Origin of the sequence: Thauera terpenica 58Eu (assembly GCF_000443165.1) — a bacterium.
Taxonomy (GTDB): domain Bacteria; phylum Pseudomonadota; class Gammaproteobacteria; order Burkholderiales; family Rhodocyclaceae; genus Thauera; species Thauera terpenica.
In genome coordinates, this window is record NZ_ATJV01000070.1 from 172,417 (window position 1) to 213,770 (window position 41,354).

The following is a 41,354-nucleotide window of genomic DNA, read 5'->3' on the forward strand; positions in this document are numbered from 1 at the left end:
GGCAAAGTGAAGTTCGGATTTGCCGTTGCCGCCGGCCATGCGCTGACCGAACTGCCGCAGCCGCTGCCGGCGAGTGCGATTCAGGACTACCCTACGGTGATCGTGGCCGACAGCTCACAGCGCCTACCCGTACGCTCCGCCGGGCTGCTCGATGGCCGCAGCCGCATCATCGTGCCTGGCATCGAGCACAAGATGGAGGTTCAGCGCAAGGGGCTGGGTGTCGGCTACCTACCGCTGCACCGCATCACTCAGCAGCTGGCTGAAGGACAATTGGTGCTTCTGGAATTGGATGCGCCGCGACCGCCGACAGAAATATCGGCTGCCTGGCGTCGGGGCAATACGGGAAAAGCGCTGAAGTGGTTTGTCGATCGCCTCAAGAAGATGCATTTCGATACCGAGCGCGGCATCCTGACCCAGAATCCATAAGCTCAGCCCCTTCGATACCGAAGCGATCGACCTCTTCGCTTCTAGCGCTAGTTCTCGAGGCCATCATGAGGCGCAAACGCACAACGCCCCTGAAGGATGATCAGATCAACCTCGGCTCCTGCTCAACCGAGCTGCGCGCCCGGATCCTGAGCAACGCACCGTATTTCCGTGGCTTGCCGCAGCCGGCAATCGATGCCGTGAATGGTCTGTTCCGCAGCGTCAGCCATCCGGCCGGCACGGCGCTCTACCATGAAGGCGAGCCGGTGCAGGCGCTCTTTCTGGTGGCCCATGGCACAGTCAAGCTGCTCCAGCACAGCGTCGCCGGAGACAAGGTCGTACTCGATCTGCTGAGCCAGGGTGATTCCTTTGGCGGCCTGAGCGCACTCCGTCAGGGCCGCTATCCGCACAGCGCCATCGCCCAGACCGGCTGCTGCGTGCTGACGATCACGACGGCGGACTTCCGCCATCTGCTGAGCACCTATCCAGAGGTGGCGCTGAGCGCGCTCGACGGCGTGGTGAGTGATCTCGAAGCCGCGCATGATGTCATCCGCGCGCTCAGCACGCTGCCGGTGGAGGCGCGCATCGCACAAGTGCTGCTCGACCTCGCCGATCGGCTGGGCGAGGTCCACGAAGACGGCATCCTGATCCAGTCTCCACTTTCGCAGCGCGACCTGGCCGCCATGGTGGCGAGCACTGCGGCGACCGTAAGCCGGGTCATTTCCAGCCTGCGGCGGCGGGGCTATGTCGATACCGGGCGGCAATGGATACGAGTGCGCGATCGCAGCGCGCTGGCAAGTCTGGCTGACGAGGCTGAGCACGCGCGCTGAGGGCGCGTCCGGCACTTTCGCTGCCGATCTCATCGCCTCCGCCGCCAGCGCGGGTCGCGCGGCGCTCCGATCCATCAATTCTTTGGTGGGTCTGTGGACCAATATGTTCCAGCGCATATAAAGAATGGCCTACATCGTGCATCCTGGGTCTATCGAATTCAGATAGACAGGAGAATCACGATGAAAACCATCCTACGTAGCGACGATTTGAGCTGCCCTTCCTGTGTTCCCAAGATCGAGAAGGCCTTGGGCCAGATCGACGGCGTCACCGACGCGAAGGTCCACTTCGCCACCGGGCGCATCGAGGTCGAATACGACGCGGATCAGGTGAAAACCGACCATCTGGTTTCAGCGGTACGTGACGTCGGTTACGAGGTTCGCGTCAGCGCGTTCTGAGTTTCCGGGCCGGGGGTGGGCTGTGTGCCTGTCCCCGGCCCCACGATGAGGTAAGCAAACATGAGATTTTCAGAAAAGTTGTCCCAATGGCGCCGGGCGTGGAATTCACCCGCAATTCGGCGCGGCATTGTCGTGCTGGTGGCCGGTGCGGCAGGCCTTGGCGGTGTCGCCAGCAACTTCCTCGGTGGCCCGACTGGCCTGACCGATGGACTGTGGCTGTTTGCCGCGCTGGTCGCGGGCACCGAGATCGCGCTGCGGGCGTTTGCAGCCCTGCGCGTACGCTCGTTCAGCATCGAGCTGCTGGTCACCATTGCCGCCGTCGGCGCACTGTTCATCGGCGAGTACTGGGAGTCGGCCGCCGTCACTTTCCTGTTCGTGCTGGGAGGCTATCTGGAAGCGCGAACCCTGGCACGGACGCGCTCGGCCCTCAAGGAGCTGCTGGCGCTGGCACCGACCGAAGTCACCGTTCTGCGCGACGGCACAGAGCTCACCCTGGCACCGCACGAGGTCATCAAGGGCGATACGGTGGTGGTTCGCCCGGGCGGACGCCTCGGCGTCGATGGTGTCATCCTCAGCGGACAGGCCGCGATTGACGAGAGCGCGATCACCGGCGAGCCGATTCCTGCGCAGAAGCAGGTGGGCGACAGCGTGTTCGCGGGCACGGTCAGCCATGACGGCTATCTCGAGGTACGTGCCGAAAGCGTCGGTATTGACACCACTCTGGCGCGCATCATTCAACGTGTCGAACAGGCACAAGAGGCCAAGGCGCCGACTCAGCGCATGATCGAGCGCTTTGCGAGTTGGTACACGCCGGCAATCATCATCATGGCCGTCGGTGCCTATGCCGTGACCAGGGATGTCGCCCTGGCGCTGACCTTGCTGGTGATCGCCTGTCCGGGTGCGCTGGTCATCTCCACGCCGATCTCGGTCATCGCCGGCATCGGCCGCGCCGCGCGTGGCGGCATCCTGATCAAGGGGGGTGAGCACCTGGAGGCCGCGGGCCGTATCCGCGCCATTGCTTTTGACAAGACCGGCACGCTCACCGAGGGCCGCCCCGAAGTGCTGACGGTCACGCCGCTGGCCGGAATTCCGGCACTGCCGGCGATGCCCGATGAAGTCATGCCCCGCACCCGCCTGCTGCACTGGGCGGCGCTGGCGGAGAGCGGGTCCGAGCACCCTCTCGGCCGCGCGGTCGAGCGCGCACTGCCAGCGGATTATGTCGGTCCTCGTGCCGATCAGTTTGAAACTGCGCCGGGTGGCGGCATCAGCGCCCAATGGCAGAGTGAGCGGGTCGAGATCGGCAGTCCGGACTGGCTCGAAACCCGCGTCAGTGAATGGTCGGACGCGGCAAGAGCGGCGCTGGACGAGATCCGCAAGCGCGGTGAGACGGTAGCAGCGGTCGCGGTAAACGGCAGCCTGGTTGGCCTCCTCGGCTTCGCAGACCGCCTGCGCCCTGAAGCGGCCGCCGCATTGCAGCATCTGCGTGAGATCGGCGTGAAGCGCCTGGTGATGCTCACCGGCGACCACGAGGCCAGCGCACAGCGCATCGCACGTGAAATCGGGATCGATGAAGTACACGCCAGCTTGCTGCCCGAGCAAAAGCTGCAGGCCATCCAGGCCATACAGCGCGAGACCGGCCCTACCGCCATGGTCGGCGACGGCATCAACGACGCACCCGCGCTGGCGACGGCAGATATCGGCATCGCCATGGGCGTGGCTGGCACCGACGTCGCCATCGAGAGCGCTGACATCGCGCTCATGGCGGATGATCTGGGCAAGATCGCAGAAGCGATCGGGCTGGCACGCGCCACCCTGAACAACATTCGTCAGAACGTGGCGATCGCCCTGCTGACGGTGTTCGGCTTGTTGGCCGGTGTTCTGGCCAACGAGGTGCACATGGCCGGTGGCATGTTCATCCACCAGGTGTCGGTGCTGGTGGTGGTACTCAACGGCATGCGACTGATGCGCGCCCGTCCCGCCCGCAAGCGGCACGCCGCGCCCGCTACCCAGCGCCTGGCTCGGGCCACGTAAGGGCTTGATCGCCAGAGAGGGCGGGGTGTTCTTCCTGTGCTGAACACCTCAGCCACAACGCTCATCCGGATTGCGCTGATCGACCGAACCCCGCATGGGGTAAAGAAATCGACCATCGACATCAGCAATCCGGGTGACGCCCATTAGCACCATGTTTCGTTCGAGCTCGTCCTTCAGTATCTGCAGAGCGCGCTCCACGCCGGCTTGTCCGCCGGCTGCCAGGCCATAAACATAGGGCCGGCCAATCATGCAAGCAGTGGCACCCAGGGCGATGGCCTTCAGCACATCGACCCCCCGGCGAATTCCGCCATCCACAATGATCTCCGCGCGCTCACCCACTGCGTCGACAACAGCGGGCAATAGGTCTATGGGCGCCGGTGCCGCGTCAAACTGTCTGCCACCGTGATTCGACAGGATGATCGCGGTGGCACCGTGCTCCACCGCCAATCTTGCATCCTGCGTTGACAGCACGCCCTTGATCGCCAGCGGCCCATCCCAACGCTCGCGCAGGCGGGTGATATCGTCGAAGCTCAGATCCTTCGCCGGCCCCGCCTCCATCATTTCCTGCGGGCTGGGCGGGTGATCAAACAAGCTGACGCCCGCGATCGGCCGATTCTTGATGAAATTGAACAGCCATTGCGGGTGGCCAAGAATGCTCAAGTACGAGCTGAGGGGCATCCTGGCCGGTGGCGGCATCCCCATGCGCCAGGCTTGCTCGCGACTGCCCTGCACGGGCGTGTCCACCGTCACGCACAGCGCGGTAAAGCCCGCTGCCTTGGCCCGATCGACCAGGGCATAGGCTCTCTCGCGGTCCGCGGGTATGTATAGCTGCATCATCTTGGGTGCTGCGGACGCGACACCAATCTCCTCCGGCGTCGAGGAACCCCAGGTGGCGAGCGAGTAAAAAGTCTTGTGCTTGTCTGCCGCCGCTGCCGCGCCGATCTCGCGCTCATGATGAAACATGCCGGCATAGCCGACCGGCCCGAGCAGCAAGGGCATGGCAATATCACTGCCCAGCACATGGGTCGAGGTATCGACCCGGCTGACGTCGCGCATGGTGTTCGGTATCAGCTGAACTCGCGAGAAAGCTTCGCAGTTGTTCCGCAGCGCGCGCTCATCTTCGGCACCGCCTCTCAGATACTCGAACATGGGCGCAGGCAAGCGGCGCTTCGCCAGTCGATGCAAATCCTCGATGCTTACGCAGCGCTCGAGGGCGCGGGACAATCTATTGGTCATTGTTTTCTCTGGCGCAACGCTGATCCATTCAGCGTCGTAAAAATATCAAGGGCATCACTCAGTCGGCGAACAAATCACCGCTCGGTGCCGGACTGAGGCGATCGGCCAAAGTGACGCCCAATGGCGTCCTTTAGGCTGGCGATCGTGAGTTCACCCACATGCGAGGCCACAAGCTGGCCCTGGGTGTCGAAGAACAAGGTCGTGGGCAGGCCGCGCGTTCCCATTTCCTGCATCGTCCGCGACGACGGATCAAGCAAGACGTCGGTCAGCGTCAAACTTTCGCGCTCGAGGAAAGCCTGGGCCTGTTGCGCGTTTTGGCCTTGGTTGACCATCACGAAGGCGACATTCGGGAATGCCGCCTGCGCCTGTTCAAACGCCGGCATCTCGCGCCGACACGGCGGACACCAGGTCGCCCACAGATTGAGCACGACCGGTCGCCCTCGATACGAGCCCAGGTCGACGGGACGCGCATCAAGCGTTTCCAACCGCAGTTCGGGCAAGGGCGGCCCGGAATGGTGCAGCATGGCAAACATTCCCCCCGCAGCAAGCCAGGCCAGCACGCCGCCCGCGATGCCGGCCAGCACTGCAGGCCGCAGCGCCCGCCGCGCGCGGGTTCGCCACCACACAAAAGCCAGCGCCACCAAGGCCCCCACCCACCATGTAAACCCCCCGTCACCGATGGCGATCATGGATCTGGGCGCCGCCGCGTACTCCTCCCACCATTGCGCGATGAAGCTCAGCCGCGCCGCCAGCAGCCCCCACAACAGCGCGTCGAAAACCATCCCACCGGCTGCCTTGGGCGACGCATCCGGCAGCCGCTGTGCAACAAAGCGCGCAAGCGCCCACGCCAGCACAAGCGCGATGAAGACGGTGACAACTTGAATTGAAAACGGGCCAATACCGATCATCGCGCAGCTGCCTTGGCCAGCCGCCGCCGGACCTCCCGGTCACAAGGAATGTGCAGCCGCGCGTCCTTGCTCAGGGAGTTCATGGCGCGCTCCTCGAATGGCGGCTTGAGCCTCGGCCGTCCGCCAGTCCATGTATCGAGAAAGACACAGAACTATGCTTCATAGGAAATCAAGACCACGTCCGCCGCTTGCTCTCGGAGCGGGATGAGTGATTGATAGCCAGGCGACGAGAACCAGGCATTGACTGCTGCGACATTGGGGAAGCGGACGACCACGATATCCGCATACGGATTTTCGCCGGACAGGGCAGCCACTTGTTTTCCACGAAAGACAAGTTCGCCGCCCCATGGGGTCAATGTTTCGGGAACCTTGCTTCGATATTCATCCCACATTGTCGAGTTCTTGACGGTGATGTGGCCGACGACATACGCGTGAATCATGAACGACGCCCAACATCGCACCCGCTGCGGTGGAGCACGCCCCCCATGAGCTCCACTCCACCGCACTCCAAATGCAATGACCGCACCACTTCCGCGCCTTGCTCAGCCGCTTCCCCGTCAGTGGGCCTTGACCGCCACACTCCCACCCCCCGCCGCACTCCCCTTCCCCAATCTGAACCACAACGCATACAGCGCCGGCACAAACAGCAGCGTGATTGCCGTTCCCACCGCCACCCCGCCAATCAGCACGTAGGCGAGCGGCCCCCAGAAGGTGTCGTGGGTGAGTGGGATGAAGGCGAAGGCTGCGGCCAGCGCGGTGAGGATGACCGGGCGCGCACGGCGTACTGCCGCTTCCACCACGCCATCGAAGGCATTCATGCCCTCCGCGAAGTTGTCGTGGACCTGCTGCGTCAGGATCAAGGTGTTGCGCATCAGGATGCCGGCCAGGCCGGTGAGGCCCAGCAGCGCGACGAAGCCGAAGGGCTGACTGAACAGCAGCAGCGCCAGCACCGCGCCGATGAGGCCCAGAGGCGCGGTGGCGATGACGATGAAGGTGCCCGAGAACGAGCGCATCTGCAGCATGATGAAGATCAGCATGAAGGCCACCATGGCCGGCTGCAGCTTCTGGATGGACGCGTTGGCCTTGCCCGACTGTTCGACCGCGCCCGAAATCTGCAGGTGGTAGTCCGGCGCTAGCTCGCTACGCAGGCCTTCCAGCGCCTTCCACACCGCATCGGTGACGTCGTTGGGCTGGGCGCCGTGGACGTCGGCCTGCACGGTGAGCGCGTTCTCGCGGTTATAGCGCTTGATCACCGGCTCTTCGAAGCGCACCTCGATCTGACCCAGCTGGCTGGCGGGCAGCTTGCGCCCGTCCGGGGTCAGGATCTCGAGCAGGGCCAGACTCTGTGCATTGAGCTGCTGCCCGCCCAGGGTGCCGCGGGCAATCACATCAACGCTGCGGATGTCCTGCCGCACCTGGGCGATGCGTACGCCGCTGAGCTGGAACTGCAGTTGCTGCGACACATCCTGCGGGGTCAGGCCGAGCAGGCGCAGGCGGTCGACATCCATCGTCAGGTGCAGCACAGGCGCACGCTCGTCCCACTCGAGGTGAGGGTCGACGACGTTCGGATTGGTGGCCATGATCTCGCGTATCTGATGGGCGATGCGGCGCAGCTCCAGCAGGTCGGGGCCGACCACGCGATACGCCACCGGCCACACTACCGGCGGGCCGAACAACAGGCGCGACACCCGCACCCTGGCCTCGGGAAACTCGCCCGCCTCGATGTGGCGCTCGAGCTCGGCCATGACCTTGGTGCGTGCCGCCACGCCCTGGGTCACCGCGATGATCTTGGCAAAGGCGGGGTCGGGCGGCTCCGGGTTGGCCGACATGAAGAAGCGCGGCGCGCCGGCCCCCACATAGCTCGACAAGGTACGCAGCTCCTCCATCGGCGCCAGGATGGCCTCGAGCTTGCGCACCGTGGCATCCGTGCTGCCGATGCTGCTGCCCTGCGGTAGATACACGCTGACGAGCACTTCGGGGCGGTCGGAGCCGGGGAAGAACTGCTTCTCCACCAGCACCACCATGCCCGCCACCGACAGCGCCAGCACGCCGAGCGTGCCAAACACCACCGACTTGCGCCAGGTGACGCACCAGGTGATCAGCGCGCGCAGGCGCAGGTACATCGGTGTGTGATACACGCTCTCATGGCTGTGCACGTCCTTGCGCGCCACCGCGGGCAGCATCTTCACCCCCAGATAGGGGACGAACATCACCGCCACCAGCCACGACACCACCAGGGACAGCGCCAGCACCCAGAAGATGTTGCCGGCGTACTCGCCCACCGAAGAGCGCGCGAAACCGATGGGCAGAAAACCCGCCACCGTGACCAGGGTGCCGCACAGCATCGGCGCTGCGGTCACGGTCCACGCATGGCCGGCCGCACGCACGCGATCCCAGCCTTCCTCCATCTTCACCAGCATCATCTCGACCGCGATGATGGCGTCGTCCACCAACAGGCCGAGGGCGATGATGAGCGCACCGAGCGTGACCCGATCGAGATTGATGCCCATCAGCATCATGAGCAAAAAGGTGATGCCCAGCGTCAGCGGCACCGCGATACCCACCACCAGGCCGGCGCGCCAGCCGATGGCGAGCATGCTCACCACGATCACCACCGCCACCGCCACCAGAAACTTGACCTGGAACAGACTGACCGCGCCGGAGATGGCATCGGCCTGATTGGTCAGCACTTCCAGCCTCATGCCCAGCGGCAGGCGGGCGCTTTCGGTCTCGATGAATTCGGCCAGGTGTTCGCCGAGCACGAGGCCGTTCTCGCCCTTGACCATGACCATGCCGAGCAACACCGCGTCCTCGCCGCGCGAGCGCACCAGAAAACCGGGCGGATCCTCATAGCCGCGGCGCACGGTGGCGATGTCACCGAGGCGGAACACGCGCTCGCCAACGCGCAAGGGCACCGCCGCCAACGCTGCCGGGTCGGACAGATCGGAGTCGATGCGCAGGTAGAGCCGGGGGCCATCGGTTTCCATGCTGCCGGCCGGCAACAGGCGGTTGCTTGCCCCCACCGCATCGAACACCACCTGCGGCGACAGCCCCAGGTTGGCGAGCGTGGCATTGTCGAACTCGACATACATGCGCTCGGGGCGCTCGCCCACCACTTCGGCCTTGTGCACGCCGGGCACATGCTGCAGGCGGTCGCGGATGACCTCGGCTTCGCGCGTGAGCTCGCGCATCGGCATGCCGGGCGCGGTGAGCGCGATGAGGCTGAAGTAGGTGTCGGCAAAGTCCTCGTTGACGATGGGGCCGATCACCCCCGCCGGCAAACGCGTGGCCTCGTCCTGCATGCGCTTGCGTACGTCGTATTTCAGCCCCGGCACCTGGGCGGCCGGCGTGTAGTCGTGGAACTCGATCTGCAGGTTGGCCGAGCCGGGGCGCACCGTGGTGATGATGCGGTAGATGTTCTCGACTTCCTGGACGCGCTTTTCCAGGCGGTCCACCACTTGTTCCTGCATCTCCTGCGGCGTCGCGCCCGGCCACATCGCATTGACCACCAGCACCCGCATGGTGAAGGCTGGGTCTTCGGCACGGCCCAGCCCGATAAAGGCGTAGGCGCCGGCCAGCACCGCCAGGATCAGGAAGAACAACGTCAGCGCGCGCTCGCGCACGGCGAACGCGGACAGGTTGGGAAAGCTCATCGCGCCAGCTCCCGCACCTTCATGCCCGGCGTCAACAGGTGGGTGCCCAGCGCCACCACGGTGTCACCCTCGCTCAGCGCGCCGCGCACGTGCACCAGCTCACCGTCGGTGTACATCACGCTCACCGGCACCGGCTCGACCGCGCCGTCACGCACGCGCCACACGCGCGGCCCGTCGCCACGCTCGTTGAGGGCCGCCAGCGGCACGGCGAATTCGTCCTTGTCCGCCGTCCGGCCGTGAAAACGCGCGCGCAGCACGCTGCCCAGCACCAGCTCGTTGTGCGCGCCCTGCACGGTGTAGCGCGTACGCAGGGTGCGGCCCTGACGCTCTACCGCGCCCGCGGTCTCGCGCAGCACCAGCTTCAGCACCGTGCCATCAGCGCCGAGGGCTTCGCCTTGCGGCGGCGGTGTCATGCCGGCGGCAAAGTACACTTCCAGCTCACGCTCGCCAGCCTGCGCCAGCAAGGCCACCTGCTGGCCCGCCGCCACTACCTGCCCGGGCTCGCCGACGACATCGATCAGCACGCCTTCAGCCGGTGCTTGCAGACGGGCATAAGCCAGCGCATTGCGTGCCTGCGCCAGGCGCGCGGCCGCAGCTTCGCGCCGCGTCTTCATCTCGCGCTGCACCAGCTCGAAACGTTCGAGCGCCTGCGCGCTGGTGTAATTGCGCTGCTCCAGCTGGCGCGCGCGCCCCAGCTCCGCCGCCGCCGAGGCCAGCGCGGCATCGGCCGCAGCCAGATCGGCTTCGGCCGCTCGCACGCCCTGGTCGAGGTCGCGCGTATCGAGCTCGAACAGAGTCTGCCCCGCCGCCACATGCTCACCGGCGTCCACCGCCCGTCGTTCGATGCGGCCTCCGACCCGGAACGCCAGCGGCGACTCCACCCGCGCTCGCACCGTGCCCGACAGCCCCAGCTCGGCGCGACCGCCATCGAGCACCGCAACCGTCTTGACGAAGGGCGGCGCCTTCTCCACCTGTGGCGGCGGGGCCTTGCTGCAGGCCGCCAGAATCAGAACCCCAAGGCACAGCGAGAGCGTCGAAACGCGCATGGCAAATCTCTTCAATATGAAAAAATGATTTCGTTGAACGCCCCGCCAATGCCGGACGGCAACACACAGCACTTGCAACAGCCCGCCATTATCCGCGTTCAACGTCGGATTCCATACCCTCAAACCGGGCAAGACGCTGTCTTCGCCCGCGTGCTACAGGCATTGAAGCCATGCTCGAAACCCGGCAGTCGGACAGCGGGTCGCGAAATACGAGCGCGAAACGGGTGCCAGAACACTCGTCGGAGAATCTGAGATACATGTATTGCACGCCTCGAATGCTGTGCGATACTTGTATTGCACAGCTTGAAGATAGGAGTGCTTGCCATGAGTGCTGTCTCCCTGCGTCTCCCTGATGACGTTTCGCAAAGGTTGCAACGGCTGGCTCAGTTGACTGGCCGCAGCAAAACTTTCTACATGATCGAGGCCATCCGCGATCATCTGGACGATCTCGAAGATCTGTATCTTGCCGAGCAGCGCCTGGCCGATATTCAATCGGGTCAGACGCAGACCATCGCGCTCGAAGAACTGATGAAGCTCCATGACATGGAAGATTGAGTTCGACCCCGCAGCAGCGCGCGAACTGGCACAGCTCGACCGCCCCCATGCCAGACGTATTCTGTCTTTCCTGTCAGAGCGCGTCGCACAACTCGACAATCCTCGCAGCATGGGTGAGCCCCTGAAGGGCAGTAAGCTAGGGGAATTCTGGAAGTACCGTGTTGGCGACTACCGCGTGATCAGCCACATTGAGGACAAGGTAATGCGCGTCCTGCTTGTGCGAATCGGCAACCGGCGCGAGGTTTACCGCTAGCCTGCGAGAGCACTTAGCCTGATCGCGGCTTCATCCGCAGCGCCGCGACCAGTGCCAGGCCAAATGCCAGTGCCAGCAGCAGGAAAGCCTGCGAATAGGCCCAGAACAGTCCGGGCGCGGTCGTGCCATGCACGCTGGCGCGCCATTCCACGAACACGGCGACAATCGCCACCCCGATCACGCCGCCGAACTGGCGCGAGTAGTTGCTCACCATCGACGCCTGGCCGAGCAGATCCGGCGCCACGCGCGCCATGGTGGCGACCATCAGCGCCGGGATCGTCAGCCCCAAGCCGAGCCGGCCGACCAGGCTGAAGCCGATCACCTCCGCATAGCTGATCGCGCCACCACGCACTGCAAACAGCACGAAGGACAGGCCGAACAAGGCCAGACCCCAGACCATGATCCAGCGCGGCGAGTAGCGGTCGGTGAGGACGCCGGCGAGCGGAATCACCACTGCCAGCAGCAGCCCCGATGGCAACAGGGCGAGGCCGGCGAGCGTGGCGTCGTAGCCGAGCGCGCTCTGCAGGAAGACCGGGATGAGATAGGTGGACGCGTACAGGCCGAAGCCATAGGCGAGCGTGACCAGGGTGGCCATGCTGAAGCTGCGCTCGGAGAACAGCGCCAGTGACACGATGGGCGCGGCAGCGCGGCGCGAATACAGCACGAAGCCGTAGGCACACAGCCCCACCAGCACGATCAGCAGCAGGGTGCGCGGCGCCAGCAGCCCGAACTGGCGGATGCTGGCGATGAAGTCGATGGCCAGCAGCGAGCCCGCACACAGGATGCCGACACCCAGCCAATCGAAGGCTTGGCGCACCGTGGCTTCGGCGCGCGGCAGCAGATACAGCCCGAGCACCCCCGCCACCAGGCAGAACGGTAGATTCATCAGAAAGATGGACTGCCAGCCAAAGCGGTCGAGCAGCACACCGGCCAGCGCGGGCGCCACCGCGGGCGCGAGCACGATGCCAAAACCCATCATGCCGTGCGCCCGCCCCTGGCTGCCCGCTGGAAACAGCCGCATCACCGCCAGCATGGGCAGGGGCTGCAGGAGCCCGGCCGCCACCCCCTGCAGCACACGCATGGCGACGACGAAGCCAAAGTCTCCCCCGAACATGCCCCCCAGCGCACCACCCAGGCTGGTGATGCCCAGCATCAGGTTGGCGCCGAGAAACAGGCGGCGAAAGCCCACCTGATCCAGCAGCCAGGGGGTGGGCAGCATCGCCACCGTCAGTGCGGCGAGAAAGCCGGTGATCGCCCACTGCACCTGATCCTGGCCAAGGCCAAAGTGCTTGCTCAGCGCAGGCACGGCGACGTTGAACGAAGTGGTCGCCAGCACCGCCGCGATCGTGCCCAGACCCACCACCAGCAGGGCGAGCCATTTGAAACGCTCGCCATGGCGCCGGTTCAGCGCGGCACGGGTCGGGACTTCAGGCAACAAACGCATGGGAGTTAAGGTCGCCAGGGTGAGGAGCCGGCAGTAGCCGGCGATGAATCAGCAGCGACGGGGCCTCACTGGGCGAGCGTGCGCGCGAGAAAGTGCAGCATGTGCTGGTCGGACTGTTCCTTTACCGCATCGTCGCGCCCGACAATGTAGCCCACCTTCAGGCAGCCCTTGAAGAAGTCCCCACTTCCCCAGCGCAGCGCATGGCGTGCCGCGCGCTGCGGGTCGGTGGCGGGCGCGATCATCTGCCGTCCATTTACCGAAGGCAGGCCTTGCGCATCGAACACCATCGTGCACCCGGCGACGTAGGGGAACTGGTTCGGGCCCCGCGGCCGGTCGACCTCCCACGCGTGGCCGGCGGTGGCATACACCACCGTGCCCACCGCCGAACCGGCAGCACGCAGATCGGACTCCACCTTGGCGCAGGCGACCAGATCATTGCTGGCATCCTCACCGCCACGAAGACTCAGCAAGGGCGCGCCGGTGCTGCGCTGGGTGCCGAAATCCTGAAAGCACGGGCCGTAAAAATCGATGTGCGCGGCGAAGGGTGGCAGGTCGGGGGCCAGTTGCTCGCGTACGCGCGCGTCCATCGCCAGCCGCACCGCCATGCCGCCGTAGGAGTAGCCGATCACGCCAATGCGTTGTGCATCGATCGCCGGGTGGCCGGCGAGCGCGCGCAAGGCGCCATAGGCATCGGCGACGATGTCGAACTCGGTGACACCTGAGGTCTTGTCGCGATAGGGCGCCTCGGGTGTGTAACCGCGGGCGCTGTAGTAATCGATCACGATTGCAGCGTAGCCCTGGTCGGCAAATTTTCGACCGTACTCCATCTCACGCCCCGGACTGATGCCGCCGCTGCCCGGCAACAACACCAGCGCCGCGACCGGGTTTGCGGCGCTGGCCGTGGTCGGCAAAAACAACGTGCCCTTGCCGGAGTTGAGCGGCGCCTTCTCGAGCTGAGTCAGCAGCACGTCAAAGTCGAAGGGTGTGCGCGTGTCAAAGCGGATTTCGCCCTGCGTGCTTGCGCTCAGCACTGTGGGCGGCTGGCGCTCGGGCAGGGTGGGTAATGTCGGCGGCTCACTGGGCGCAGTCTGCTGAGCGCTCGCGGGCAGGATGGCACAGCCGAGCACGGCGGCGCACATGAGGGCGAACATGTTGCGGGGACGATTCATGTGCGACTCCGGCAGATTGGCGACGAGGCGACTTGCACGGGTGGCAAGCGCGGGTTCAGCGTGTCGAAGGCAGCCAGGACACGCCGTTGATGTGCGAGCCACCGTCGAGGAAGACGGTGTTGCCGGTCATGTAGGCGCCGCCTGCGCTGCACATGAAGCTGACCATGGCGCCGATGTCCTGCTCGGGATCGCCCATGCGCCCGCTCGGGTTCTGGCGCAGCAGCAGCGCGGCGTTGTCTGGCGAGGCCGTCGCGAAGCGGTCGTAGGCGGGTGTGCGGGCGGCGGGGCAGATGGCGTTGACGGTGATACCGTGCGCCGCCCATTCGCGCGCGGCGCTGCGCGTCAGGCAGCGCAGGGCTTCCTTGCTGACGTTGTAGTCAGCGGAATACATATGCGCATTGACGCCGTTGAGCGAGCACATGTTGATGATGCGGCCAAAACCCTGCGCCTTCATGTGCGGAAAGGCGCGCTGCATCGCCGCCAGCGGGGCATAGAAGCTGCCCTGCAGTGCACGCGCGAAGTGTTCGGCAGGCTTGGTCTCCAGCGCCCCTGGCGGGTTGCCGAGATAGGCGTTGTTGATCAGGATGTGCAGGGCGCCAAAGCGCGCCACGACCTCATCGACCAGGGCCTCGACACTGGCGCTGTCGGCGATGTCGCACTCGATCGCAACTGCGTCACCGCCACGCTGCTGCACCATGGCCGCGGTCTCGGCGGCGGTCTCGGCGTTGATGTCGGCCACCACCACGCGCGCGCCCTGCTGCGCCAGTTGCAGCGCCACGCCGCGGCCTATGCCCTGGCCGGCGCCAGTGACCACCGCGACCTTGCCCTCGAGCAGCGCTGTCGTTGCGGCAGTCATCGACTCAGGCCTCGGCACTGCACTGCTCGCCATAGCGCTGGCAATGGAAATCGCCGTCGCCCAGGCTGGCCTGCAGCACCCGGATACGCTTCAGATAGAGGCCGACGTCGAGCTCGTCGGTCACGCCCATGCCCCCGTGCAGCTGCACCGCTTCGCGGCTGATGCGGTGGGCGGCATCGCCGGCCTTCCACTTCGCCAGGCTGACCAGACGCGCACGCGCGCCGGCGTCGAGCTCGGCATCGTCCATCGCCGCCAGACCCGCCATCACCGCGCTGCGCGCCAGGTGCAGGTGGGTAAAGCACCACGCCGCACGATGCTGCAGCGCCTGGAAGGAGCCGATAGGCACGTCGAACTGCACGCGCGTCTTCAGATAATCCACGGTGGTGTCGAACAAGGCCTGCGTGGCGCCCAGCAGTTCGGCCGCGATGCACGCCCGGCCGCGATCGAGCACCGTATCGAGCACCGCGAAGCCGTCGCCCTCTGCGCCCAGCAAGGCATCGGCGGCAAGCCGCACGTCTTTCAGCACGAGGCAGGCGTGGTTGCGCGAATCGATCGTCTTCATAGTCGTCAGCTGCACGCCAGGCGCGTCGGCGGCGACCAGGAAGAGGCTGATGCCGGCGCGCTCGCCGGCCTTGCCGGCAGTGCGCGCGACGACCACAAAGGCATCGGCGCCGATCCCATCGCTGATGAACAGCTTGCTGCCATTGAGCACGTAGCCCGCACCCTCACGCACTGCGGCGAGCGTGCTGGCCGCAGGATCGTGGCGCGGCTGCTCGTCGACGGCGAGCGCCAGACGCTTGTCACCGCCGATCAGGGCCGGCATCCAGGCCGCCTGCTGCGCGGCACTAGCGGCGAGTTCGATCAGTGAGCCGCCGAGCACGATGCTCGACAACAAGGGCGAGGCCGACAGCTTGCTGCCGATGTGCTCGAACACCGCACCCAGTCCCTTGCAGCCGAATTCCAGCCCACCCAGGGCCTCGGGATAGGGAATGGCGCTCCAGCCCATGTCCACCATTTCGCGCCACAGTGCGCGATCGAAGCCTTCGGCACTACCTTCGTCACGCAGCTTGCGCAGCGCGGCAACCGGGCTCTTCGCCATCAGGAATTCGCTGGCGGTATCGGCCAGCAGGCGCTGCTCTTCGGAATAAACCAGACTCATGGTCGCTGTGTCCTCACTTTGCCTGCTTGCCTTCGGGCAGTTCCAGCACCCGCTTGGCGATCACGTTGAGCTGCACTTCGCTGGACCCGCCGGCGATGGTCTGCGCGAAGCTGCCCAGCCAGGCACGCGCCACGGCCAGTTCCTCGGCTTCGAAGGCGTCGCCTTCCCAGCCCAGGGCACGGTGACCCATGAGGTCGAGCAAGACCTCGAACTTGTCCTTTTCCTGCTCGGAGTGCACCAGCTTCATGATCGACATCACGCCGCTCACGTTCTGGCGCGCACGCATCTCTTCACCCATGCGCTGCGTGGTGAGCTTGTAGGCGTGCTCGTCCATCGCGGTGGCGATGGCGCGCGCGCGCAATCCGGCTTCCGCAAGCGAGCTCGACGCTGCCGGCGGCAGATAGCGCTCAGCCAGCTCAAGCAGATCGAAATGGTTGGGCAGGCTGAATTCGCCGAACTTCGACATCGCCCGACGCTCGTGCTGCAGCAGCGCCTTGGCCAGCGTCCAGCCGCCGTGGAGCGGGCCGATGAGATGGTCCTTGGGCACCTTGACGTTGTCGAAGAACACCTGGCAGAAGGACGACTTGCCACTGATGAGATCGATCGGGCGCGCCTCGATGCCGGGCGAGGCCATGTCCACCACCAGCAGGCTGATGCCTTTTTGCTTGGAGGCGCTGGGGTCGGTGCGCACCAGCATGTACATCCAGTCGGACTTGTCGCCGTAGGAGGTCCAGATCTTGGTGCCGTTGACGAGGAAGTGGTCCCCCGCGTCCACCGCCGAAGCCTTCAGGCTGGCCAGGTCGGAGCCGGCGTTGGGCTCGGAGAAGCCCTGACACCAGCGTATCTCGCCACGCGCCATGGGCGGCAGCAGCGCGCGCTTCTGTTCTTCGGAACCAAACTCGAGCAACACCGGGCCCAGCATCCAGACGCCGAGGTTGATCTGCGGCGGCCGGCAGCGCAGGCGCCGCATCTCGCTCTCCAGCACCGCGTTCTGTTCGGCGCTGAGACCGCCACCGCCGTACTCCACCGGCCAGTCGGGGCAGAACCAGCCCTTGTCGCGCATGCGCTCGAACCACAGGCGCTGGTCCTCGGTCTTGAACTCGACCGTACGCCCGCCCCAGACCAGATCGCCGTCGGGCATGGGGGAACGCATCGACTGCGGACAATTGGCTTCGAGCCAGGCGCGGGTTTCGCGACGAAAGTCTTCGATGGTGCTCATGGTGTGTTCCTGTCGATGAATCAGCGCGAGCGCGGCATGCCGAGACCGAACTGCGCGATCAACTCACGCTGAATCTCGTTGGTGCCGCCGCCGAAGGTGAGCGTGACCGAGGCGCGAACCTCGTATTCGAGCTCGCCCAGCAGCGCCGCAGCGGCCGAACCCTCGCACACCAGACCGCTGGCACCCACCACCTCGAACAGCCTCTTCAGGATCTCCACCGCCGACTCCGAGCCATAGACCTTGGTGGTCGAGGCCAGCGCGACGTCCATCTGACCGCGCTCCAGATCGGCAGCGATGCGGAAGTTGATCAGGCGCATCGCCTCCAGCCGGGCATAGCACTCGGCCAGCAGGCTGCGCACCCAGGGCGCGTCGATCGCGCGCCGACCGTTCTCGTCCTGCGCCTTGGCCCACAGCAGCACGCGACGATAGAGGGCGACGGTCTTGTCCGACCATGAGCCCAGGCCCAGGCGTTCGTGGTTGAGCTGGGCGGTGATGAGCTTCCAGCCGCCGTTGAGCTCGCCCACCAGCATGTCCTTGGGCACCTTGACGTTGTCGTAATAGGTGGCCGCGGTGGGGTTGCTGCAGGTCGGGATGACGGTGTGGGAGAAGCCCTCGGCCTGGGTGTCCAGGATGAGGATGGAGACGCCCTTGTGGCGCGGCAGATTGGGGTCGGTGCGCGCCGCCAGCCAGACGAAGTCGGCGGCCTCGGCACCCGAGGTCCACAGCTTGTTGCCATTGACGACGAAGTGATCACCGTCCAGGCGCGCGCTGGTCTTCAGGGTCGCCAGGTCACTGCCCGCCTCGGGCTCGGAATAACCGATGGCGAACATGATCTCGCCGGCAGCGATGCCGGGCAGGAACTTCTTCTTCTGCAGCTCGGTGCCCGCCTCCATCAGCGCCGGGCCCACCGTGCTGATGGTGACGAAGGGCAGCGGCGCGCCGGCGATGTTGGCCTCCTCGAAGAAGATCAGCTGTTCGGTGGCGGCATAGCCCTGGCCGCCATGTGCCTTGGGCCAGCCCACCGCCAGCCAGCCGTCCGCACCCATCTTGCGGATGGTGTTGCGATACAGATCGCCGCCTTCCTTGCCGCGCAGCGCGCTGCGCAACTCGGGCGTCATCAGGCTCTGGAAATAGTCGCGCACCTTGAGGCGCAGCGCGTGTTGCTCCGGGGTCAGATCAACGAACATCGTCCGCTCTCCTTTGCTCAGGCGACGCCGAGGATGATGCCGCTGGTGGGCACGCCGGTACCGGCGGTCACCAGCACGTTTTCAACATCGGCCACCTGGTTGACTGCGGTACCACGCACCTGCCGCACCGCCTCGGCGACGCCGTTCATGCCGTGGATGTAGGCCTCGCCAAGCTGGCCGCCGTGGGTATTGATCGGCAGCTTGCCGCCACGGGCGTGCTCACCGGAACGGATGAAGTCCTTGGCCTCGCCGCGCTTGCAGAAGCCGAACTCCTCCAGCTGCGGCAGCACGAAGGGGGTGAAGTGGTCGTAGAGCACCGCGGTCTGGAAGGCGTCGGGGCCAAGGCCGGACTGGGCGTAGAGCTCATTGGCCACCACCCCCATCTCGGGCAGGTCGCTGATGCCTTCGCGGTAGAAGGAGGTCATGCTCTGCTGACCTTCGGCGATGCCCTGCGAGCCGGCCTTGATGATCACCGGCTTCTGCTTGAGGTCACGCGCACGCTCGACCGAGGTGATGACCATGGCCACCGCACCGTCGGACTCCTGGCAGCAATCGAGCAGACGCAGCGGCTCGGCGACCCACTTCGAGGCCTGGTGATCCGCCAGCGTGATCGGCTTGCCATAGAAGAAGGCGGCCGGGTTGGTGGCGGCAAAGTCGCGCACGGCAACCGAAACGCGACCGAAGTCCTCGCTGGTGGCGCCGTATTCGTGCATGTAGCGTTGGGCAAACATGCCCACCCAGGCCGCCGGGGTGTGAAAGCCATACGGCATGTACCAGCCGTAGTTCACGTTCTCGAAGATCGGCGTCGAGCCAAAGCCGTAAGTGCCCGAACCGAAGCGGTACCAGGAGCGCTCGTTCATCGCACGGAACACGACCACGGTCTTGGCCACTCCGGTGGCGACCGCCATCGCCGCATGCAGCAGGGGCGCGCACGCGCCACCGCCACCGTGCGGGATCTGCGAGAAGAACTTGACGTTCTTGCAGCCCAGCAGGCGGGCGATCTCGTACTCCGGCACCTTGTCCATGGTATAGGAGGAAAAACCTTCTACTTCGCTCGGGTCGATGCCGGCATCGGCCAGCGCCGACAGGGTGGCTTCCATTGCCAGGCGCAGCTCGGTACGCCCGGAGTTCTTGGAGAACTCGGTCACGCCCAGGCCAGCGATGGCAGCGCGGCCAGAAAGGGACTTATCCGTCATGTTTGTGATCTCCGCGTGTCAGGGCATGACCAGCGTGGCCGAACCGGTCACGTGGCTTCCCATCGAGTTCTTGCCCTTGAGCGCAACTTCAACCGTGCGGCTGGCGGCGTCGGTGCGCACGACCTCACCGCTGAAGGTCATCGTGTCGCCCGGATAATTGGGCGCGCCCAGCTTGATCTTCAGGTCCTTGAAACGCACCGCAGGTCCCGCCCAGTCTTCAACGAAGCGCTGCGCCAGGCCGCTGGTGGTGAGGATGTTCATGAACACGTGCGGCGATCCGAGCTGCTGTGCGGCGTCCTTGTCGTGATGCCCGGGGAAGTAGTCGCGGGTGGCGATCGCTCCCGAGTTGATCAGCAACACGGTGATCGGAATCGCGAGTTCGGGCAGCGCCTCGCCGGGGCGCACGTCGTCAAAGCGCTTGCTGTTCTTCGAGGTCATATTTCCATCCCAGCTTGTCGTTGTTGGCGAGCCAGTCGCCGAGTCGTTCGAGCGTGGCGGCGCTGCCACCGAGGGTGATGCCGAGCGCACGGCTCCAGTACAGGAAGCGGTGGATCGGATAGGTCAGATCGACGCCGATGCCGCCATGCACGTGCTGCGCCTTGTGGCCGACCAGATGGCCACATTCGGCGGCGAGGTACTTGACCGCGAGCGCCTCGGACGGCGAGGGCAGGCCGGCGTCGAGCCGATACACCAGCTGCCACAGGGTCGAGCGCAGCGCCTCGATGGCGATGTGGGCATCGGCCATGCTCATCTGCACCGCCTGGAAGGTGGCGATGGCACGCTCGAACTGGCGACGCTCATTGACGTAGGCCACGGTGCGGCGCACGTGTTCGGTGCTGACGCCGAGCTGCAAGGCCGCCAGCGCGGCAATGGCGCGCTGCTCGAGCCAGGGCAGGGCGGCTTCCGGCAGCACATCGGCCGCAGTCAGCTTGAATGCCTTGAAGCGCACATCGGCCACCCCACCACGGTGGGTGAACACGCCGGCAGTCTTGTCGATGCCGGCAGCGCTCAGATCCACTGCAAGCAGGCGCAACCCGTCGGCGCTCTCGGCCAGCAACAGGGCGTGGCTGGCATCAGCACCCAGGGGCAGGGCACTGACGCTGCCATCGAGCTGCCAGCCCTCGCCTTCGCGGCGCAGCTTCAGGGCAGCGCCCTGGGCGCGCGCCACGGCGTCGAGCGAGACGGTGATGATGTGCTTGCCCTCGGCTGCCGCCGTTGCCAATTCCAGCCCGGCAGCGCCACCGAAGCGCGCCAGCGTTGCCGCGCCGAGTTGATGGCTCCACAAGGGCACGTGCCCCAGGCCACGTCCCTGCGCCTCGAGCACCAGCATGAGGTCGGTCATGCCCAAGCCGCTGCCGCCCGCCTCCTCCGGAATGGCCAGGGCATGCAGGCCGGTTTCAACGCATTTGTCCCACAGCTCGGCCATGAAGGCTTCGTCCGAGGTGTCGAAGGCGCGCAGGCGATCATCGGTGCACAAGTCGGTGAACAGGCTGCCGGCCATCTCGGCGATCGCGCGCTGGTCATCACTGAGTTGAAAGTCCATGCTCGTCTCCTCAGGCCGCCACGGGGCGGAACATCGGCAGGATCAGCTCGCCATCGTCGAAGGACTGGAATTCCACCTGCACGCGCTGGCCGATCTTGATCTGGTCGCGCTTGACCCCGACCAGGCCGGCGATGATGCGCACACCCTCGTCGAGCTCGATGAGACCGACCGGGTTCGGATAATCGAACGGCGGCACTTCGGGGTAGTGCATGACGACAAAGGAATAGACGCTGCCCTTGCCGCTGGCCTGGACCGTGTCCCAGTCGAAGGAGTGGCACTTGATGCACACCGGCGCCGGCGGATGACGCAGGGTGCTGCAGCAGGTGCAGCGCTGGATCATCAGCTTGCCGGCGTTGGCACCTTCCCAGTAGAAGCGGGTGTCATCGCTCATGCCAGGCTTGGGGCGCTTGATCTTGTGCACCGCGGGCGCGCTGTCCTTGTCGTCTGCCTTGGCCGCAGTGGGCACGTTGGCTGCACGGAACTTGAACACGCGGAAGGTGAGCTGACCGACCTTCTCATCGCCTTCAGGCTTTTGCGAGAAGAAGCTCATGATCAGGGTCACGAAAAAACCCGTGCCCAGGGCGGTGGTCTTTTCTTCGCCGATGGCCTCGAGTTTGGTCGTGTAGTAGAGCTTTTCGCCCAGCTTCACGTAGCGCTCGAAGGCAAGGTCGGAGTTCACCGCCACCACCGAGGGCATGCCGTGCGCCTCCATGGTCTTGAGGACTTCGTAGGGATTCTCGTCGGTCGAGCCCGGCGCGTAGTTGTTCGCGTGCAGACCTTCCAGACACCAGGCCTGCAACATCGCCGGGGGGGCGACGATGCCGCCGAATTCGGTCGTGGCGGCGTAGTCGGCGTCGGTGTAGAGCGGGTTGTCTACACCCATCACCTCGCACCACTGCCGGATCATCGGCGCATTGACCTCATCCCAGGCGTAGACGCGACCGTACTCGCGACCCACCTTGGCACGCACTTCGGACATCCATTCCTGTTCAGCCAAGTTCGTCTCCTGCTGTTGTAAGTGGTGCCGTGCTTGCTGCCTGGCACCTGCGGGACCCAGCTGCACACGGGCGACACTCCGCCCATCGCAGCGCTTGAATGCAGTCTAAGAGCAGGTGTGCATACGACACGTCGTCTGAATGGACGATGGACAAGACGGACTTGCGCCGACAGAGGCCAAGCGCCTGCGCGGCCACGAGCGCTGCGGCGGTTATGCGGCCTGGTTCAGGGCTGGCAGCGCCGGGCCGCGCTCAATCCCCCACGCGCAGCGGCGCCACGCTGTTGAGGAGAATGCGAACGAGCTCGGTCTGGCGGCGCACGCCGGTCTTGGAGAAGATCGCACGCAGATGGGCGCGCGCGGTGTTGCGGCGAATGTTGAGCTCCTCCGCCACCTCCTCCAGCGAGGCGCCGTCGGCGAGCTTGAGCGCCAAGGCGGTCTCGGTCGGGGTGAGGTTGAAAAGCTGCCGGATCGCGCCCGCACTGGCCAGGGTGGGGCTGCTCGGGTCGCGCACGTAGAGCACCGCCACCGGCTTGCCGCGATCGCTGGCGTGATCGCCCGGCGGCACCACCTCGGCCACCACGCCCAGGCTGAGCTGACCGGAGGGGCGCGCGATCGACACCGCGTCGACCAGGGCTGGCACCCCCGAAGCGTGATGCGCAAAAGCGCCGCGGATGAGGTTTTGCAGCGCCCGATTGTCGCTGGGGTAAAACGCCTCCAACCCGCCGCTGACGAGCTTGAGCCCGTCCCCGCTCGCCAGCATTTGCGCGGCCATCAGGTTCTGATCGAACACCCGCCCGCGCGCATCGAGCACGATCACACCCACCGACAAGCGCCCGATCGCGCTCGAGAACAGGCCACCGAGCGACTCCTGGCGCTGGCGCTCGTTGTGCATCTGCAAGGCCTGGCGCAGGTGCGGCAGCAACACCTGGCAGCGTGCGCGATCCTGTGCCGAGAACGCGGGCTCCGTCTCCCTGCGCGTGATGCGCAAGGGCAGCCGCCCCGCGCCCGCCGTTGAAATATCCACCAGCATGACGTGAAAGATGTCGTGTGGAACACACCAATGCTGAAAGTAGCTCGAACCGCGCCAGGCGGACACCTCCATCAAGTCAGCGATGGTGTAGACATGATCGGCGAGCAGGTTGGTGACGGGCGTGGCCACCTGGCTCGAGGGCGCGAAGCGCACCACGTCCTCACCCGCGATATTGCCCACCCAGATCAACAGCCCGGCGTCGTCAGCCGTCCCCTCACGCAGGATCAGGGTGAGGAAATTGGCCGCGAACAGGGCCCGCATCTCATGCAGCACCTCAACCCACTTGCGGCTGTCGAGAACGGCAGCATAGAGCAGGCGCAAGATGCGATCGTGATGCGCGAGGTCCATGTCAGCCATCTGAAAAAGGCCCTTGTCGTCATAGACGCTCATCCCGCTCCCCAGCCTGCCAAAGTTTCACTGTGCACACCCCAGGCTTCACCCATCACCACCCTCGCCTCCGATCATCGTGCGCTCCCACAACCGCAGTTTAGTCCCATCAGACGATGTGCCACCCTGGCCCGCAAGGCCAAGATCAACGTGGCATGTGATTTGCACACATACACCCTTGCCGATACCGCCAGGGGAGAGAGCATCGCTCATGCTGGCCTGGAGCACGGCACCATCTTCACCACTGCCGCCGCCCGCCGTTAAAAAAAGCCCTCGCCCGGGCGCTGGCTTTTGCCGCTCGCAGCACCCGCTCGCAGCATCATCAGGCCGCCTCCAGCCCGGCGCGCCGAGGAGTTCATGAATGGAATCATCCACCGCCACGCGCGCACCCTGGGGCGTCTACTCGGCCCTGCTGTTCGGCACCTTCATCACCATCGAGGCCGCGGCCTTTCAGGCCCCGGCGCTGCCCAGCGTCACGCGCCACTTCGGCATCGCAGTCAATATGGCGGCGCTGGTGCTGATCCTGTACTCGCTGGCACTCACCGTGTTCGCGCCCATCATGGGCAGGCTGGGCGACCAGTACGGGCGCAAGAAGGTCATCACCATCGGCATGGTGATATTTTCGGCATCCGAATTTGCCGCCGCCCTGGCACCGAACTTCTGGTTCTTTCTCGGTGCCCGCTTTTTCCAGGGCCTGGGCGCGGCCTGCATCCTGCCCGGTGTGTTTGCCTACGTCACCCACCTGTTCCCGGCGCACAAGCGTGGCACCGCGCTGGGCATCCTGGCGTTCACGATGACCTTCGGCGCGGCCTCGGGCGGCCTGCTCGGCGGCCTGCTCATTGACCGCCTGGGCTGGGAGAGCGTGTACTGGATCAGCGGCGCACTCACCCTGATCGGACTGGTGCCGGTGCGTCTGCTGGTGCCCGAGATCGAACTCGCCAAAACCCGCACGGCGTTCGATTACAAGGGTGCCACGCTGCTGTTCGCGACCATCGCCGCGCTGCTGTCCCTGCCCACCTGGGCGACCAACTTCGGCAAGGAGTCGGTCATCACCTGGGTCATCGTGCTCATCGGCGTGAGCAGCCTGACGCTGCTGTGGCGGCACAGCCGCGGCGTGGCGAATCCGGTGTTCGACGTCAGCATCCTGTCGCGTGGCGACTTCGCCAAGCCCTCGGTCATCTACTGGCTGCACATGATCTTCTCCAGCGGCATCGTGTATTCACTGGCCTTCTTCATCAACACCCGGCCCGGTGGCACGGCGGCGCAGTTCGGCTTCGTCACCCTGTTCCTGTATGGCAGCGGCCTGCTCAGCGCCCCCGTCGCCGGCAAGCTCATCGACCGCATCGACCCACGCCTGGTGTGCATCGTCGCCATGGTGGCCAGCCTGCTCGGCACCGTGCTCTTCCTCAACATCGACGTCAGCACCCCGCTGTGGATGGTGATCGCCGTGGTGTGCGTGATGGGCTTTGGCATCGGCATCAACACCCCATCGATGATGAAGATGGCACTGGCCGCCGTACCGGCCAGCAAGATGGGCGCCGGTAGCGGGCTGTTCAGCATGTTCCGCGACCTCGGCAGCCCGACCGGATCCTCCCTGTCGCTGGCCGTGTTCGGCGCCACGCTGGCCTACCAGACCCAGGCCGTGATCGCACGCCAGACCGAAAGCCTGGGCCTGGACGCGAGCGCACTCGCCACGTTGGCGCGAGCCGCGGGTGGCCGCGTGCGCGAAGTGCCGCAGGAGGTGGCAGATCGACTCAGCGCCAGCGGCCTCAGCGCCGACGCGGTGATGCTGCAAGCGCATAGCGAAGGCCTGAACGCCGCGCTCAGCAATGTTGGTTACCTGTTGCTGGCGCTGATCGTCGGCGCGCTGGTCCTGAGCCTGCGCCTGGTCAAGAGCACGGCGCAAAAGAGCGCGGACAGCCTGGCCACCGACGGCGGCCGCGCGCAATAGGCCATCGGTCCGCGGGCCAACTGTGCGCACTACAGCACAATCAAGAACGGCGGCCCTTGCGCTGAGGGCCGCCGTTCTTTCGGACACTGGCGCTAAACGCGCCGCTTGTGGGCCAGGGCCTGCACGCGCCTAGTCCTGCGTGTTCGCCGCGGCCAGAAAGGCCGGGCGCTCTCCGCCGCCGTGCAGCAGCAGGTTGGTGCCGGCAAAGTAGGCCGCCAGCGGCGAACCGGCATACACACAGGCGTTGGCGATGTCTTCGGGCGTGGCCATGCGGCCAGCGGGAATGGTGGCACCGACCGCGGCGATGCCGGCCTCGTCACCGTAGTGCAGATGGGCCTGCTCGGTCTGCACCAGGCCGGGGCTGACCGCGAGCACGCGCACTTTCGGCCCCCACTCGACCGCGAGCGAGGACGCCAGCGACAGCACCCCGGCCTTGGCCGCGCCATAGGCCGCCGTGCCCGGCGAGGGACGCGAGGCGGCGACGCTGCCGATGAAGATGATGACGCCCCCCTCGGCCTGCTCCTGCATGATGAGGTTGGCCTGCTGGGCGACGTTGAGCGGCGCGATCAGGTTGAGGCGCAGGATGCCTTCGTGAAAGCGCGGCGAGGCCTTGTCGGCAAGCGCGAAGGGTGCGCCGCCGGCATTATTGACCAGCACGTCGAGCCGGCCATGACGCTCGCGAATGGCGGCAAACAAGGCCTGCAGGGATTCGATGTCGCGCACGTCGGCAGCGACAAACTCGGCGGCGGCGCCGTTCACCTCGGGCAAGGCCTCGGGCGCGCTGCGTCCGCACACCACCACTGTCGCCCCTGCGGCAAGAAAACCCTGCGCGATGCCGGCGCCAATACCCTTGGTGCCGCCGGTCACGAGCACGACCTTGCCGCGGTAATCGAGTCCCTGCGCAGGCCCCGTTGCGGGCGCGCTCGCCACCCCAGATTGATTCGTCATCCCTGTCTCCATGACCTGTTTTTTCACCCACCAGTCTAGGCATTGAGGCTTCGCCCTTCTTCGTCTGAACGGACGATGAGTGGCAAGGACCATCACCGAATAATGCACAGCATCTCCACACCCCGTCTGCGCCCGGCGCGACCGCGAACTCATGTCCACACCGAACGCCTCCGCCGACGCCTCGCCGCTGCTGCTCGATCGCCTCGAAGGCGGCGTCGCGCTGCTCACGCTGAATCGCCCTCAGGCCACCAACGCCTTGTCGCTGGAGCTGCAGGCGTTGCTCTCGCAGCGCTTCACCGAACTCGCCGACGACGACAGCGTGCGCTGCATCGTGCTCACCGGCGGCGAGAAGGTGTTCGCCGCCGGTGGCGATATCACCAGCATGGCCGGGGTGGGCGCAATCGAGGTCTTCCAGCGCCACACCGAGCGCGTATGGGGGCCGATCCAGCACTGCCCCAAGCCGGTGATCGCGGCGGTGTGCGGCTATGCCTATGGCGGCGGTTGCGAGCTGGCGATGCTGGCCGACATCATCGTCGCCGGCGAGGGTGCACGCTTTTGCCAGCCCGAAATCCGCATCGGCATCATGCCCGGCATCGGTGGCACCCAGCGCCTGGTACGTGCAGTGGGCAAGGTTAAGGCGATGCGCATGGCGCTCACCGGCAAGCCGATCAGCGCGCATGAGGCCTGGGTCGCCGGTCTGGTGAGCGACCTGGTCGCCGACGATCAGGTGCTGCCGACCGCCATCGAGCTCGCACGCATGGTCGCCGCCATGCCGCCGCTGGCGACCGAACAGATCAAGGAGTGCATCCTGCTCGGCATGGACGCGCCGCTGGAGTCGGCGCTGGCGATGGAGCGCCGCGCCAACGCGCTGCTGTTTGCCTCACACGACCAGAAGGAAGGCATGCAGGCCTTCCTCGAAAAGCGGCCGCCGAAGTTCGAGGGCCGCTGAGCCTGGACACAAAGGGGTCAGCGCGAGCATGTGCTGACGCGCCAAGGCCCGGCGCCTGCTTCAGTCCGCCGCGCGCACCTGGTTGGGCGCGAGCTCATTGGGCAGGTTGAGCACGCACATGGTGCCGGCGGGGTGGTAGATGTAGGGAATGCAGCGGTTGCAGTTGGTACAGCCCGAGGCCTTGAGCTCGCCGCTCCTGAACTTGTTCACCAGTTGCGGATCGTGGATCAGGGGTCGCGCCATCACCACCGCATCGAAGCCGTCGGCCATCGCCTGTTCGGCGTTGGCGAGCGAGCGCGCACCGCCCAGGTAGCCCAGGGGCACATCGACCGCAGCGCGGATCTTGCGCGAATACTCAAGGAAGTACATCTCGCGGAAGGTGACCTCGGGCGTGCGGAACTGGGAGGCCTTCATCATCAGCCCGGTCATGAAGCTGCCCTTGAGCACTTTCTTCATCTCCTCCATGTCCATGTTGCTGCCGAACATGAACCAGCCGGATTCGATGTTGCGTCCACCGGACAGCACCAGCAGATCGGCGCCGGCTTGTTGCAGCATGCGCGCGGTGACGATGGCGTCGTCGGCGGTGGCACCGCCAGGCACGCCGTCAGCGACGTTGATCTTGGCCAGCACCGCCATCTCGCGGCCCACCGCCTCCTTGACCCGGCGCAGCACCTCGGCCGGGAAGCGCGCGCGGTCCTCGGCGCAGCCACCGAATTCATCCCTGCGCTTGTTGGACAGGGGCGAGATGAACTGATTGAGCAGGTAGCCGTGACCCATGTGGATCTCGACCGCGTCGAAACCGGCTTCACGGCACAGCTTCGCGGCATCGACGAACTGCTGCGCGACCAGGTCCATGTCGGCCCGATTCATCGCGCGCTGGAAGAAGTTGCCGCGCATCACGCCAGCCTTGTTGATGCCGCTGCTCGCACTCATGGTGGGGCCGTCCACCTTCACCGAGGTGACGAAGGAGCCGCCGTGGGTGATCTGGTAGGAGATGGCGCCACCTTCGGCATGCACCGCATCGGCCAGCGCCTTGAGGTCGGGGAGGATCTCCGGGCGCATCCACACCTGATTGGGTAGGGTGCGCCCGACCTTGCTCACCGCGCCGTAAGCCACGGTGGTGAGGCCGACGCCGCCGGCCGCCATGGCGCGGTGGTGCTGAACCAGCGCCTTCGTGGGCGCGCCCTTCATCACCATGCCTTCGTTGGCGCCGGCGCGGATGAAGCGGTTGCGCAGCGTGATCGGCCCCAGCTGGAACGGGGCAAAAAGATCCTTGGGTTCGCTCATGAGGGTCTCGGTGGAGTCGGAGGTTAAGCCGGTGCGCTCGGTACGATCACGCAGGAACACGTACCAGGGCTCGCAATTCGATCTTTGCGACCTTGTTCGAGGCATTCACCGGCAGCGCGTCGAAGAAACGCACATAGCGCGGCACCTTGTAGTTGGCCATGCGCTCGCGCGACCAGGCGATGAGGCCGGCCTCGTCCAGTGCGTGACCCGGGCGCAACACCACGCACGCACAGCCGACTTCGCCCATGCGCTCATCGGGCACGCCGATCACCGCCACCTGGGCAATCGCCGGATGCGGGCTGAGCCCGGCTTCGATCTCGGCCGGATAGCAGTTGAAGCCACCGACGATGAACATGTCCTTGAGGCGATCGGTGATGCGCAGATAGCCACGCTCATCGAGCGTGCCCACATCACCCGTGTGCAGCCAGCCGTCGGCGTCTATGGCTTCGGCGGTGGCCTTGGCGTCTTCGAAGTAGCCCTTCATGACGTGGAAGCCACGCAGGCAGATCTCGCCCGCCTCGCCCGCCGCCAGGGGCTGGTTGTCGGCGTCGACGATGCGCACCTCGGTACCGGGGATGGCATGACCGCTGGTCAGCGCCACGGTCTCGGCGTCGTCGTCGGCCTCGCAGATGGTGGCCAGGCCGCCGCACTCGGTCAGCCCGTAGGCGGTGAGCACGACTTCCAGGCCCAGCTCCTTGCGCATGCGCTCGATCAGCACGGGCGGAATCGTCGACGCGCCGGTGACGGCGATGCGCAGGGTGGACAAGTCGGTGGTGGCCAGCTTGGGGTGGGCAAGCATGGTCAGGTAGAGCGTGGGCGGGCCGGGCAGCACGCTGATGCGATCGGCCTCGATGCGCCCGAACACCGCCTCGGCATCGAACACCGGGTGCGGCAGCACGGTGGCGCCAGCGATGAGGCAGGTGACCCAGCCGGCCTTGTAGCCGAAGGTGTGGAAGAAGGGGTTGACGATGAGGTAGCGGTCGCCGGCAGTGATGCCGGTGATCTTGACGTATTCGACGAAGGACTGGATCACCTGGCGGTGAGCGCTCATCACGCCCTTGGGGCGGCCGGTGGTGCCGGAGGTGAACATCAGGTCCGAAGTGTCGTCGGGCTTGACCGCCGCGGCGCGCACGCGCGCCTCGGCTTCGGTGACGCCGGCGCCTGAAGCCAGGAAATCGGCCCAGGAAATATCCGCATGCACGCCGCTGGCGCCAATGGCGACCACCTTCTCCAGGTTTGCCGGGCGGCAGTCGGCCAGCATCGCCGGATAGTCGGTGCCGAGGAAGTCATCAACCACGAACAACACCCGGCTGCCACTGCGCTCGAGGATGTCAGCCGCTTCCAGGCCCTTCATGCGGGTGTTGATCGGCACCATCACCGCGCCAGCACAATGGATGCCCAGTGCGGCAAGCAACCACTCGGCGCGGTTGGGCGCCCAGATGGCGATGCGGTCGCCGGCGGCGATGCCGTGCGCGATCAACGCGCGGCTGACTTCGAAGGCGCGCGCCGGCAGATCAGCGTAATCGACGACGATGTCGCCGTCCTCGACAAAGACACGTCCGGCATGGCGCTGTGCGGCCTCGAGGACGAGAGCGGGCAGGGTGCGGGCGAGGGGCGGGACGAACTGTTCGGTCATGTTGGCTCCGGAAAGAGGCTGCAGGCTCAGATGCTCATGACGAACTGGCCGCTATCGACGCGCAGTTCGATGCCGTTGACGGCGCGCGAGGCGTCGTCGGCGAGAAAGAGGATGGCGGCGGCGACGTCTGTGGGCAGGCAGGCGCGGTTCATCGGGTCGCCGTCGATGGTGATGCGCGCCGGATCGAGGCCCTTGGGGTAGGAGCCGGCGGTCATCGGCGTCATCACGCCGTCGGGGTGGATGGAGTTGCAGCGGATGCGGTACTTGGCGCGCCGGCAATGCGCGGCCACCGCGCGCGTGAGCCCGGCAATGGCCGCCTTGGAGGCACCGTAGGCGGCGTAGTCGTCCTTGGCGGCAATACCGGCGATGGACGACATGTTGATGATCGAGCCGCCACCGCCGCTTTCCTTGATCAGGGCCAGACCTGCCTTGCAGCCCAGGAAGACGCTGTCGGCATTGACCCGCATCAGGCGCTGCCAGTCGTCCAGGGTGGCATCCTCGATCGAGCCCTTGATCAGGATGCCGGCGTTGTTCACGAGGATGTCGAGGCGGCCGAAGCGCTCGCGCAGCATCGCCATCACGGCGTCCCAGTCCGCAGCCGAAGCCGCATCCTGGCGCATGAACACGGCCTTGTCGCCAAGACTGGCGGCCAGCGCCTCGCCGGCCTCGACGTTGAGGTCGGTGAACACGACCTGCGCGCCTTCCTTCACCATCAGTTCGACGGTGGCGCGTCCAACGCCGCTCGCGCCGCCGGTGATGAGCGCGATCTTGCCTTCCACTCGTCCTGCCATAGTCCCTGTCTCCTGCTTGTTTTTTACGTGTTGTCGGCGATGTGGTGGGCTGCGATATAACCGAAGGTCATCGCCGGGCCGATGGTGGCACCGGCGCCGGGATAGGCGATGCCCATCACCGAAGCCGAGGTGTTGCCGATCGCATACAAGCCCTCGATCGGCGAGCCATCAGGGCGCACCACGCGGGCGTGGGCGTCGGTGAGCAGACCGCCTTTGGTGCCGATGTCGCCCGCATCCATGCGCATGGCGTAAAACGGACCTTTCTGGATCGGTGCCAGGCAAGGGTTGGGCTTGACGTTGACGTCACCGTAGTAACGGTCGAAAACGTTGCCGCCGCGACCGAAGTCCTTGTCCTCACCGGTGCGTGCGTACTCATTGACCGTCTTCACCGTGGTGGCGAGGCCGGCGGGATCGACGTCGATCTGGCGTGCCAGCTCTTCGAGCGTGTCAGCCTTCCAGTACACCGAATTGCGCCACTCCTTGCGCAGGCGGCTGTCGGGCATGATCTGACCCGGCATCAAGGGGCCCATGGCATAGTTGAAGCGGAAATGGGCATCGAAGATGCACCACGCGGGCACGTTCTTGCCACCGGTGGCCTCGCGGTCCTTGTACATCGCGTCGCCGAACTCGAGATAACCCTGAGCCTCGTTGCAGAAGCGCTTGCCCAGCCCATTGACCACGATCGAGCCGGGGAAGGCGCGCTCGGCAAAGATGCCGCGCGGCTTCTCTTCGCCCACCACCGGGATGGTCGGCGACCACCACGCCCATTCGAGCAGATCGGTGGCGGCGCCGGCGGCCATGCCGGCCTCGAGCGCGGCGCCGGTGTTGTTGCCCGGCGGCGTCGCACTCCACGAGGTCTTGGTCGGCTGCGGCAGGTACTTCTCGCGCAGCGTCTGATTCTGCTCGAAACCGCCGGCACCGATGATCACGCCGCGGCGCGCATTGAGCGTCAGCTCACGGCCTTTGCTCACGACCTTGATGCCGGTGACGCGGCCATTGTCGAGCACCAGATCGCGAAAATCGGTGTTCAGCCACAGTGGCACCTTGCGGTCCAGCAAGGAGGCGCGCAGCGCGCACACCAGCGAATTGCCGAGGCCGGCGCGGCGATCGAACTTGCTCTTGCGCCGCCACTTGAAGTCGAGCTTGTAGCGCAACATCATCCACAGGATCTTGAAACGCCAGCCGCTCTCGCGCGCCATGGCGATGTGCGCATCGCGTGCGGTCCACGAGATCTTGCCCATGAGCAAGGTGGAGGGCGAGGGGCGACGCAGGTTCTCGAGCTCGTCGCCGAGCACGCTGGTGTCGAACAGCTCGGGGTCGAGCGAGCGCCCACCGGGCAGGGAGCCCGGCACATGCTGGTAATAATCGGGGTACTTCTCGGCCACGGCGTAGCGCACGCGCGACTTGTCTTCCAGGTACTTGATCATCGCCGGAGCGTGATCAAGGTAGGCGCGCACCTTGGTCTCGTCAGCGCGCCCACCGCCCGCAGTCATGATGTACTGCAGCGCCTTGTCGTAGCTGTCCTTGCCACCTTTGGCGGCAAAGTAGTGGTTGTTCGGAATCCAGATGCCGCCACCCGAAATGGCGGAGGTCCCGCCGAACTTGTCGCTTTTCTCGACCACCAGCACTGAAAGCCCACGATCGGCGGCAATCGCCGCCGAAGTCATCGCGCCCGCACCCGAGCCGACGACGATGACGTCCCAGTCCGTCTGTGACTGATCATGCACGCTCACGCTCTACCCCTGATCTTGTTTGGATACGTGGAATAGTCGCTGCAAGCCTGCGGGCGTTCATCGTCAATGCGGACTATGCGCCCGGGCTCGACTCGAGAGCTGTCAACATCGTTCAATCGAAGGATGCGCCATCCCATCCGCTTGACCACGATCAAGCGCACGAGAGACAACATGGAAACGACAATGACCACCACCCAGACCCCTGACACAGCGCCGCATCAGACCGAGGGCGCGACCCGGCCCTACTCCCTCGCCCGCCCCTGCCATGCCGACGACGTCCCGCACTGGGACATCGAAACCGACGTGGCGGTGATCGGCTTTGGCGCCGCCGGCAGCTGCGCCGCGATCGAGGCGCGCGCGGCGGGCGCACAGGTTCATGTGTTCGAGGTCGCGGCAGCACCCGGCGGCAGCGCGTCGTGGTCGGGTGGCGAGGTCTATGTCGGTGGCAGCGGGGGCACCCGGGTGCAGAAGGCACATGGCTTCGAGGACAGCACCGAGGACTTCTACACCTACCTGATGATGGCCGGCGGCCCCGGCGCAGACGCCGAGCGCGTACGCCTGTATGCCGACCACGCGGTCGCTCATTACGACTGGCTCGAGGCTCAGGGCGTGCCCTTCAAGGGCACTTACCTGCCGGGCAAGTGGCTGGAGCCCCTCACCGACGACACCTTGCTGTGGTCGGGCAGCGAGCAGGCCTGGCCCTTCAGCGCGCAGGCCAAGCCGGCGCCACGCGGCCATACGGCCCAGTTCAAGGGCTGGGGCGGCGGCAAGATGCTGATGGAGAAGCTGTGCGCTCGGGCACAAGCACTCGGCGCCGTCGTGCACTGCAACAGCCGGGCCATCAGCCTGATCGTGGACCGCGAGCGCGCCATTGTCGGCGTGGTGGTGCGCATCGAGGGCAAGGAGCAGTTCGTGCGCGCACGCAAGGGCGTCATCCTGTGTGCTGGCGGCTTCATCGTGAACCGCGAAATGGTGGAACGCTTCGCCCCGGGCGCGCTCCACGCGCAGGTGGTCTCGGGCGGCAACGACGACGGCTCGGGCATCCGCATGGGCATCGGCGCTGGCGGCGCCACCATCCACATGGACCAGTTCTTCGCCACCCTGCCCTTCTTCCCGCCCGAGTCCCTGGTGAAAGGCATTTTCATCAATGCGCGCGGCGAGCGCATCATCAACGAAGACGCTTACCACGGCCGCGTCGCGCACTATGTGCTGCGCCAACCCGAGGGCAAGGCCTGGCTGCTGGTCGACAACGAGATCTTCGGGCGGCCCATGATCCAGCCCGACATCAAGGTCGCCGCCGTGGGCGAGACCTGGGAAGAGGTCGAAAAAGAGCTCGGCCTGCCGGAGGGCAGCCTGGTGCACACGGTGAGCGAATTCAACCGCCATGCAGCCGAAGGACAGGACCCGCTGTTCCACAAGGCGGCGAACTGGCTGCGTCCGCTCACCGAGGCGCCCTTCGCCGCGCTCAGTTACTGTCGCGGCGACCTCAACGCGCACGCCTTCACCATGGGCGGCCTGCACACCCGCCCCAGCGGCGAAGTGCTGGATGCAGACGGCCAGCCCATCCCCGGCCTGTTCGCGGCCGGGCGCACCACCTGCGGTCTGCCGCGCTGGGGCGAGGGCTACAGCTCTGGGCTGTCGATCGGTGACTCGACCTTCTTCGGTCGCCAGGCCGGACTGAAGGCCGCACAGAGCTGACAACACGCGCAAAAATGGAAACGCCGCCTCGCTCATTCAGCGCGGCGGCGTTTTTTACGTCGCTTGATTCAGCTCCAGGCGTGCCGGCTGCAGGCAGCCGGCCACCACCATCAAGGCGTGACCTGAGACTCCATCATCGCCAGGAACTGATCCGTATAGGGCGGCAACAGCCCCCATTCACGGCGCGGATCGTAGGCCGGTGCCTTGAACACCGTGCGCAGGTGGCTGAACTCGATGAAGCCTTCGCGGCCATGGTAGTGGCCCATGCCGGAGTCGCCGATGCCGCCGAAGGGGGCGTCTTCCATCCCGGCGTGGAACATCACCTCGTTGATGCAGACCCCGCCCGACAAGGTGTGCTCGAGCACACGCTGCTGCTCGGCCGGGTCCTCGCCAAAGTAGTACAGCGCCAGCGGACGCGCACGGGTGTTGATGTCGGCGATCACTTCGTCGATTTCGGCGTAGGTGCTGACCACCACCGCCGGGCCAAAAATCTCTTCCCGCATGATGAGCGTGTCACTGGGCGGGTCGATGACGATGCGCAGCGGACGACGACGCTCGCCGGCATCGCGGGCGGTCTCGGCGGGGGCGCACTCGACACGCGCGCCTGCAGCAGCAGCTTCACTGACGTAGGACTCGACGCGCTCGAGATGCCTGGCATTGATCACCGCGACCATGTCCGGATTGCCCGACACTTCGGGGAAGAGCTCGGCGAAGCTGCGCTTGAGGGCGGTAACGAAGTCCTCAAGCTGTTCGCGCGCCACATAGACCACGTCCGGGTTCACGCACAGCTGGCCGGCGTTGGTGGCCTTGGCGACCGCAATACGATAGGCGGCGGTGGCCAGGTCGGCACTGCGCGCGACCACGGTGGGCGACTTGCCTCCCAGTTCGAGCGTCACCGGCACCAGGTTGCGCGCGGCGTTGCGCATCACCGCCTTGCCCACGGCCGTACTGCCGGTAAACACCAGGTGATCGAAGGCCTGCGCGCTGAAAGCCTCGCCCATGTCCGGCCCGCCGGTGACGACGCCGACCTCGAGCGGGTCGAACATGTCCTTGACGGCATCGGCCACCACGCTCGCGGTTTGCGCCACCACCTCGGACGGCTTGAGGATGGCGCGGTTGCCGGCGCCCAGGGCGCTGGCGAGCGGGGAGAAGAGCGTAAACAGCGGCGCATTCCAGGTGCCGATGATGCCCACCGTGCCCTTGGGCTGGTACATCACCCAGGCCTCGGCACCGAATTGGTCGTAAGGCGGGAAGGGCGTGCGCGCATCGCTCGGCATCCAGGCCTCGAAATGATCGCGGGCGTACTTCAGCGAAGTCAGCGAGCCGAGCACGTCGTTCATCAAGGAATAACCCTTGGGGCGGCCACCGAAGTCAGCATCCATCGCCTCCACCAGGGGCTTGTGGTATTTCACCAGCAAGTCGATCGCGGTCTGGATGCGACGGCGGCGAGTGGCCGCATCAACGGCACCCGCGCTGCGGAACGCAGCCTGCTGCAGCGCCAGCATCCGGGCCAGGGCTTCGACGGAGTCATGTGGTGTGCTCATCGTGTCTCTTCCATCCATTTTGTCAGGGGGCGTTTGAGGAAAGCCGCTACCATCAACTGAGACGGAAACGACCGGAAAGCTCATCCAGGGTGCGCGCCAGGGCATCAAGACCGGCTGCGGAATCGGCGCTGCGACTGGCGCTCGCCGAAAGGTCGGCCGTGCCACTCGAGACGGTGTCGATGCGCTGCAGGATTTCGCGTGTGGAGGCCGCCTGCGCCTTGATCAATTCGCTGATGTTGCCCACCGCAGCAAAGACCTCGTTGGTGCCGACGCGGATACCTTCCACCGACTGACCGGCTTCGCGCGACAGGGCGGCCCCGCTCGCCACCCGCTCCACAACCTGCTTCATGCCGCCTGAAACGCTGCGGGTCTGGACCTGGATGTCGGCAATGGTGGAGGTGATCTCTGCGGTCGATGCCGAGGTGCGCTCGGCGAGCTTGCGCACTTCATCGGCAACCACGGCGAAACCTCGCCCCTGTTCGCCGGCACGGGCGGCTTCGATCGCGGCATTGAGCGCGAGCAGATTGGTCTGCTCCGCCACCTCACGAATCACCTGCACCACCCCGCTGATGCGATGCGACAACTCGTCCAGCCCGTTGACCTGAGCGGCGGTCGTATCCACCACTTCCGATACCCGGTGCATCTCTTCGGCCATGCGACGGATGAATTTCTGACTGTCCTCGGTGCGGGCGAAGGAGCTCTGGGTGGTCTGCAGCGAGGCGCTGGCATGGGCCTCGACCTGATCGATCGAGCGCACCAGTCCCGCCGCAGCATCGGACATGCGCGCCAGCGCCTCTTGCTGCGAGCTCGCGTGCTCGGATGCCGAACTCGCCATGCCCGACAGCTGACGCGCCTGCACACCCAATTGCTCGACCTCGCGGCGCAGGTGATCGATCAGCACATGCAGCTTGTCGCGCATTTCGCCAATATCACCGAGCAACACGCCAAATTCATCATTGCCGAGATTGGGCACCTCAACCGACAGATCGCCCTTGGCAATCGCGCGTGCCACTGAGGATGCCACCCCGAAGGCGAGGCGCAGGCGGCGCAGGGTGGTGAAGGCCAGCAGTGCGCCCAGGATCAGGCCGAGGGCGGAAAGCGCGAGATAGGCCATCACCGTGAGCCGGTAACGCGCCTGCGCCGCCTCGTAGCTGTCAGCGGTGAGCCTGGCCTGGTGCGCATGGAGCGCGGCGAGGGCCTCCTCCGCCGCTTCGCCGGCCGGCTCGCCCCCCTGTACGAATGCGCTCATGTAGGTGAGACGAAAGGCCCCGGTGCGCAGCGAGGCGAGGACGTCGTCGACGAGGTAGATCCATTCGTCGTAGCGCGCGATGAAGGTCTCGAACAGCGCCTGCTCCTCGGGGTCGCTGATGTGCGCCCTTTGGGTCTCGATGAGGGCGCGGACCTCCTCGGTGTTGCGGTCGATGAGGTCAAGGTAATGCGAGAGCGGGCGCTCATGGGCAGAGGCCAGGCCACCCTCGGGATCAAGCTGGAAGGCAAGCAGGATCAGGCGACGATTGTTCAGCAGTCGCGTCTGGATGGCCTCGAAACGGGAGAGCGCGACCAGGCTTTCTTCATGCACCTCGCGTAGTGCCTCCTTGGCCTGAAACATGCCAAACCAGCCAAAGCCAACGGCTGCGAAAAAAAGCGTGCCGGCCACAAGAGCCCAAATCAGCAAACGTTGAACGAGAGTGAGTTGACGCATGGGACATGCTTCCTTGGGCGTGGACTTGCACCATAACAACCGCACCGCCCGCCACCATCGTCCGAATGGACGAAACACCGCCCCCTGCATATACGCTAGTCCGTTGGGACGATGACCCTGTTCTGGCCGGATTCCATACTCATTTCCATTCTTTTCCCCCGCCTTGCGAGACACGACATGACGACGCAAAAGGGTTTCGATCCCCACGCCTTCCGCGCTGCACTTGGCACTTTCACGACTGGCGTCACCATCATCACCACCCGCGCTGCGGATGGCGAAATGGTCGGCATCACCGCCAACAGCTTCAATTCGGTCTCGCTCAATCCTCCGATGGTGCTGTGGAGCCTGGCCAAGAATGCACGCAGCCTTGCAATCTTCTCCAACGCCAAGCACTGGAACGTGCACGTGTTGTCGGTTGACCAGGAGGAGCTGTCGGGCCGCTTCGCCCGCCAGGGAGAGGACAAATTTGCCGGTCTCGAGCTCGACGAGGGCATCAGCAAGGCGCCGCTGCTCAAGCAGTGCACCGCACGCTTCCAGTGTCGCACCGCCTTCAGCTACGACGGTGGCGACCACGTCATCTTCGTCGGCGAAGTGCTGGCCTACGACCACAGCGACCTCCCGCCGCTGGCGTTTCAGAGCGGCCAATACGCACTCACCGCTCGCAAGCCGCGCGAGGAGCTGCGTCTGGGCGCAACGCCGCCGCCCGAATGCAACTACACCGAGGACTTGCTCGGCTACCTGCTCGGACGCGCGCACTATCAGATGCTGCACGCGCTGGGCCAGCTGCTCAACACCCAGGCCCTGGACGAGCGCTCCTTCTTCATCCTGTCGGTGCTGTCCATCCGCGATCGCTTGAGCCTGGAAGAGCTCAACGCCTTCATCGCCTATACCGGCATGGTGGCCAGCGAGGAGTCGATGGCGGCACTCGAGGCCAGCCAGCTGGTGGCGACCGAGAGCGAGGACGGCGTGGTGCGCTACGTCATGACGGCCGACGGCCGCGAGGCCTCGCTGCGCCAGATCGCGCTGGCCAAGGCGGTCGAGGAAGACATGGCGGACAAGCTGGGGGCCGGCGACGCGATGGCACTGAAGCTGCTGCTCAAGCGCCTGATCGCAAGCAGCGACCCCGGCATGCCTGATCTGTGGTCAGCGCGCTGAGCGCGCCTGCCACACCACCAGCTATCGACACCGAACCAACAACAGGACACCCCATGAGCATCATTGAACGCTTCCGCCTGGACAACCAGGTTGCCATCGTCACCGGTGGCGGTCGCGGCATCGGCCGTGCCATCGCCCTGGCCTACGCCGAAGCCGGCGCCGACGTGGTGTGTGCCGCACGCACGCTGGCCGACGTCGAGGCGGTGGCGGCAGAAATCCGCGCCATGGGTCGGCGCGCTTTGGCCCTCAGCTGCGACGTCACCGACCTGGCGCAGCTGGCCGCGGTGGTCGACGCCACGATGAAGGAATTCGGCCGCGTCACGCATCTGGTGAACAATGCCGGCGGCTCGGGACCGAACGACCCGCTGAAGATGCCCACCGCCAAGTTCGAGGAGGTGTTCCGCTTCAATGTGAGCTCGGCCTATGAGCTCACCCGTTTGTGCGTGCCGCACATGCGGGCGGCAGGCGGTGGCAACATCGTGAACATCAGCTCGGGTGCGGCGCGCTACGCCCAGCCCTATTTCAGCGCCTACGGCACGGCGAAGGCCGCGCTCAGCCACCTCACCCGCTTGCTCGCGCATGATTTCGCACCCGAGGTTCGCGTCAATGCCATCGCCCCCGGGCCGATCATGACCGCCGCCCTGGACCGTGCGCTGCCCGCGAACATGCGTGAAGGCATGATCAAGAACACCCCGCTCAAGTGCCTGGGCGTGGTCGAGGACATCTCTGCTGCCGCGCTCTATCTCGCCAGCCCCGCATCGGGCTGGGTCACGGGCAAGATCCTCGAAGTCGACGGCGGCGCCGAGTCGAGCGTCTGGCCGGGCTGAACGCCCTCGTCACGCCACTTCACGCCACGCTTCGCCGCAAACCCCTTCACCGCTGGACCCCGCTCCATGGAAGACACCCAGATCCGTCGCCTCGGCGACGAGCTCTACGACGCCCTGCGTCAGCGCCGCACGCTCGCACCGCTCACCGACCGTCACCCCGAACTCAGCATCGACGACGCCTACCATATCTCGCTGCACATGTTGTCGCGGCGCGAGGCCGATGGCGAGAAGGTGGTAGGCAAGAAGATCGGTGTCACCAGCAAGCCGGTGCAGGACATGCTCAATGTGCACCAGCCCGACTTCGGCTTCCTCACCGACACCATGCACTACCCCGACGGCGCCACCATTTCGCTGTCCAAGGCCGGTCTCATGCAGCCGCGTGCCGAAGGCGAGATCGCCTTCATGCTCAAGACCGACCTGCAGGGCCCGGGGGTGACCAGGGACGACGTGCTGACCGCAACCGCCTGGGTGGCGCCCTGCTTCGAGATCGTGGACTCGCGCATCGATGACTGGAAGATCAGGATCCAGGACACCGTGGCCGACAACGCCTCATGCGGCGTATTCGTCATCGGCGCACAGCATACCGACCCGGCGGGCCTGGACCTGGCCGCGGTGCGCATGCGCATGACGCGCAACGGCGAGGCCGCCGGCGAAGGCCTGGGCTCGGCGGTACAAGGCCATCCGGCCGAGGCGGTGGCGTGGCTGGCGAACACGCTGGGCGCCTTCGGCATCCCGTTTCGCGCCGGCGAGCTGATCCTGTCCGGGTCGCTGGCACCCCTGGTTCCGGCCCGCGCGGGCGATCGCTTCGAGATGGAAATCGAAGGTCTGGGCAGCTGCTCGATCGCCTTTTCCTGATTTGTGCGCTTTGCAGGTGGGCGGCCGCACTTTCCTCCCTCTTCCCGTACTGCCGCACATCCTGCAAACCCTGAAATAAACACCCCTGGTAGCAAGGCGGGCCACGTGTTGCCGTCTGCTGGAGAACTGAAGCCATGAGCAAGAAAATCAAGTGCGCCCTCATCGGTCCGGGCAACATCGGCACCGACCTGCTGTACAAACTCAAGCGCAGCCCGGTGCTGGAGCCGGTGTGGATGGTGGGCATCGACGCCACTTCCGAAGGCCTGGCGCGGGCGCGCGAGATGGGCCTCAAGACCACCGCCGACGGTGTCGATGGGCTGCTGGCGCACGTGCTGGCCGATGGTGTGCAGATCGCCTTCGACGCCACCAGCGCCTATGTGCACGCGGAGAACAGCCGCAAGCTCAATGAGCTGGGCGTGCTCATGATCGACCTCACTCCGGCTGCGGTCGGCCCCTTCTGCGTGCCGCCGGTCAATCTGGTCGAGCATGTGGGCAAGGGCGAGATGAACGTGAACATGGTCACCTGCGGTGGCCAGGCCACGATCCCGATGGTGGCCGCGGTGTCGCGCGTGCAGGCGGTGAGCTACGGCGAGATCGTCGCCACCGTGTCGAGCAAATCGGCCGGCCCGGGCACGCGCAAGAACATCGACGAATTCACCCGCACCACCGCCGGAGCGGTGGAGAAGGTGGGCGGCGCCAAACAGGGCAAGGCCATCATCATCCTCAACCCGGCCGAGCCGCCGCTGATCATGCGCGACAC

General features: G+C 65.8%; 36 protein-coding genes (1 of these 36 running past the window's edge). 13 read left to right on the forward strand and 23 right to left on the reverse strand.

The features are described from left to right. The 4 genes from M622_RS34165 to M622_RS34180 form a co-directional block, all read left to right on the forward strand. Positions 1 to 426, forward strand: the final stretch of a protein-coding gene (locus M622_RS34165; protein ID WP_021250193.1) for a LysR family transcriptional regulator. Its footprint begins 495 nt before the window's first position; 426 of the gene's 921 nt are visible here — the last part of the coding sequence; the start codon falls outside the window, past its left edge; its stop codon occupies positions 424 to 426. A 65-nt stretch (positions 427 to 491) separates the two neighbouring features. After that, a complete protein-coding gene (locus tag M622_RS34170; RefSeq protein WP_021250194.1) occupies positions 492 to 1,253 on the forward strand; it encodes a Crp/Fnr family transcriptional regulator in 762 nt (253 codons plus the stop codon). Positions 1,254 to 1,433: 180 nt separating this feature from the next. Beyond that, positions 1,434 to 1,649, forward strand: coding sequence for a heavy-metal-associated domain-containing protein (locus M622_RS34175; protein ID WP_021250195.1), 216 nt, complete (start codon positions 1,434 to 1,436; stop codon positions 1,647 to 1,649). Positions 1,650 to 1,709: 60 nt separating this feature from the next. Next, positions 1,710 to 3,680 carry a heavy metal translocating P-type ATPase gene (locus M622_RS34180; protein WP_052028729.1) on the forward strand — a complete coding sequence of 657 codons (1,971 nt, stop codon included), beginning with the start codon at positions 1,710 to 1,712 and terminating at the stop codon, positions 3,678 to 3,680. A gap of 48 nt (positions 3,681 to 3,728) precedes the next feature. On the opposite strand, the gene M622_RS34185 is transcribed toward M622_RS34180, so the two are convergent. The 5 genes from M622_RS34185 to M622_RS34205 all read right to left on the reverse strand — a co-directional run bounded on the left by M622_RS34185 (position 3,729) and on the right by M622_RS34205 (position 10,523). Then, positions 3,729 to 4,916: an alpha-hydroxy acid oxidase gene (locus M622_RS34185; RefSeq protein ID WP_084520761.1), complete on the reverse strand. Its 1,188-nt coding sequence runs from the start codon at positions 4,914 to 4,916 to the stop codon at positions 3,729 to 3,731. Between the two features lie 74 nt (positions 4,917 to 4,990). Continuing rightward, complete coding sequence (locus tag M622_RS34190; RefSeq protein WP_021250198.1) at positions 4,991 to 5,824, reverse strand: TlpA disulfide reductase family protein; 834 nt, start codon at positions 5,822 to 5,824, stop codon at positions 4,991 to 4,993. Positions 5,825 to 5,976: 152 nt separating this feature from the next. Further along, entirely contained in the window at positions 5,977 to 6,264 is a 288-nt protein-coding gene (locus M622_RS34195; protein ID WP_021250199.1) for a DUF1330 domain-containing protein, read from the reverse strand. 117 nt (positions 6,265 to 6,381) lie between these two features. Then, the gene (locus M622_RS34200) at positions 6,382 to 9,477 is read right to left on the reverse strand and encodes an efflux RND transporter permease subunit (RefSeq protein WP_021250200.1); all 3,096 of its coding nucleotides are present in this window, start codon (positions 9,475 to 9,477) and stop codon (positions 6,382 to 6,384) included. Then, entirely contained in the window at positions 9,474 to 10,523 is a 1,050-nt protein-coding gene (locus tag M622_RS34205) for an efflux RND transporter periplasmic adaptor subunit (RefSeq protein ID WP_021250201.1), read from the reverse strand. Before M622_RS34205 ends, M622_RS34200 begins: the two co-directional genes overlap by 4 nt. A gap of 324 nt (positions 10,524 to 10,847) precedes the next feature. Here M622_RS34205 and relB point away from each other — a divergent pair, with 324 nt between their 5' ends. Next, complete coding sequence (gene relB, locus M622_RS0120465) at positions 10,848 to 11,078, forward strand: type II toxin-antitoxin system RelB family antitoxin (RefSeq protein WP_031347220.1); 231 nt, start codon at positions 10,848 to 10,850, stop codon at positions 11,076 to 11,078. Next, a complete protein-coding gene (locus tag M622_RS34210; RefSeq protein ID WP_021250203.1) occupies positions 11,062 to 11,331 on the forward strand; it encodes a type II toxin-antitoxin system RelE family toxin in 270 nt (89 codons plus the stop codon). The genes relB and M622_RS34210 overlap by 17 nt, the downstream gene beginning before the upstream one ends. Positions 11,332 to 11,344: 13 nt before the next feature. Here M622_RS34210 and M622_RS34215 read toward each other — a convergent pair whose 3' ends face one another. From M622_RS34215 to M622_RS34265, 11 genes are all read right to left on the reverse strand, one after another. After that, positions 11,345 to 12,775 (reverse strand): DHA2 family efflux MFS transporter permease subunit, encoded by a 1,431-nt coding sequence (locus tag M622_RS34215; RefSeq protein ID WP_021250204.1) that lies wholly within the window; start codon positions 12,773 to 12,775, stop codon positions 11,345 to 11,347. A 65-nt stretch (positions 12,776 to 12,840) separates the two neighbouring features. Beyond that, the gene (locus M622_RS34220) at positions 12,841 to 13,944 is read right to left on the reverse strand and encodes a dienelactone hydrolase family protein (protein ID WP_021250205.1); all 1,104 of its coding nucleotides are present in this window, start codon (positions 13,942 to 13,944) and stop codon (positions 12,841 to 12,843) included. Positions 13,945 to 13,999: 55 nt separating this feature from the next. Further along, the gene (locus tag M622_RS34225; RefSeq protein ID WP_021250206.1) at positions 14,000 to 14,800 is read right to left on the reverse strand and encodes an SDR family NAD(P)-dependent oxidoreductase; all 801 of its coding nucleotides are present in this window, start codon (positions 14,798 to 14,800) and stop codon (positions 14,000 to 14,002) included. A 4-nt stretch (positions 14,801 to 14,804) separates the two neighbouring features. Continuing rightward, a complete protein-coding gene (locus M622_RS34230; protein ID WP_021250207.1) occupies positions 14,805 to 15,959 on the reverse strand; it encodes an acyl-CoA dehydrogenase family protein in 1,155 nt (384 codons plus the stop codon). Between the two features lie 13 nt (positions 15,960 to 15,972). Further along, the gene (locus M622_RS34235; RefSeq protein WP_021250208.1) at positions 15,973 to 17,178 is read right to left on the reverse strand and encodes an acyl-CoA dehydrogenase family protein; all 1,206 of its coding nucleotides are present in this window, start codon (positions 17,176 to 17,178) and stop codon (positions 15,973 to 15,975) included. 20 nt (positions 17,179 to 17,198) lie between these two features. After that, positions 17,199 to 18,365: an acyl-CoA dehydrogenase family protein gene (locus M622_RS34240; RefSeq protein WP_021250209.1), complete on the reverse strand. Its 1,167-nt coding sequence runs from the start codon at positions 18,363 to 18,365 to the stop codon at positions 17,199 to 17,201. Between the two features lie 17 nt (positions 18,366 to 18,382). Further along, a complete protein-coding gene (locus M622_RS34245) occupies positions 18,383 to 19,561 on the reverse strand; it encodes a lipid-transfer protein (protein WP_021250210.1) in 1,179 nt (392 codons plus the stop codon). 18 nt (positions 19,562 to 19,579) lie between these two features. Then, the gene (locus tag M622_RS34250) at positions 19,580 to 19,999 is read right to left on the reverse strand and encodes a MaoC family dehydratase (RefSeq protein WP_021250211.1); all 420 of its coding nucleotides are present in this window, start codon (positions 19,997 to 19,999) and stop codon (positions 19,580 to 19,582) included. Then, positions 19,971 to 21,104, reverse strand: coding sequence for an acyl-CoA dehydrogenase family protein (locus tag M622_RS34255; RefSeq protein ID WP_021250212.1), 1,134 nt, complete (start codon positions 21,102 to 21,104; stop codon positions 19,971 to 19,973). The genes M622_RS34250 and M622_RS34255 overlap by 29 nt, the downstream gene beginning before the upstream one ends. 10 nt (positions 21,105 to 21,114) lie before the next feature. Then, entirely contained in the window at positions 21,115 to 22,101 is a 987-nt protein-coding gene (locus M622_RS34260) for an OB-fold domain-containing protein (protein ID WP_021250213.1), read from the reverse strand. Between the two features lie 250 nt (positions 22,102 to 22,351). Then, positions 22,352 to 23,521, reverse strand: coding sequence for a helix-turn-helix transcriptional regulator (locus M622_RS34265; protein WP_021250214.1), 1,170 nt, complete (start codon positions 23,519 to 23,521; stop codon positions 22,352 to 22,354). A 358-nt stretch (positions 23,522 to 23,879) separates the two neighbouring features. On the opposite strand from M622_RS34265, the gene M622_RS34270 reads away from it, so the two are divergent. Beyond that, entirely contained in the window at positions 23,880 to 25,469 is a 1,590-nt protein-coding gene (locus M622_RS34270) for an MFS transporter (RefSeq protein WP_021250216.1), read from the forward strand. A gap of 129 nt (positions 25,470 to 25,598) precedes the next feature. On the opposite strand, the gene M622_RS34275 is transcribed toward M622_RS34270, so the two are convergent. Beyond that, positions 25,599 to 26,417, reverse strand: a complete 819-nt coding sequence (locus M622_RS34275) for an SDR family oxidoreductase (RefSeq protein WP_021250217.1) — start codon at positions 26,415 to 26,417, stop codon at positions 25,599 to 25,601. A 151-nt stretch (positions 26,418 to 26,568) separates the two neighbouring features. Between M622_RS34275 and M622_RS34280 the strand changes: the two genes are divergently transcribed. Continuing rightward, positions 26,569 to 27,366 (forward strand): enoyl-CoA hydratase, encoded by a 798-nt coding sequence (locus tag M622_RS34280; RefSeq protein ID WP_021250218.1) that lies wholly within the window; start codon positions 26,569 to 26,571, stop codon positions 27,364 to 27,366. A gap of 60 nt (positions 27,367 to 27,426) precedes the next feature. Here the strand turns inward: M622_RS34280 and M622_RS34285 are convergent, their stop codons facing one another. The 4 genes from M622_RS34285 to M622_RS34300 are packed head-to-tail and all read right to left on the reverse strand — an operon-like array spanning position 27,427 to position 32,813. Further along, positions 27,427 to 28,653, reverse strand: a complete 1,227-nt coding sequence (locus M622_RS34285) for an NADH:flavin oxidoreductase (RefSeq protein WP_031347229.1) — start codon at positions 28,651 to 28,653, stop codon at positions 27,427 to 27,429. Positions 28,654 to 28,699: 46 nt separating this feature from the next. Continuing rightward, complete coding sequence (locus tag M622_RS34290) at positions 28,700 to 30,289, reverse strand: FadD3 family acyl-CoA ligase (protein ID WP_021250220.1); 1,590 nt, start codon at positions 30,287 to 30,289, stop codon at positions 28,700 to 28,702. A 26-nt stretch (positions 30,290 to 30,315) separates the two neighbouring features. Beyond that, positions 30,316 to 31,080, reverse strand: a complete 765-nt coding sequence (locus tag M622_RS34295) for an SDR family oxidoreductase (RefSeq protein WP_021250221.1) — start codon at positions 31,078 to 31,080, stop codon at positions 30,316 to 30,318. A 23-nt stretch (positions 31,081 to 31,103) separates the two neighbouring features. Further along, on the reverse strand, positions 31,104 to 32,813 hold the full coding sequence (locus M622_RS34300; protein WP_021250222.1) for an FAD-binding protein: 1,710 nt from the start codon (positions 32,811 to 32,813) through the stop codon (positions 31,104 to 31,106). 171 nt (positions 32,814 to 32,984) lie between these two features. On the opposite strand from M622_RS34300, the gene M622_RS34305 reads away from it, so the two are divergent. Next, entirely contained in the window at positions 32,985 to 34,511 is a 1,527-nt protein-coding gene (locus M622_RS34305) for an FAD-dependent oxidoreductase (RefSeq protein WP_245543085.1), read from the forward strand. 110 nt (positions 34,512 to 34,621) lie between these two features. Here the strand turns inward: M622_RS34305 and M622_RS34310 are convergent, their stop codons facing one another. Further along, on the reverse strand, positions 34,622 to 36,160 hold the full coding sequence (locus M622_RS34310) for a coniferyl aldehyde dehydrogenase (protein WP_306415640.1): 1,539 nt from the start codon (positions 36,158 to 36,160) through the stop codon (positions 34,622 to 34,624). Further along, positions 36,108 to 37,757 (reverse strand): HAMP domain-containing methyl-accepting chemotaxis protein, encoded by a 1,650-nt coding sequence (locus M622_RS34315; RefSeq protein ID WP_021250225.1) that lies wholly within the window; start codon positions 37,755 to 37,757, stop codon positions 36,108 to 36,110. The genes M622_RS34310 and M622_RS34315 overlap by 53 nt, the downstream gene beginning before the upstream one ends. A gap of 177 nt (positions 37,758 to 37,934) precedes the next feature. On the opposite strand from M622_RS34315, the gene M622_RS34320 reads away from it, so the two are divergent. The 4 genes from M622_RS34320 to M622_RS34335 form a co-directional block, all read left to right on the forward strand. Next, positions 37,935 to 38,912 (forward strand): flavin reductase family protein, encoded by a 978-nt coding sequence (locus M622_RS34320; protein WP_021250226.1) that lies wholly within the window; start codon positions 37,935 to 37,937, stop codon positions 38,910 to 38,912. A gap of 53 nt (positions 38,913 to 38,965) precedes the next feature. Next, complete coding sequence (locus tag M622_RS34325) at positions 38,966 to 39,739, forward strand: glucose 1-dehydrogenase (RefSeq protein WP_021250227.1); 774 nt, start codon at positions 38,966 to 38,968, stop codon at positions 39,737 to 39,739. 66 nt (positions 39,740 to 39,805) lie between these two features. Continuing rightward, entirely contained in the window at positions 39,806 to 40,594 is a 789-nt protein-coding gene (locus tag M622_RS34330; protein ID WP_021250228.1) for a fumarylacetoacetate hydrolase family protein, read from the forward strand. A 134-nt stretch (positions 40,595 to 40,728) separates the two neighbouring features. Beyond that, positions 40,729 to 41,354, forward strand: a 626-nt coding sequence (locus M622_RS34335) for an acetaldehyde dehydrogenase (acetylating) (RefSeq protein WP_021250229.1), incomplete at its 3' end; no start/stop codon positions are given.

Excerpts from the sequence above, each read along its gene's own strand:
- M622_RS34170 (WP_021250194.1), top strand. The coding sequence starts at position 492 with ATGAGGCGCAAACGCACAACGCCCCTGAAGGATGATCAGATCAACCTC.
- M622_RS34175 (WP_021250195.1), top strand. The coding sequence starts at position 1,434 with ATGAAAACCATCCTACGTAGCGACGATTTGAGCTGCCCTTCCTGTGTT.
- M622_RS34180 (WP_052028729.1), top strand. The coding sequence starts at position 1,710 with ATGAGATTTTCAGAAAAGTTGTCCCAATGGCGCCGGGCGTGGAATTCA.
- M622_RS34185 (WP_084520761.1), bottom strand. The coding sequence starts at position 4,916 with ATGACCAATAGATTGTCCCGCGCCCTCGAGCGCTGCGTAAGCATCGAG.
- M622_RS34190 (WP_021250198.1), bottom strand. The coding sequence starts at position 5,824 with ATGATCGGTATTGGCCCGTTTTCAATTCAAGTTGTCACCGTCTTCATC.
- M622_RS34195 (WP_021250199.1), bottom strand. The coding sequence starts at position 6,264 with ATGATTCACGCGTATGTCGTCGGCCACATCACCGTCAAGAACTCGACA.
- M622_RS34200 (WP_021250200.1), bottom strand. The coding sequence starts at position 9,477 with ATGAGCTTTCCCAACCTGTCCGCGTTCGCCGTGCGCGAGCGCGCGCTG.
- M622_RS34205 (WP_021250201.1), bottom strand. The coding sequence starts at position 10,523 with ATGCGCGTTTCGACGCTCTCGCTGTGCCTTGGGGTTCTGATTCTGGCG.
- relB (WP_031347220.1), top strand. The coding sequence starts at position 10,848 with ATGAGTGCTGTCTCCCTGCGTCTCCCTGATGACGTTTCGCAAAGGTTG.
- M622_RS34210 (WP_021250203.1), top strand. The coding sequence starts at position 11,062 with ATGACATGGAAGATTGAGTTCGACCCCGCAGCAGCGCGCGAACTGGCA.
- M622_RS34215 (WP_021250204.1), bottom strand. The coding sequence starts at position 12,775 with ATGCGTTTGTTGCCTGAAGTCCCGACCCGTGCCGCGCTGAACCGGCGC.
- M622_RS34220 (WP_021250205.1), bottom strand. The coding sequence starts at position 13,944 with ATGAATCGTCCCCGCAACATGTTCGCCCTCATGTGCGCCGCCGTGCTC.
- M622_RS34225 (WP_021250206.1), bottom strand. The coding sequence starts at position 14,800 with ATGACTGCCGCAACGACAGCGCTGCTCGAGGGCAAGGTCGCGGTGGTC.
- M622_RS34230 (WP_021250207.1), bottom strand. The coding sequence starts at position 15,959 with ATGAGTCTGGTTTATTCCGAAGAGCAGCGCCTGCTGGCCGATACCGCC.
- M622_RS34235 (WP_021250208.1), bottom strand. The coding sequence starts at position 17,178 with ATGAGCACCATCGAAGACTTTCGTCGCGAAACCCGCGCCTGGCTCGAA.
- M622_RS34240 (WP_021250209.1), bottom strand. The coding sequence starts at position 18,365 with ATGTTCGTTGATCTGACCCCGGAGCAACACGCGCTGCGCCTCAAGGTG.
- M622_RS34245 (WP_021250210.1), bottom strand. The coding sequence starts at position 19,561 with ATGACGGATAAGTCCCTTTCTGGCCGCGCTGCCATCGCTGGCCTGGGC.
- M622_RS34250 (WP_021250211.1), bottom strand. The coding sequence starts at position 19,999 with ATGACCTCGAAGAACAGCAAGCGCTTTGACGACGTGCGCCCCGGCGAG.
- M622_RS34255 (WP_021250212.1), bottom strand. The coding sequence starts at position 21,104 with ATGGACTTTCAACTCAGTGATGACCAGCGCGCGATCGCCGAGATGGCC.
- M622_RS34265 (WP_021250214.1), bottom strand. The coding sequence starts at position 23,521 with ATGAGCGTCTATGACGACAAGGGCCTTTTTCAGATGGCTGACATGGAC.
- M622_RS34270 (WP_021250216.1), top strand. The coding sequence starts at position 23,880 with ATGGAATCATCCACCGCCACGCGCGCACCCTGGGGCGTCTACTCGGCC.
- M622_RS34275 (WP_021250217.1), bottom strand. The coding sequence starts at position 26,417 with ATGACGAATCAATCTGGGGTGGCGAGCGCGCCCGCAACGGGGCCTGCG.
- M622_RS34280 (WP_021250218.1), top strand. The coding sequence starts at position 26,569 with ATGTCCACACCGAACGCCTCCGCCGACGCCTCGCCGCTGCTGCTCGAT.
- M622_RS34285 (WP_031347229.1), bottom strand. The coding sequence starts at position 28,653 with ATGAGCGAACCCAAGGATCTTTTTGCCCCGTTCCAGCTGGGGCCGATC.
- M622_RS34290 (WP_021250220.1), bottom strand. The coding sequence starts at position 30,289 with ATGACCGAACAGTTCGTCCCGCCCCTCGCCCGCACCCTGCCCGCTCTC.
- M622_RS34295 (WP_021250221.1), bottom strand. The coding sequence starts at position 31,080 with ATGGCAGGACGAGTGGAAGGCAAGATCGCGCTCATCACCGGCGGCGCG.
- M622_RS34305 (WP_245543085.1), top strand. The coding sequence starts at position 32,985 with ATGGAAACGACAATGACCACCACCCAGACCCCTGACACAGCGCCGCAT.
- M622_RS34310 (WP_306415640.1), bottom strand. The coding sequence starts at position 36,160 with ATGCCCTGGCGCGCACCCTGGATGAGCTTTCCGGTCGTTTCCGTCTCA.
- M622_RS34315 (WP_021250225.1), bottom strand. The coding sequence starts at position 37,757 with ATGCGTCAACTCACTCTCGTTCAACGTTTGCTGATTTGGGCTCTTGTG.
- M622_RS34320 (WP_021250226.1), top strand. The coding sequence starts at position 37,935 with ATGACGACGCAAAAGGGTTTCGATCCCCACGCCTTCCGCGCTGCACTT.
- M622_RS34325 (WP_021250227.1), top strand. The coding sequence starts at position 38,966 with ATGAGCATCATTGAACGCTTCCGCCTGGACAACCAGGTTGCCATCGTC.
- M622_RS34330 (WP_021250228.1), top strand. The coding sequence starts at position 39,806 with ATGGAAGACACCCAGATCCGTCGCCTCGGCGACGAGCTCTACGACGCC.